General features: G+C 54.2%; 51 protein-coding genes and 3 pseudogenes (1 of these 54 running past the window's edge). 23 read left to right on the forward strand and 31 right to left on the reverse strand.

Translation table 11 applies throughout. The features are described 5' to 3' along the window. Positions 1-184 precede the first annotated feature (184 nt). A complete protein-coding gene (gene mobB / locus ACKI5T_RS15930; protein ID WP_407438686.1) occupies positions 185-691 on the reverse strand; it encodes a molybdopterin-guanine dinucleotide biosynthesis protein MobB in 507 nt (168 codons plus the stop codon). Then, positions 688-1,272 (reverse strand): molybdenum cofactor guanylyltransferase MobA, encoded by a 585-nt coding sequence (gene mobA / locus ACKI5T_RS15935; RefSeq protein WP_407438688.1) that lies wholly within the window; start codon positions 1,270-1,272, stop codon positions 688-690. The genes mobB and mobA overlap by 4 nt, the downstream gene beginning before the upstream one ends. A 68-nt stretch (positions 1,273-1,340) precedes the next feature. Between mobA and ACKI5T_RS15940 the strand changes: the two genes are divergently transcribed. From ACKI5T_RS15940 to dsbA, 3 genes are all read left to right on the forward strand, one after another. Beyond that, positions 1,341-1,610, forward strand: coding sequence for a YihD family protein (locus ACKI5T_RS15940; protein ID WP_407438690.1), 270 nt, complete (start codon positions 1,341-1,343; stop codon positions 1,608-1,610). A 75-nt stretch (positions 1,611-1,685) separates the two neighbouring features. Beyond that, complete coding sequence (locus ACKI5T_RS15945) at positions 1,686-2,672, forward strand: serine/threonine protein kinase (RefSeq protein ID WP_407438692.1); 987 nt, start codon at positions 1,686-1,688, stop codon at positions 2,670-2,672. A gap of 26 nt (positions 2,673-2,698) precedes the next feature. After that, positions 2,699-3,322, forward strand: a complete 624-nt coding sequence (gene dsbA, locus ACKI5T_RS15950) for a thiol:disulfide interchange protein DsbA (protein ID WP_015961061.1) — start codon at positions 2,699-2,701, stop codon at positions 3,320-3,322. 13 nt (positions 3,323-3,335) lie between these two features. On the opposite strand, the pseudogene ACKI5T_RS15955 reads toward dsbA, so the two are convergent. Both ACKI5T_RS15955 and ACKI5T_RS15960 read right to left on the reverse strand, forming a co-directional pair. After that, positions 3,336-3,503, reverse strand: a pseudogene (locus ACKI5T_RS15955) (acyltransferase); the annotation flags it as partial. Continuing rightward, positions 3,482-3,658 (reverse strand): annotated as a pseudogene (locus ACKI5T_RS15960) (acyltransferase); the annotation flags it as partial. The pseudogenes ACKI5T_RS15960 and ACKI5T_RS15955, both read right to left, overlap by 22 nt. Positions 3,659-4,092: 434 nt before the next feature. Between ACKI5T_RS15960 and polA the strand changes: the two are divergent. Then, a complete protein-coding gene (gene polA, locus ACKI5T_RS15965) occupies positions 4,093-6,885 on the forward strand; it encodes a DNA polymerase I (protein WP_407438693.1) in 2,793 nt (930 codons plus the stop codon). A 310-nt stretch (positions 6,886-7,195) separates the two neighbouring features. On the opposite strand, the gene yihA is transcribed toward polA, so the two are convergent. Beyond that, the gene (gene yihA / locus ACKI5T_RS15970; RefSeq protein WP_407438695.1) at positions 7,196-7,822 is read right to left on the reverse strand and encodes a ribosome biogenesis GTP-binding protein YihA/YsxC; all 627 of its coding nucleotides are present in this window, start codon (positions 7,820-7,822) and stop codon (positions 7,196-7,198) included. 575 nt (positions 7,823-8,397) lie between these two features. Here yihA and yihI point away from each other — a divergent pair. Beyond that, positions 8,398-8,913 carry a Der GTPase-activating protein YihI gene (gene yihI / locus ACKI5T_RS15975; RefSeq protein ID WP_407438697.1) on the forward strand — a complete coding sequence of 172 codons (516 nt, stop codon included), beginning with the start codon at positions 8,398-8,400 and terminating at the stop codon, positions 8,911-8,913. A gap of 188 nt (positions 8,914-9,101) precedes the next feature. Beyond that, a complete protein-coding gene (gene hemN / locus ACKI5T_RS15980; protein ID WP_407438699.1) occupies positions 9,102-10,475 on the forward strand; it encodes an oxygen-independent coproporphyrinogen III oxidase in 1,374 nt (457 codons plus the stop codon). 40 nt (positions 10,476-10,515) lie between these two features. On the opposite strand, the gene glnG is transcribed toward hemN, so the two are convergent. The 3 genes from glnG to glnA form a co-directional block, all read right to left on the reverse strand. Beyond that, the gene (glnG, locus tag ACKI5T_RS15985) at positions 10,516-11,928 is read right to left on the reverse strand and encodes a nitrogen regulation protein NR(I) (protein WP_015961056.1); all 1,413 of its coding nucleotides are present in this window, start codon (positions 11,926-11,928) and stop codon (positions 10,516-10,518) included. Positions 11,929-11,938: 10 nt separating this feature from the next. Beyond that, positions 11,939-12,988, reverse strand: coding sequence for a nitrogen regulation protein NR(II) (glnL, locus tag ACKI5T_RS15990; RefSeq protein ID WP_015961055.1), 1,050 nt, complete (start codon positions 12,986-12,988; stop codon positions 11,939-11,941). Between the two features lie 280 nt (positions 12,989-13,268). After that, the gene (gene glnA, locus ACKI5T_RS15995) at positions 13,269-14,678 is read right to left on the reverse strand and encodes a glutamate--ammonia ligase (protein ID WP_015961054.1); all 1,410 of its coding nucleotides are present in this window, start codon (positions 14,676-14,678) and stop codon (positions 13,269-13,271) included. 389 nt (positions 14,679-15,067) lie between these two features. Between glnA and typA the strand changes: the two genes are divergently transcribed. Further along, a complete protein-coding gene (gene typA, locus ACKI5T_RS16000) occupies positions 15,068-16,891 on the forward strand; it encodes a ribosome-dependent GTPase TypA (protein ID WP_407438702.1) in 1,824 nt (607 codons plus the stop codon). Positions 16,892-16,977: 86 nt separating this feature from the next. Here the strand turns inward: typA and ompL are convergent, their stop codons facing one another. From ompL to yihU, 7 genes are all read right to left on the reverse strand, one after another. Then, positions 16,978-17,664 carry a porin OmpL gene (gene ompL, locus ACKI5T_RS16005; RefSeq protein ID WP_407438704.1) on the reverse strand — a complete coding sequence of 229 codons (687 nt, stop codon included), beginning with the start codon at positions 17,662-17,664 and terminating at the stop codon, positions 16,978-16,980. Between the two features lie 75 nt (positions 17,665-17,739). Next, complete coding sequence (locus tag ACKI5T_RS16010; protein WP_407438706.1) at positions 17,740-19,164, reverse strand: MFS transporter; 1,425 nt, start codon at positions 19,162-19,164, stop codon at positions 17,740-17,742. Positions 19,165-19,207: 43 nt separating this feature from the next. Further along, positions 19,208-20,590, reverse strand: a complete 1,383-nt coding sequence (locus ACKI5T_RS16015) for an MFS transporter (protein WP_407438708.1) — start codon at positions 20,588-20,590, stop codon at positions 19,208-19,210. A 45-nt stretch (positions 20,591-20,635) separates the two neighbouring features. Beyond that, positions 20,636-22,660, reverse strand: a complete 2,025-nt coding sequence (locus ACKI5T_RS16020) for an alpha-glucosidase (RefSeq protein ID WP_407438710.1) — start codon at positions 22,658-22,660, stop codon at positions 20,636-20,638. A 27-nt stretch (positions 22,661-22,687) separates the two neighbouring features. Next, positions 22,688-23,929 (reverse strand): sulfoquinovose isomerase, encoded by a 1,242-nt coding sequence (yihS, locus tag ACKI5T_RS16025; RefSeq protein ID WP_407438712.1) that lies wholly within the window; start codon positions 23,927-23,929, stop codon positions 22,688-22,690. Between the two features lie 14 nt (positions 23,930-23,943). Beyond that, positions 23,944-24,819, reverse strand: coding sequence for a sulfofructosephosphate aldolase (gene yihT, locus ACKI5T_RS16030; protein WP_407438714.1), 876 nt, complete (start codon positions 24,817-24,819; stop codon positions 23,944-23,946). Between the two features lie 19 nt (positions 24,820-24,838). After that, the gene (yihU, locus tag ACKI5T_RS16035; protein WP_407438715.1) at positions 24,839-25,729 is read right to left on the reverse strand and encodes a sulfolactaldehyde 3-reductase; all 891 of its coding nucleotides are present in this window, start codon (positions 25,727-25,729) and stop codon (positions 24,839-24,841) included. 168 nt (positions 25,730-25,897) lie between these two features. On the opposite strand from yihU, the gene ACKI5T_RS16040 reads away from it, so the two are divergent. From ACKI5T_RS16040 to nadS, 8 genes and pseudogenes are all read left to right on the forward strand, one after another. After that, entirely contained in the window at positions 25,898-26,794 is an 897-nt protein-coding gene (locus ACKI5T_RS16040) for a sugar kinase (protein ID WP_407438717.1), read from the forward strand. A 34-nt stretch (positions 26,795-26,828) separates the two neighbouring features. Next, a complete protein-coding gene (locus ACKI5T_RS16045; RefSeq protein ID WP_407438719.1) occupies positions 26,829-27,629 on the forward strand; it encodes a DeoR/GlpR family DNA-binding transcription regulator in 801 nt (266 codons plus the stop codon). Positions 27,630-27,762: 133 nt separating this feature from the next. Further along, a complete protein-coding gene (gene yihX / locus ACKI5T_RS16050; protein WP_015961052.1) occupies positions 27,763-28,362 on the forward strand; it encodes a glucose-1-phosphatase in 600 nt (199 codons plus the stop codon). Next, positions 28,356-29,228, forward strand: coding sequence for a virulence factor BrkB family protein (locus ACKI5T_RS16055; RefSeq protein WP_015961051.1), 873 nt, complete (start codon positions 28,356-28,358; stop codon positions 29,226-29,228). The genes yihX and ACKI5T_RS16055 overlap by 7 nt, the downstream gene beginning before the upstream one ends. Next, a complete protein-coding gene (dtd, locus tag ACKI5T_RS16060) occupies positions 29,225-29,662 on the forward strand; it encodes a D-aminoacyl-tRNA deacylase (protein WP_407438721.1) in 438 nt (145 codons plus the stop codon). Before ACKI5T_RS16055 ends, dtd begins: the two co-directional genes overlap by 4 nt. Positions 29,663-29,706: 44 nt before the next feature. Further along, complete coding sequence (fabY, locus tag ACKI5T_RS16065) at positions 29,707-30,648, forward strand: fatty acid biosynthesis protein FabY (protein WP_041689564.1); 942 nt, start codon at positions 29,707-29,709, stop codon at positions 30,646-30,648. 154 nt (positions 30,649-30,802) lie between these two features. Beyond that, positions 30,803-31,104, forward strand: a pseudogene (locus tag ACKI5T_RS16070) (type II toxin-antitoxin system RelE/ParE family toxin); the annotation flags it as partial. Positions 31,105-31,110: 6 nt separating this feature from the next. Further along, positions 31,111-31,401, forward strand: a complete 291-nt coding sequence (gene nadS / locus ACKI5T_RS16075; RefSeq protein ID WP_174343764.1) for a NadS family protein — start codon at positions 31,111-31,113, stop codon at positions 31,399-31,401. 42 nt (positions 31,402-31,443) lie between these two features. Here nadS and fdhE read toward each other — a convergent pair whose 3' ends face one another. Genes fdhE through fdnG form a run of 4 tightly spaced genes read right to left on the reverse strand, consistent with a single transcriptional unit; the run spans position 31,444 to position 36,988 of the window. Next, entirely contained in the window at positions 31,444-32,373 is a 930-nt protein-coding gene (fdhE, locus tag ACKI5T_RS16080; protein ID WP_407438723.1) for a formate dehydrogenase accessory protein FdhE, read from the reverse strand. Then, a complete protein-coding gene (fdoI, locus tag ACKI5T_RS16085; protein WP_235134337.1) occupies positions 32,370-33,005 on the reverse strand; it encodes a formate dehydrogenase cytochrome b556 subunit in 636 nt (211 codons plus the stop codon). Before fdoI ends, fdhE begins: the two co-directional genes overlap by 4 nt. After that, entirely contained in the window at positions 33,002-33,925 is a 924-nt protein-coding gene (fdxH, locus tag ACKI5T_RS16090; protein ID WP_407438725.1) for a formate dehydrogenase subunit beta, read from the reverse strand. Before fdxH ends, fdoI begins: the two co-directional genes overlap by 4 nt. A 12-nt stretch (positions 33,926-33,937) precedes the next feature. Continuing rightward, complete coding sequence (gene fdnG, locus ACKI5T_RS16095; RefSeq protein ID WP_407438727.1) at positions 33,938-36,988, reverse strand: formate dehydrogenase-N subunit alpha; 3,051 nt, start codon at positions 36,986-36,988, stop codon at positions 33,938-33,940. A gap of 434 nt (positions 36,989-37,422) precedes the next feature. Between fdnG and fdhD the strand changes: the two genes are divergently transcribed. Beyond that, positions 37,423-38,265, forward strand: coding sequence for a formate dehydrogenase accessory sulfurtransferase FdhD (gene fdhD, locus ACKI5T_RS16100; protein ID WP_407438729.1), 843 nt, complete (start codon positions 37,423-37,425; stop codon positions 38,263-38,265). A 108-nt stretch (positions 38,266-38,373) separates the two neighbouring features. Further along, positions 38,374-38,586 (forward strand): DUF1471 domain-containing protein, encoded by a 213-nt coding sequence (locus ACKI5T_RS16105; RefSeq protein WP_015961041.1) that lies wholly within the window; start codon positions 38,374-38,376, stop codon positions 38,584-38,586. A 39-nt stretch (positions 38,587-38,625) separates the two neighbouring features. Here the strand turns inward: ACKI5T_RS16105 and ACKI5T_RS16110 are convergent, their stop codons facing one another. Then, a complete protein-coding gene (locus tag ACKI5T_RS16110) occupies positions 38,626-38,949 on the reverse strand; it encodes an AzlD domain-containing protein (RefSeq protein WP_133632608.1) in 324 nt (107 codons plus the stop codon). Beyond that, positions 38,949-39,608 (reverse strand): AzlC family ABC transporter permease, encoded by a 660-nt coding sequence (locus ACKI5T_RS16115; RefSeq protein ID WP_015961039.1) that lies wholly within the window; start codon positions 39,606-39,608, stop codon positions 38,949-38,951. Before ACKI5T_RS16115 ends, ACKI5T_RS16110 begins: the two co-directional genes overlap by 1 nt. Before the next feature lie 101 nt (positions 39,609-39,709). On the opposite strand from ACKI5T_RS16115, the gene ACKI5T_RS16120 reads away from it, so the two are divergent. From ACKI5T_RS16120 to ACKI5T_RS16135, 4 genes are all read left to right on the forward strand, one after another. Beyond that, the gene (locus ACKI5T_RS16120; protein ID WP_407438732.1) at positions 39,710-40,258 is read left to right on the forward strand and encodes a helix-turn-helix domain-containing protein; all 549 of its coding nucleotides are present in this window, start codon (positions 39,710-39,712) and stop codon (positions 40,256-40,258) included. Positions 40,259-40,278: 20 nt separating this feature from the next. Then, positions 40,279-41,274 carry a LacI family DNA-binding transcriptional regulator gene (locus tag ACKI5T_RS16125; RefSeq protein WP_407438734.1) on the forward strand — a complete coding sequence of 332 codons (996 nt, stop codon included), beginning with the start codon at positions 40,279-40,281 and terminating at the stop codon, positions 41,272-41,274. Positions 41,275-41,376: 102 nt separating this feature from the next. Then, entirely contained in the window at positions 41,377-43,500 is a 2,124-nt protein-coding gene (locus tag ACKI5T_RS16130) for an alpha-galactosidase (protein ID WP_407438736.1), read from the forward strand. A 44-nt stretch (positions 43,501-43,544) separates the two neighbouring features. Next, positions 43,545-44,810 (forward strand): MFS transporter, encoded by a 1,266-nt coding sequence (locus tag ACKI5T_RS16135; RefSeq protein ID WP_407438738.1) that lies wholly within the window; start codon positions 43,545-43,547, stop codon positions 44,808-44,810. Positions 44,811-44,851: 41 nt separating this feature from the next. Here the strand turns inward: ACKI5T_RS16135 and rhaM are convergent, their stop codons facing one another. The 9 genes from rhaM to rhaB all read right to left on the reverse strand — a co-directional run bounded on the left by rhaM (position 44,852) and on the right by rhaB (position 55,133). Then, a complete protein-coding gene (gene rhaM, locus ACKI5T_RS16140) occupies positions 44,852-45,166 on the reverse strand; it encodes an L-rhamnose mutarotase (protein WP_015961034.1) in 315 nt (104 codons plus the stop codon). Beyond that, positions 45,163-46,311 (reverse strand): lactaldehyde reductase, encoded by a 1,149-nt coding sequence (fucO, locus tag ACKI5T_RS16145; RefSeq protein WP_407438740.1) that lies wholly within the window; start codon positions 46,309-46,311, stop codon positions 45,163-45,165. The genes rhaM and fucO overlap by 4 nt, the downstream gene beginning before the upstream one ends. A gap of 130 nt (positions 46,312-46,441) precedes the next feature. Beyond that, entirely contained in the window at positions 46,442-47,446 is a 1,005-nt protein-coding gene (locus ACKI5T_RS16150) for an ABC transporter permease (RefSeq protein ID WP_407438742.1), read from the reverse strand. Further along, positions 47,443-48,447 carry an ABC transporter permease gene (locus ACKI5T_RS16155; RefSeq protein WP_407438744.1) on the reverse strand — a complete coding sequence of 335 codons (1,005 nt, stop codon included), beginning with the start codon at positions 48,445-48,447 and terminating at the stop codon, positions 47,443-47,445. Before ACKI5T_RS16155 ends, ACKI5T_RS16150 begins: the two co-directional genes overlap by 4 nt. After that, positions 48,447-49,949 carry a sugar ABC transporter ATP-binding protein gene (locus ACKI5T_RS16160; protein ID WP_407438746.1) on the reverse strand — a complete coding sequence of 501 codons (1,503 nt, stop codon included), beginning with the start codon at positions 49,947-49,949 and terminating at the stop codon, positions 48,447-48,449. Before ACKI5T_RS16160 ends, ACKI5T_RS16155 begins: the two co-directional genes overlap by 1 nt. A 135-nt stretch (positions 49,950-50,084) precedes the next feature. Next, complete coding sequence (gene rhaS / locus ACKI5T_RS16165; RefSeq protein ID WP_407438748.1) at positions 50,085-51,071, reverse strand: rhamnose ABC transporter substrate-binding protein; 987 nt, start codon at positions 51,069-51,071, stop codon at positions 50,085-50,087. Positions 51,072-51,153: 82 nt separating this feature from the next. Further along, positions 51,154-51,984, reverse strand: a complete 831-nt coding sequence (gene rhaD / locus ACKI5T_RS16170) for a rhamnulose-1-phosphate aldolase (protein ID WP_407438750.1) — start codon at positions 51,982-51,984, stop codon at positions 51,154-51,156. Positions 51,985-52,407: 423 nt separating this feature from the next. After that, the gene (gene rhaA, locus ACKI5T_RS16175) at positions 52,408-53,667 is read right to left on the reverse strand and encodes an L-rhamnose isomerase (RefSeq protein WP_407438751.1); all 1,260 of its coding nucleotides are present in this window, start codon (positions 53,665-53,667) and stop codon (positions 52,408-52,410) included. Continuing rightward, the gene (gene rhaB / locus ACKI5T_RS16180; protein ID WP_407438753.1) at positions 53,664-55,133 is read right to left on the reverse strand and encodes a rhamnulokinase; all 1,470 of its coding nucleotides are present in this window, start codon (positions 55,131-55,133) and stop codon (positions 53,664-53,666) included. The genes rhaA and rhaB overlap by 4 nt, the downstream gene beginning before the upstream one ends. Positions 55,134-55,434: 301 nt before the next feature. On the opposite strand from rhaB, the gene rhaS (ACKI5T_RS16185) reads away from it, so the two are divergent. Together rhaS (ACKI5T_RS16185) and rhaR are read left to right on the forward strand one after the other, a co-directional pair. Beyond that, positions 55,435-56,271 carry an HTH-type transcriptional activator RhaS gene (gene rhaS / locus ACKI5T_RS16185; protein ID WP_407438754.1) on the forward strand — a complete coding sequence of 279 codons (837 nt, stop codon included), beginning with the start codon at positions 55,435-55,437 and terminating at the stop codon, positions 56,269-56,271. A 72-nt stretch (positions 56,272-56,343) separates the two neighbouring features. After that, the gene (gene rhaR / locus ACKI5T_RS16190; RefSeq protein ID WP_407438756.1) at positions 56,344-57,192 is read left to right on the forward strand and encodes an HTH-type transcriptional activator RhaR; all 849 of its coding nucleotides are present in this window, start codon (positions 56,344-56,346) and stop codon (positions 57,190-57,192) included. On the opposite strand, the gene rhaT is transcribed toward rhaR, so the two are convergent. Further along, a protein-coding gene (gene rhaT / locus ACKI5T_RS16195; RefSeq protein ID WP_407438757.1) for an L-rhamnose/proton symporter RhaT crosses the window boundary here: on the reverse strand, positions 57,193-57,671 show its 3' end. The gene runs 556 nt beyond the window's last position; only the last 479 of its 1,035 coding nucleotides appear in the window; the start codon falls outside the window, past its right edge — the gene reads right to left on this strand; the stop codon is at positions 57,193-57,195. It lies immediately after the preceding gene.

A 57,671-nucleotide genomic window follows, 5' to 3' on the forward strand; every position in this document is an offset into this window, starting at 1 on the left:
ATGCCGAACTCAGAAGTGAAACGCCGTAGCGCCGATGGTAGTGTGGGGTCTCCCCATGTGAGAGTAGGGAACTGCCAGGCATCAATAAAGAAGAACCCCGGTCCGAAAGGCCCGGGGTTTTTTGCTTGTGTTTTTCAGTGATAATACTCAGAAAATAAGCCAGTCTGATAAGAAGTCCGGATGTTTACTGCTTCTTTAGCCATTCCTGGATAAAATTGGCAATCTCATCCGTGTTATTGAGATCTAATATGGGCACCTGTAGTGCCAGCAAAACATCACAGGCAACAGCAATCACATCCTGATCCAACGTTAACTCATCGACTCCATGCCCGGTACCTTTCCTGAATAATAGAATCTTAGTCACTGGTTCATGCTTAAATCCCTCAACTAATACCAGATCCAAAGCGGAATGATCCATGCGACTCACAAGATAATTGAGATCGAGTGTGTCTTTCTCTGGTGTCTCAGTCATTAGTGCCCATCGCTGCGTACTGGCAACCATGGTTTGTGCGGCTCCAGCGTGACGCAATTCGTAACTGTCCTTACCCGGTTTATCGACATCCATATTGTGATGGGTATGCTTAATTACCCCAGTACGAATACCTCGCTCGCAAAGCGCAGGAATGAGTTTTTTTAGAAGCGATGTTTTGCCGGTGCCACTCCATGCGGCGATGGCTAAAACGGGTTTCATACAATCCCCTGTATATTTCGCAGATCTTCAGGTGTATTCACGTTAATAAAAGCGCATTTTTGATCGCTAAAATCGACTGAATGACCGCCGGATTGACGCATGAACATCATCACTCGACGTTCTCCGGATGCCAGGTACGTTTTCAGTTCTGCAATTAACCTTCGGTTAATCAATGCAATAGTAGGATGATCTCGCTCGCCATCATGTACCCAGACGACAGGGGCATTATTCTGATTGCTCACCAGACGCTCAGCAAGACAAGTTGGAATAAAAGGAGTATCGCAGGGACAAAAGAGAAACCATTCACGCTCAGACTGCTGCATAACGCTGAGCATACCGGCTAAAGGCCCCGGATAATCGTCCAGACTGTCTTGATATACGGGATAGCCACTTTGCTGGTAAATATCGATATGTCGGTTAGCGCTAATCGCGATAGCATCGACTTGCTTACGAAGCGTATCGGCCACATGCTTCCATAAAGGCTTTCCATTTAGCTCTTGTAAGCCCTTATCTCTTCCCCCCATTCGCGTCGCTCTTCCACCCGCCAGAACCACGGCGAGTACTTCCTTGCATTGATTCACAAATATCGCCTCTTTTATTGTGGGATTGACCCTGATAACGTATTCCCATAAACGAAAGGAGCATCGCAATGAAATGTAAACGTCTGAATGAAGTTATTGAACTCCTCCAGCCAGCCTGGCAAAAAGAGCCGGAACTGAATCTAATCCAATTTTTACAGAAACTGGCGAAAGAGTCAGGTTATGACGGCGAACTGGCCGACCTTTCTGATGACATTCTGATCTATCACCTCAAAATGCGCGATTCTGCAAAAGATGCTGCGATTCCAGGGATAAAGAAAGATTACGAAGAAGATTTTAAAACCGCACTTCTACGCGCCCGTGGCGTAATTAAAGAGTAAAACCTTGTAAGAGGCGCCACCGAAATCTCTGTGAAATGATATCCTGAATCATTCGTATAATTTCCGGATGATCGGATGAACGACAAGTCTTTTACTTTCCAGACATTACACCCGGATACCATTATGGATGCCCTGTTCGAACAGGGTATCCGCGTAGACTCCGGGTTAACACCTCTTAACAGCTATGAAAACCGTGTCTATCAATTCCAGGATGAAGACCGCCAGCGTTTTGTCGTTAAGTTTTATCGGCCTCAACGGTGGTCTGCTGAGCAAATCCAGGAAGAGCATCAGTTCGCTCTGGATCTCGTGAATGATGAGATTCCTGTAGCCGCGCCGATCCAATTCAATAACCAAACGTTACTGACGCATAAAGGTTTTTTTTATGCGGTGTTCCCAAGCCTGGGCGGCCGTCAGTTTGAGTCCGATAACATCGATCAAATGGAGTGGGTTGCCCGCTATCTGGGTCGAATTCATCAGACTGGGCGAAAAAAAACCTTTAGCGCCCGTCCTGCGATCGGGATTCAGGAATATTTAACAGAACCCCGCCAGGTTTTCGAAACCGCCACGCTGATCCCCAAGGCCCTGAAAGCGAATTTCCTTAAAGCAACCGATGCACTGATTAATGCGGTTGCGATGCACTGGGATGGGCAGGTAGAAACGTTGCGCCTTCATGGGGATTGTCATGCCGGTAATATCCTATGGCGAGATGGCCCTCTGTTTGTCGATCTCGATGATGCCAGAATGGGACCTGCGGTTCAGGATCTCTGGATGCTGCTGAATGGTGATAAAGCGGAACAGCGCATGCAGCTTGAAACCATTATTGAAGCATATGAAGAATTTAGCCCCTTCAATTCAGATGAAATCGCTCTGATTGAACCTTTACGCGCCATGCGTTTTGTATATTATCTCGCATGGTTAATCAGGCGTTGGGACGATCCCGCGTTTCCTAAAAACTTCCCGTGGCTGACCGGGGAAGATTACTGGCGCAGCCAGACAACCACATTTATTGAGCAGGTTAAGGTTCTTAATGAACCTCCACTGCGATTAACGCCAATGTATTAATCGGAAATATCAGGAGAAAGTTGATCATGAAAAAAATATGGCTGGCGCTGGCAGGTATGATTCTGGCATTTAGCGCATCCGCTGCTCAATTCAGCGATGGCAAGCAGTTCAATACCCTTGAAAAGCCTGTTGCCGGTGAACCTCAGGTACTGGAGTTTTTCTCATTCTATTGCCCCCATTGCTATCAGTTTGAGGAAGTGCTGCACGTTTCTGATAACGTGAAGAAAAAGTTGCCTGAAGGCACCAAAATGACCAAATATCATGTCGAATTCTTGGGTCCATTGGGCAAAGATTTGACCCAGGCTTGGGCTGTTGCATTGGCGTTAGGTGTGGAAGATCAAGTTACCGCCCCAATGTTTGAAGCCGTACAGAAAACCCAAACCGTTCAGACGACGGCTGATATTCGCAAAGTCTTTGTTGATGCCGGTGTAAAAGGTGAAGATTACGACGCTGCATGGAACAGCTTTGTAGTGAAATCCCTGGTCGCCCAACAGGAAAAAGCTGCCGCAGATCTTCAGCTGCAGGGTGTTCCAGCCATGTTCGTTAATGGCAAATATCAGGTGAACCCACAAGGTATGGATACAAGCAGCATGGACATTTTCGTGCAGCAATATGCTGACACCGTAAAATATCTGGTTGAGAAGAAATAAAAGAAAACGCCGGCTAACAGCCGGCGTTTTTGTTTGGCAATTTAATCCTGTTTATCAGCTCATCTTTATCATTCCATAGCGTGTTTAGCCAACCCTGGAATCGACGTTTGAAATGCTTATCGCTAATGTAATCGCCGTGTAACTCTTCATTCACCTCTACAACGCTAACCCTTCGCACCAGCAATGCATCATGAAATTACAGAATGTCGAAACTGTGCGTTAAACGACTGGAACCGGAAGCTATAATTTGATCACGCTGGCGAGAATAATGGGTACAGAGCGAAGAGAGTGACCAGAACTGAGCTGTAAGGTGAATGCAGCGAGAAATCTCGACATGATGGGTTTTTTAAGGTGGTTAACTGATAATCAACGAGGGTACCGTTAACGCAGGGCGCTGATTTTATCAGTAACCTGGCGTCGAATATGCTTTCACTCTGCGATTATGTGGAATTGATTTTGCAACAGAGTTTCACCCGTAAACAATTTTGGCGCAGGGAATATCCACACAGAGTAAATAATCAGCGACCGAAAATATACGGGTAGAATCCTTTCATAGTCGGTTGATCATAAAGCATAAATTATTAAAACTGATATTTAGAATGACATGATTATTCATATGGCATGAAAATATTCACAAAGTTATCCACAGTTTTAATTTGCGAGTGATCCTCAGGATCGCGAAATCTTTTCCCGGACACGGCGCTAAAAACTGATGTTTTCATCCGTCTGTGGCATCCTTGAACCATAAATTAATTAAAGGCACGTACACTATGGTTCAGATCCCAGAAAACCCTCTTATTCTCGTCGATGGCTCTTCTTACCTTTATCGGGCGTATCATGCGTTTCCTCCTCTGACCAATAGCGCGGGGTTGCCGACCGGCGCGATGTACGGCGTGCTGAACATGCTGCGCAGCCTCATCCTCCAGTATCAGCCATCGCATGCCGCGGTCGTTTTTGACGCGAAAGGCAAAACGTTCCGCGATGAACTGTTTGAGCATTACAAATCCCATCGTCCACCTATGCCGGACGATTTGCGTGCGCAAATTGAGCCTCTGCATGCCATGGTGAAAGCAATGGGCTTGCCGTTGCTGGCCGTTTCTGGCGTTGAAGCTGATGACGTCATTGGCACGCTGGCGCGTGAAGCTGAAAAGTTAGGCCGTCCGGTGCTAATCAGCACGGGTGATAAAGACATGGCTCAACTGGTCACCCCTGGTATCACCCTAATCAATACCATGACAAATACCATTCTTGGGCCAGATGAAGTCGCCAACAAATATGGCGTGCCTCCAGAACTGATTATCGATTTCCTGGCCTTGATGGGTGACTCCTCAGATAACATCCCAGGCGTGCCGGGTGTAGGCGAAAAAACTGCGCAAGCGCTGCTGCAAGGGTTAGGTGGACTGGACACCCTGTATGCTGAATCGGATAAAATCGCTGGCTTAACATTCCGCGGCGCGAAAACCATAGCCGCGAAGCTGGAACAGAACAAAGAGGTGGCCTACCTCTCCTACAAACTGGCGACCATCAAAACCGACGTTGAACTGGAACTGACCTGTGAACAGCTTGAGGTGCAGCAGCCTATTGCTGAAGAGCTGCTTGGCCTGTTTAAGCAATATGAATTCAAGCGCTGGATAACCGATGTCGAAGCCGGCAAATGGATGCAAGCTAAGGGCAGTAAACCTGCCGCGAAGCCAAAAGACACCATCGTCGTCAATGCTGAAGACGAAGTGGAAGAAGAGGCGACGACGCTCTCTTATGATAACTATGAAGTGGTGCTTGAAGAGTCTCAGCTCATTGCCTGGATAGAAAAACTGAAAAAAGCGCCCGTTTTTGCTTTTGATACCGAAACCGACAGCCTTGATAACATCTCTGCCAATATGGTGGGTCTGTCATTTGCGACGGAGCCTGGCATGGCGGCTTACGTTCCCGTCGCGCATGACTATCTTGATGCCCCTAATCAGATCTCCCGCGACCGCGTGCTGGAATTACTGAAACCGCTCCTCGAAGATGAGAAAGCGAAAAAAGTTGGGCAAAACCTTAAGTTTGACCGTGGTATTTTGCAAAATTACGGCATTGAGCTGCGCGGTATTGCCTATGACACCATGCTGGAATCGTACATTCTGAACAGTGTCGCGGGCCGCCATGATATGGATTCGCTTTCAGATCGCTGGCTTAAGCATAAAACCGTCACCTTTGAAGAGATCGCCGGTAAAGGCAAGAATCAATTGACGTTTAATCAGATCGCGCTCGAAGAAGCTGGCCGTTACGCGGCGGAAGACGCCGACGTCACGCTGCAACTGCATCTGAAAATGTGGCCAAAACTGCAAAAGCAGGAAGGCCCGCTGAATGTATTCGAACATATTGAAATGCCGCTGGTGCCCGTTATTTCGCGCATTGAGCGCAATGGCGTCAAAATTGATCCGGCGGTGTTGCACAAACATTCTGAGGAGCTCGCCCTACGATTGAGTGAGCTTGAGCAAAAAGCCCATGAGATTGCCGGAGAGCCGTTCAATCTGTCCTCAACCAAGCAGTTGCAGACGATCTTGTTTGAAAAGCAAGGTATCAAGCCGCTGAAGAAAACGCCTGGTGGTGCACCATCAACGTCTGAAGAGGTACTGGAAGAGCTGGCACTCGATTACCCATTACCTAAAGTGATCCTGCAATACCGTGGTCTCGCCAAGCTTAAATCGACATACACCGATAAGCTGCCGTTGATGATTAACCCAAAAACCAGTCGCGTTCACACCTCTTATCATCAGGCGGTTGCGGCGACAGGGCGTTTGTCCTCTACTGAGCCAAACCTGCAGAACATCCCGGTTCGTAATGAAGAGGGGCGCAGAATCCGTCAGGCATTTATCGCGCCGAAAGATTATCTGATTGTATCTGCCGACTACTCGCAAATTGAACTGCGCATCATGGCGCATTTGTCGCGGGATAAAGGCTTACTGACCGCGTTTGCCGAAGGCAAAGATATCCATCGCGCGACTGCAGCAGAAGTTTTTGGTTTGCCACTGGATAGCGTGACCAACGATCAGCGCCGTAGTGCGAAAGCGATCAATTTTGGTCTGATTTACGGCATGAGCGCGTTTGGCCTTTCTCGCCAGCTTAATATTCCGCGCAAAGAGTCGCAAAAATACATGGACCTCTACTTTGAGCGTTATCCTGGCGTTCTGGAATACATGGAACGCACGCGCGCGCAGGCAAAGGAAAAAGGTTACGTCGAAACGCTGGATGGCCGTCGTCTTTATCTCCCTGACATCACGTCAAGCAATGCGGCTCGTCGAGCTGGAGCAGAGCGAGCGGCGATCAACGCACCGATGCAGGGCACGGCAGCCGACATCATCAAACGTGCAATGATTGCAGTGGATGCTTGGCTTGAAAAAGACAAACCGCGCGTGCGCATGATCATGCAGGTACACGATGAACTGGTGTTCGAAGTTCATCGCGAAGATCTGGAAGCCGTTTCTAAAAAGATCCATGAACTGATGGAAGGTAGCATGACATTAGATGTGCCGTTGCTGGTGGAAGTAGGAAGCGGTGAAAACTGGGACCTGGCTCACTAATGATTCGATGCGTAATGCGCTTTTTATGTAAGTAAGCAACATAACAGTGTGCATTATGTGACATTCATTAGATTTACCTATGTAAAGAGTGAAAAAAAACTACAAAAAGTGCTTTGTCCAGCGATAAAAAAAGAGTAGAGTTATTCGCGTAGGGTACAGAGGTAAGATGTTCTATCTTTCAGACCTTTTACTTCACGTAATCGGATTTGGCTGAATATTTTAGCCGCCCCAGTCAGTAATGACTGGGGCGTTTTTTATTGCGGCAAAGAAAATTTTCGGCAAAAAAACGCGGACATCGCCGCGCTTCTTATCACTCTTCCGCTTCTACAGCGGGTTCCAGCCCGTTATACCAACTGTCTAGCTTTTGACGTAAAACATCGACGCCTTGCTTTTTCAGCGATGAAAACGTCTCAATTTGCACGTCACCGTTGAATGCCAGTGCGGCTTCACGCACCAGTTTGAGCTGCGCTTTACGCGCTCCGCTGGCCAGCTTGTCGGATTTGGTCAATAGCACCAGTACTGGGATTTCACTCGCTACCGCCCAGTGGATCATCTGCTGATCGAGATCTTTCAGCGGGTGGCGGATATCCATCAGCACAACCAGACCTTTCAGGCACTGGCGTTTTTCAAGATATTCCCCCAGGGCTTTTTGCCATTTGAGTTTTACCTCTTCTGGAACTTCCGCATAGCCGTAGCCGGGTAAATCAACCAGTCGCTTGCCTTCAGCCACTTCAAACAAGTTAATAAGCTGGGTACGCCCTGGGGTTTTTGAGGTACGCGCCAGGCTTCTCTGATTAGTCAGCGTATTGAGGGCGCTGGATTTCCCTGCATTAGAACGGCCCGCAAACGCCACTTCAATCCCGGTATCAGGGGGTAAGTGGCGAATATCAGGCGCACTGGTGACAAAATTCGTCTGTTGATAGTTCCAGTTAGTCACGTACTTGTCTCCAAAATTCTTATTCTGAAAGGGATTATACCTGAATGCAGGCAAAAGGCTTTCCCTTCGCGAATACGGCGTACGTTAACACCTTCTCTATTGTGAGATATCCGCCATGATATCTATGGGACATTTCAGACTAATGCCAAGCTTTAAAATAACCAATCCATTTAAAATCAAAGAGTTGTTTTTAAGTATTTTTCCTAAAATCCTTTTTTGTACACTTTCATTACTTGTCAGAAGAACTGAAAAAGGTAAAGTAGCACCCACGGCGAGGATGCCATCAGGATTATGACTTAAGGATGAGGGTCAGGAGCGCCAGGAGGCGAAGACTCAGGATTTCAAGGACGACACGCCAGGAGGCGTTTAAAAGGGAAATGGAACCGTATCACGGATGATTCCGCTAAAGGATAAACAGGGTTAGTTGTTGGCGAACAGGGATTGTAAAACCCGTTTAGGGTAGTGAGTCAGGAAAAAAGGCGACAGATTGCTCTGTCGCCTTTTTTCTTTGCTTGCTTTCTGCTAGATTTCGCCGCAATTCTATACTGAATAAAACGGCTTAAAGATAAGACATCATGAAAAAACCGACCTCTGCAGCGGGCGCGAAACGCCCGACAAAAGCGCACCGCAAAACACGTGAAGAACTGAATCAGGAAGCACGCGATCGCAAACGTGTTAAAAAGCACAGTGGGCATTCTGCGGGGAGCCGTGCGAATGGTAGCAGTGCATCAGGTTCTACTGCACAAAACAGCAAACAGAAAGATCCGCGCATTGGCAGTAAAACGCCAATTCCACTGGGTGTGACGGACACCCCAGTAGTCAAGCATCACAAACCTAAGAGCGAGAAACCTATGCTTTCACCGCAGGCTGAGCTGGATATGCTGGAGAATGATGAGCGCCTGGACGCGCTGCTGGAACGCCTTGAAGCAGGCGAAAAACTGAATGCTGAAGAGCAGAAATGGGTCGATGCCAAATTAGACCGTATTGATGAACTGATGCAACAGCTCGGTCTTTCTTATGAAGATGATGAAGACGACGAAGAAGAAGAGAAGCAGGACGACATGATGCGTCTTCTGAAAGGTGGAAACTAACATTTGCACCCGGCAGGCTCTATCGTCCTGCTTATAACCCTTCCGGTTATATGTTATCTGGTGTGGTTATTCGTTAAACTACGGCGGTTGTCGCGGCGACAGAGGTTGTTGCGCACCCGGATGATGACCCGCAATGGGGTAAAAACGGGCCGCCGTATACGAATGCGACACCAACGGAAGGAGTGAACATGTCTGTACCGAGCATCGACTGGGATCTGGCCCTGATCCAAAAATATAACTATTCCGGGCCGCGTTATACCTCATATCCGACTGCGCTGGAGTTTGCCGAAACGTTCAGTGAGGCTGATTTTCAGCAGGCCGTGGTGCGTTATCCTGAGCGCCCGCTTTCGCTGTATGTTCACATCCCTTTCTGCCACAAGCTCTGCTATTTCTGCGGCTGTAATAAGATCGTGACTCGCCAGCAGCATAAAGCCGACCACTATCTTGATGCCCTTGAGCAGGAAATTCTGCACCGCGCACCGCTTTTTGCTGGCCGTCACGTTAGCCAGCTGCACTGGGGCGGCGGTACGCCGACCTATCTGAATAAAGCACAAATCAGCCGCCTGATGGATCTGCTGCGGGCAAACTTCCGGTTCGATACTGATGCCGAAATTTCTATCGAAGTCGATCCGCGTGAAATTGAACTGGATGTCCTCGACCACCTCCGGGCTGAAGGCTTCAACCGTCTGAGTATGGGGGTCCAGGACTTCAACAAAGAGGTTCAGCGTCTGGTTAACCGCGAGCAGGATGAAGATTTTATTTTTGCTCTCCTGAACCATGCTCGCGAAATCGGTTTTACCTCAACCAATATTGACCTGATTTATGGCCTGCCGAAGCAGACGCCTGAAAGCTTTGCCTTCACCCTTAAACGTGTGGCAGAGCTGAATCCCGATCGCCTGAGTGTCTTTAACTATGCGCATCTGCCAACGCTGTTTGCGGCGCAACGTAAAATCAAAGATGCCGACCTGCCGTCTGCGCAGCAGAAGCTCGATATCCTGCAAGAAACCATCACGTCATTGACGGAAACTGGTTATCAGTTTATCGGTATGGATCACTTTGCCCGCCCGGATGATGAGCTGGCCATCGCCCAACGCGAAGGCGTGCTGCATCGTAATTTCCAGGGCTACACCACTCAGGGCGACAGCGATTTACTGGGCATGGGCGTATCCGCCATCAGCATGATCGGCGACTGCTACGCGCAAAACCAGAAAGAGCTGAAGCAGTATTATCAGCAGGTGGATGAAATCGGGAATGCGCTGTGGCGCGGGATTGCTTTAACGCGTGACGATTGTATTCGCCGCGACGTTATTAAGGCGCTTATCTGTAATTTCCGCCTCGATTTTGAGCCAGTAGAAGCGCAATGGGATCTTAACTTTGCGGATTATTTTGCCGAAGATTTAAAGCTGATCGCCCCGCTGGCGAAAGATGGGCTGGTGGATGTGACGGATAAAGCGATTCAGGTGACGCCGAAAGGGCGCTTATTAATTCGTAATATCTGCATGTGTTTTGACGCCTATCTCCGCCAGAAGGCAAGACTGCAGCAGTTCTCAAGAGTTATTTAAGCAATAAACCGGAGGCACAAGCCTCCGGTTTGAACTTAACTTATTCCATTCCTAACTCTTTCAGCTTACGCGTCAGGGTATTTCTCCCCCAACCCAGCAGTCGAGCCGCTTCCTGTTTGTGCCCTTGAGTGTGGCGAAGTGCGGTCGTCAGCAACGTACGCTCCATCTCTGGCTGTGCCTCTGACAATAAATTTTGATGACCGGAACGCAGCGCGCGATCCGCCCATTGCGCCAGAAGCGTCGCCCAGCTATCGGGCAATGACTGCCCGTTGCTGCTCTCTGGGGCCGTCGCTTCAAACAACTCACTCGGTAAATCCTGGATCAACACTTCCTGACCGGCAGCCATCACGGTGAGCCAGCGGCAGGTGTTTTCAAGCTGGCGCACGTTTCCGGGCCAGGCGAGACGAGTTAATGCAGCATCGGTCTCCGGATGCAGGAGTTTGGCTTCTACACCCAACTCGCGGGCAGCAACCTGCAAAAAGTGGCGTGCCAGACGGGGAATATCTTCACGGCGCTCGCGCAGCGGCGGCAGATGAACGCGGATAACGTTCAGGCGGTGGAACAAATCCTCACGGAATTTGCCTTCCTGAACGCGTTGCTCCAGATTCTGGTGCGTCGCGGCGATAATGCGCACATCCACTTTTACCGGGGCATACCCACCGACGCGATAGAACTGACCATCGGCCAGTACGCGCAGCAGGCGAGTCTGCACATCCATCGGCATATCACCGATTTCATCAAGGAACAGCGTCCCGCCATCGGCTTGCTCAAAGCGCCCCTGACGAACGGTGTTCGCGCCGGTAAAGGCCCCTTTCTCGTGGCCAAACAGTTCCGACTCGATCAAGTCTTTTGGAATCGCCGCCATATTCAGCGCGATAAACGGCGCTTTCGCACGCGGGCTGTGGCGGTGCAGGGCGTGAGCAACCAGCTCTTTACCTGTCCCGGACTCACCGTTAATCAAAACACTGATGGATGAGCGTGATAAACGCCCAATGATGCGAAACACGTCCTGCATGGCAGGCGCTTCGCCAATAATATCGGTCGTTGGCCCAAACACTGGCGCATTGCGCGGCTGTTGCTGTTCCTGATAATGACTGATCGCGCGCTCAACCAGCGCTACCGCTTCGTCGATATCAAACGGCTTGGGCAAATAATCAAACGCACCCTGCTGGTAAGCACTCACGGCCGCATCCAGATCGGAATGTGCGGTCATTATGATGACCGGCAACATTGGGTGGCGCTGCTTGATTTGCTTCAGTAACGCAAGCCCGTCCATTCCCGGCATGCGAATATCAGAAAGCAGCACGTCCGGGGTTTTGGTGATGAGCGCGTCAAGCACTTCGCTACCGCTTTCAAAGGTGGTGCAGTTTAATCCTGCTCCGGTAAGCGCGCGTTCGAGCACCCAGCGAATGGAACTATCATCATCGACTACCCAGACTATCCCTCGTTGCATCGTCGTCACCTTATTTTTTTATTGGCAGGTAAACCGAAAACTCGGTATGACCCGGCCAACTGGTAAATTCAATTTTGCCGGAGTGTTGATCGATCAAATTGCGGGCAATGGACAACCCAAGCCCGGTGCCGCCTTCACGGCCGCTCACCATCGGGTAGAAAAGCGTATCCTGAAGGTGCGATGGAATACCCGGCCCGTTGTCTTCAACGTCGATTCTCGCCGCCAGGCGATAGCGCACGCCGTGTAGTGTCAGCTGGAATGCCGTGCGGGTACGTAAAACAATTTCGCCGCCTTCGGGGCCTAACGCCTGAAGAGCATTGCGCACGATGTTCAGCAGAACTTGCTCAACCTGGTCGGGATCGTGCGGTAATTCCGGCAGGCTCGGATCGTAATCGCGAATCAGTTTGACGTTCGGTGGGAGTTCCATCGACACCAACTTCACGACCCGCTCCGCCACTTTATGAATACTTTCCGTTACGTGCATACCCGGCTGTTGCGGCCCAAGTAAACGGTCAACCAGATTGCGCAGGCGATCGGCCTGCTCAATGATGACGTTGGTATATTCCGCCAGCGCAGGGTCTGGCAGCGCCTTGGTCAATAGCTGTGCTGCACCGCGTAAACCGCCTAATGGGTTTTTGATTTCATGGGCAAGGCCTCTCACCAGATCGCGTGCAGCAATCTGCTGTGCATGCTGAAGCTGTTCCTGGCTGAGCCGACGCAGATTATCCATCGGCGCCATTTCCAGTAAAATCAGGCCGTCCGGCAAGCGTTGCGCCGTTAACGAGAGAATATGCGAGCGTCCGTCGATAACCAGGGTCACTTCGTTGTCGGTAAACCCCTGACCGGCAGCCAAACTTTCCTGCATCAACGCGATATTCAGTGAAAAATAACTCAACAGTTCCGGTAAAGGTGTGCCGAATAATTTGCGTGAGCTTTGGGCGAGCAACTGCTGCGCCGCAGGGTTGGCGTAATGGACCGCCAGCTCATCATCGACAAGTAAGATACTGTTGATTAAAGAATTGAGGATCTGCCCAGCATCGGGCAGCGCGCCAGTTGCCATTCAGCAGTCTCCTGGAGTGGGTGCACTAATTTAGTGCAGTATAGCTTTTTCGTCGTGAAAAGCGCGTCAGATCAGTCTGTTGGTGGAGAAAAAAGCCCATCCGAAGATGGGCTGAAAGTTTCCACGGCAACAAAAATCTTCTCGCGTCTTTCTCGCCACCACTGCGTTGGCTGTCTTCGTTCTCCCCGGTCACATAGCTGTCTGTGCTCCCGGGGGTTCACTTAGCTGCCGCCTTGCTGCGACAAGAAATCCGCCGAATAGGGTTTTCTTTAATGCTTACTTAAACGCTGTAGTACAGCTCGAACTCAACCGGGTGCGGAGTCATGCGTACGCGGTCGTTCTCTTCGATACGCAGGCCGATGTAAGCATCGATTGCATCGTCAGTGAACACACCACCCGCCGTCAGGAACTCACGGTCAGCGTCCAGCGCGTTCAGTGCTTCTTCCAGAGAGCCCGCAACCTGTGGGATCTCTTTCGCTTCTTCCGGCGGCAGGTCATACAGGTTTTTATCCATGGCTTCGCCTGGATGGATCTTGTTCTTAATGCCGTCCAGACCCGCCATCAGCAGTGCTGCGAAGCACAGGTATGGGTTAGCGGCTGGGTCCGGGAAGCGCACTTCGATACGACGTGCTTTCGGAGATGCCACAACAGGGATACGGATAGAAGCAGAACGGTTACGCGCGGAGTAAGCCAGCATAACAGGGGCTTCATAACCTGGGACCAGACGCTTGTAGGAGTTGGTCGTTGGGTTTGCCAGGGCGTTGATCGCTTTAGCGTGCTTGATAACACCGCCGATGTAGAACAGCGCTTGCTCAGACAGACCCGCATATTTGTCACCAGAGAACAGGTTTACGCCGTTCTTGGACAGGGACATGTGGCAGTGCATACCGGAACCGTTGTCGCCAAACATTGGTTTTGGCATAAAGGTCGCAGTTTTGCCGAAGCGGTGAGCAACGTTGTGCACCACATATTTGTAGATCTGAATTTCATCCGCTTTTTTGGTCATGGTGTTAAAGCGGGTCGCGATTTCGTTCTGGCCCGCTGTCGCCACTTCGTGGTGGTGAGCTTCAACTACCAGGCCCATCTCTTCCATGATCAGACACATAGTAGAACGGATGTCCTGTGAAGAATCGACCGGAGGAACCGGGAAGTAACCGCCTTTCACGCCAGGACGGTGACCTTTGTTACCGCCTTCGTATTTAGTGGAGGAGTTCCATGCGCCTTCGATATCATCGATAGCCACGTGGGAACCGGAAATAGACGCACCAAAACGAATGTCGTCGAACAGGAAGAATTCAGGCTCTGGCCCAAACAGAACGGTGTCTGCAATGCCAGTAGAGCGCAGGTACTCTTCAGCGCGTTTAGCGATAGAGCGTGGGTCGCGATCGTAGCCCTGCAGCGTGCCTGGCTCAAGAATGTCGCAACGGATAATCAGGGTAGACTCTTCGTAGAACGGGTCAATGAGCGCAGTCGTTGAATCTGGCATCAGCACCATGTCGGATTCGTTAATGCCTTTCCAGCCACCGATAGAGGAGCCGTCAAACATTTTGCCTTCTTCGAAGAATTCGGCATTTACCTGGTGAGCAGGAATTGTGACGTGCTGTTCTTTGCCTTTGGTATCGGTGAAGCGCAGATCAACAAACTTCACTTCATGTTCGTTCAGCATCGTCAAAACGTGTTCAGCGGACATACTTAACTCTCCCGGATTGGTCATTGTCGTCGTGGTAACGAGGTCTTCAATTCTGTGTAAGGCTGGCGTTGTCGCCATCTTTTTGCCGTATTTTTATAAAGCGAAATCTGTGCCAACTTTCAAATTACCCCCAAAAGGCGCTATCATGCACACCATAGTGCAAACGACCTGCACCACGAACGTCACATTGCACCATTATAGTGCTTCGATGTGAACATTGAGCACCATAATGGTGCGATTTCCGTTAAAGTGCACTTTTTACGCTGCGTGAAAGCGATCACAAAGCAACTCTGCAATACTTGTTTGCGGAGGATGTTTGTGATCCTGTTTAGTCCTGCGATTAATCCGTGTACAATAACGCGCTATTTCTAAATGCCTGAGGCAAAGTTGTGATCGAAAATCTGCGTAATATCGCCATCATCGCGCACGTCGACCATGGTAAAACTACCCTGGTTGACAAGCTGCTACAGCAATCCGGTACGTTCAGCAATGATCGTGCGGAAGCCACCGAACGCGTGATGGACTCCAACGATTTGGAGAAAGAGCGTGGGATTACCATCCTCGCTAAAAACACCGCTATCAAATGGAATGACTACCGTATCAACATCGTTGATACCCCAGGGCACGCCGACTTCGGTGGCGAAGTTGAACGTGTAATGTCCATGGTAGACTCCGTTCTGCTGGTCGTTGACGCAATGGATGGCCCAATGCCGCAGACGCGCTTCGTAACCAAAAAGGCATTTGCCCATGGTTTGAAGCCAATCGTGGTTATCAACAAAGTTGACCGTCCTGGCGCGCGTCCTGACTGGGTTGTGGATCAGGTCTTCGACCTGTTCGTAAACCTGGATGCAAGCGACGAGCAACTCGACTTCCCAATCATCTATGCATCAGCATTGATGGGTATCGCGGGCAACGAACACACTGATATGGCGGAAGACATGACCCCGCTGTACCAGGCTATCGTTGACCACGTTAAAGCACCGAGCGTTGATCTTGACGGTCCGTTCCAGATGCAAATCTCCCAGCTGGATTACAACAACTACGTTGGCGTAATCGGCATCGGTCGTATCAAACGTGGCCGTGTGAAACCTAACCAGCAGATCACACTGATCGACAGCGAAGGTAAAACACGTAACGGTAAAGTCGGTAAAGTACTGACTCACCTCGGTCTGGAGCGTATTGAATCCACCGAAGCTGAAGCGGGCGATATCATCGCGATCACCGGTCTGGGCGAACTGAACATCTCCGACACCCTTTGCGATCCGCAAAATGTCGAAGCGCTGCCAGCGCTGTCTGTTGATGAACCAACAGTAACCATGTTCTTCAACGTCAACACCTCTCCGTTCTGTGGCAAAGAAGGTAAATATGTTACCTCTCGTCAGATTCTTGACCGCCTGAACAAAGAGCTGGTGCACAACGTGGCACTGCGTGTTGAAGAAACCGAAGATGCGGACGCGTTCCGTGTATCCGGTCGTGGTGAGCTGCACCTGTCCGTTCTTATCGAAAACATGCGTCGTGAAGGCTTCGAACTGGCTGTGTCCCGTCCGAAAGTTATCAACCGTATGATCGATGGCCGTATGCAAGAGCCGTTCGAGAACGTGACGCTGGACATCGAAGAACAGCACCAGGGTTCTGTGATGCAGGCAATGGGCGAGCGTAAGGGCGATGTCAAAGACATGATCCCTGACGGCAAAGGCCGTATTCGTCTGGATTACCTGATCCCGGCACGTGGCCTGATCGGCTTCCGTACCGAGTTCATGACCATGACGTCTGGTACTGGTCTGCTGTACTCCACGTTCAGCCACTACGATGACGTTAAACCGGGTGAAATCGGCCAGCGCCAGAACGGCGTGCTGATCTCTAACGGCCAGGGTAAAGCAGTTGCGTTCGCACTGTTCAGCCTGCAGGATCGCGGTAAGCTGTTCCTGGGTCACGGTGCAGAAGTTTACGAAGGCCAGATCATCGGTATTCACAGTCGTTCTAACGACCTGACTGTAAACTGCCTGACCGGTAAGAAACTGACCAACATGCGTGCTTCCGGTACTGACGAAGCGACCACGCTGGTTCCAGCACTGAAAATGTCTCTTGAGCAGGCTCTGGAATTTATCGATGACGACGAACTGGTAGAAGTTACCCCTACCTCCGTACGTATCCGTAAACGTCACCTGACTGAGAACGACCGTAAACGTGCGGGCCGTGGCAGCAAAGACTAATACGACGCCTGTAACGACGCCGTATACCGGGTGGGCGTAATCCTCGCCCGGAACGTAAAAAGCCGCTGATTTCAGCGGCTTTTTTATTAGAACGAATAGCGCAACCCCAGGCGAATTCGGTACTGCTCGCGGTTGTAATCATTCCATCTGTCCAGCCACTGAAGTTCCAGATACGGCATCCAGTTCCGGTCAATTTTATAGCTAAACTTGTTGGTAATTTCCCAGTGATGATCCTTACCGTTTTTACTGTGGTAATCATTCACCCGTTGGAAAAAATGCGGCTCAAAGGTATAAAACAACGAATCGGTTAATTTGAAATTCCAGTAATTGGCAAACTCATGGGTATCGTTTTTATCCATCTCGCCGTTAAAGTCAGGCGTATCATAATTATTATGGTTATAGCGATAACGAAGCGTCAGATTAAACGCGTCGGCAAATTTATAATTGGTATCCAGATAAAGGGCACCTCCCGATCCATCTTTATTGTCGTTGATTAACCCGCCTGGCTGAAAAGTGAGCTTAGCCGTCGGTTTAAATAAGGGATACCATCCTTCGATTTCGTTATAGCTGTGCTTAATTTCATCCCACTTCCCCACGTCATAGGCGTTCGTGAACATCAGACCCGCGCCCATATCAAAATTATAACCGGCTCGCAGGATCACCTCATGGCGTTCAGAGGCGGTGTTGTAGGCTTCACGTGTTTCGACATAGGCACCCGCAAAAGCGGAGCCAGACACAGACGAAACGAGGAGTACTGTCGCTATTTTTTTCATAATTCTTCCATGTGTCAGGTACAGAAAGGCCGCCCCTCCTGATGAACAGAAAGGGAATACCGGCTGGGTTTATTGTTATAAAGTGACGGGTGAGGTTTTATTTTCGTTATTCAAGGGCGTTACTTCGCCCATTTTTTTCTTCCGTTCGCTTATCTCCTTAATAATAAAAGCGAAGCGCGCTTCATTGAGTTTATAAAAAAAACCCATGGTAATGGCCGCAATAATGGCTAGCCCGCAGGGCCAGAGAAAGATCAGCTGACGTAACCCCAGCAGCGTGCCCGCGCTTTGTACGGCATGCGGAATATAGCCAATCTGCGTGAGCATGATGCCCGGCAAGAAACCGGCAAGTGCGGCGGAAATCTTGCGTGAAAAGGTATACCCGGTATACACCGACCCTTCGGCGCGAATCCCGGTTTTCCACTCGCCATAGTCCACGGTGTCGGGCACCAGCGCCCAGTTCAGGCTGTTGACAAACGCGGTGCCGAAAAAGGCCATGCAGGAGAAGAGTACAAACGTAGTGGAACTGCTCCCCCAGAAGAAATTCAGCACGTCGCCCACGGCCCACAGCGCCAGCCCGCCTAAATACACCTGTTTCTTACCAAAACGCTTTACCGCGCCAGGCACGAGGAAAACGCCTACCAGAATGCAGCCCATGCTGAAAAATCCCATCCACGACAGCAGATGAATATCGTTCAGCACGTACTGGGTGTAATAGACCTGGATGGCGAGCTTGATGTTAAACGCCGCCAGCGTGCAGAGATTGGCGATGCATAACACCAGCAGTGGGGGATTGCGAAAGATGGCGCAGAAGGATTTTAAAATGCTGGGTTTGTGATGATCGGGCGAAACCTCGACATAGCGTTCCTTCACCCCGCTGTAGCACCACCACATGCAGACTAGCCCGCAGGTCACAAACAGCAGAGCCGCAACGAGGTAGCCCAGCGACGGTTGGCTGACAAAGAGTGCCTGGACAGGCATAAAGCCCACCGTGCACAGCAGCAAGCCAACCGTGGCACCCCCCTGACGCCACGCGGCCAGCTGCGCCCGCTCGTTCGGGTTTTTGGTGATCGCCGGAACCATCGCCCCATAAGAACAGTTCATCAGGCTGTAGAACAACCCGAACAGCATAAACAGAACGGTAGCGAGGGCGGTTTTCACCGTCAGGTTAAAATCATTCGCCACAAACTGCGCCGCCGCCGCAAGCGCAACGGGAACGGAAGCATAGAGAATAAAAGGCCTGAATTTTCCCCGTGCGCCAATGTGACGCCGTGAGTCCAGCAACACGCCGGTCAACATATCGGTGAAAGCGGTGAAGAACTTGGCGACCAGAAAAATAATGCCGCCATAGAAGGCAGGCAGACCCAGCTCATCGGTATAAAACTTCAGCAGATACAGCGTGCCAATACACAGCATCAGGTTAGAGCCAAAATCGCCCATCCCATAGGCGCACTTCTCTCGCAGGCTCAGTTTCAGGGTTAACGGATCAGGAGTGTGATTCATAGTCGATCCTCGTAGCGCCCGTGAGAGCGCTAAGACAGTTCATTCAGGCCGGACGCTTACGCTGTTCTATCTCTTCAACAATGCGTACATACATCTTTTCGTTGAGATTATAGAAACAGCCCATCGCCACGATGGTGATCACCGCGAGGAGGCTGGGATAGATGAAGATCAGCTGCCGCAACCCTTCAACCGTACCTGCCGACTGCACCACATTCGGTACATAGCCGATTTGCGTCAGCATAATGCCGGGGAAGAAGCCCGCCAGCGCCTGCGACACCTTGCGAAAGAAGGTAAAGCCGGTATAGACCGTTCCTTCCGAACGCACACCGGTACGCCATTCGCCGTACTCGACCGTGTCGGACACCAGCGCCCAGTTCAGGCTGTTCACAAACGCAGAACCGAAGAAAGCAAGGCACGAGAACGCAACAAAGCTGACTGAACCGCCGCCAAAGAAGTAGTTAAGAAGATCGCCTGCCACCCAGATCAGCAATCCGCTGATATAGACTTTTTTCTTACCGAAGCGACGCACGGCGCCGGGCATTAAAAAGACCCCGATGAAAATGCAGCCCATGCTGAAAAAGCCCATATAGGACAGCAAAATCGGATCGTTAAGGACGTATTGGGTGTAGTAGACCTGAATGGCGAGTTTGACGTTGAACGCGCCCAGCGTACACAGGTTGGCGATGCACAAAATAAACAGCGGTCGGTTACCCGCAATCGCCCGAAACGACTGTAACAGCCCCGGTTTATGCGTCGGGTGCGCCGGCTGTGCCTCCACGTAGCGTTCTTTCACGCCGCGATAGCACCACCACATAAAGAACAGCCCGAACAGAGAGAAGAGGGTAGCGGCAAAGATATACCCGAGCTGGTCGTTCCCCTCGATCAGGTTCATCACCGGAACAAACCCCACGGTACAGAGCAACAGACCCAGCGTCGCGCCGCCCTGTCGCCATGCAGCAAGCGAGGCGCGCTCGTCGGGGTTTTTGGTGATCGCGGGCACCATGGCGCCGTAGGAACAGTTCATCATACTGAAGAACAGGCCATACAGCATGAACAACACCGTGGCCATCACCGTCTTGCCGGTCACCTCAAACGGCGTGCCGACAAAGTTGGCGATAGCTAACAGCGTCACCGGAAACGCCGCATAAAGCACGAACGGGCGGAACTTGCCTTTTGGCCCGATTTTGCGCCGCGAGTCGAGCATGATGCCGGTGCCCATATCGGTGAAGGCGGTAAAGAATTTGGCAATCAAAAAGATAATCCCGCCATACGTGCCCGGTAACCCCAGCACGTCGGTGTAAAACTTCAGCAGGTACAAGGTGCCGATATCTAACAGAATATTGGACCCTAAATCGCCCATTCCGTAGGCGAGTTTTTCTTTAAACGGCAGTCGTAGGGTTGCCGGATCGGATGCATGTTGACTCATTATTATTCTCCGTCTGCCCGCAGGTTTCCCTGCGGGCGAGCCTTATCAGAGTTGACGTAAGCGGCCAAACAGATCGGCCCATTCACTTTGCTCGCGCCAGAAGACCGGGGGTTGACCGAGAGGCGCAGCAACGGTCACTTCGCCTCCCTGATAGCGCTCTCCGGTCCAGGCATTGACCCAGTTGTCCTGTGGCAGATACAGCGTCCAGTCGCTGCGGCCCTCTTCATACACTGGCGCAACCAGCAGATCGCGGCCAAACAGATACTGATATTTCAGCGTGTAGGTATGGGCGTCATCCTCGTAATGCAGGAAGAGCGGGCGCATCACCGGTAGGCCAGATTTGGCGTTTCGGGACACGGCGTCTTTGATGTAAGGCTTGAGGGTCGTGAAGACGGTGGTCATACGGGCAAAATGGGCGATGGTTTCAGCATCGCTGTCAAACTGCCAGTTATCGCCTGGGCGATTGCCTTCGTGGGTTCGCATCATGGGAGTAAAGGCGCTGAAATCGCACCAGCGCAACAGCAATTCTTTACTGCGCTTCATCTCAAAGAGCGTGGTGTAACCGCCAATGTCGCTATGGTGCAGGCCGTGTCCGGTCATCGCCAGCGACAGTGCCGCCGGGATCACCGAGGCCAGACCATCGTCCAGGCTCCAGTCCACGTTCTGATCGCCTGCCCACATCATCAAGGAGTGTTTCTGGCTGCCGGTGTAACCTGCCCGCATAAAGAACAGGATCTCCCCGAGCTTGCCGGTCTCTTCTAGCGCCTCGTAGTTACATTTTGCCCACAGCGCAGGCCAGGCGTTATGCATGATCTCAGCGCTAACGCCGTTGTGCAGGAAGGTGTCGGTCGGCAGATACTCACCAAAGTCGGCCATCCAGCCACCGCACCCGAGTTCTATTAAATTCTTTTTGATGACCTCTTTGTACCAGGCGTAAGCCTCCGGATTGGTCAGATCAATGACGCCGGCATAAAACTCACCAAACTCAACGTGGTAATCCTTCCCGTCAGCGTCTTTGGTGAGATAACCGCGTTTTGACGCCTCTTCGCACAAGTCACGGTCGCTGGCGACGTACGGGTTGATATACGAAAGGTACTGCACCCCTTCGCGCTTCCACTGCGCAATACGCTCATCCAACTGCGGATAAAGCTCACTGTTCCACTTCCAGTTCCACATCACGCGCTTGCCGAAAGAGGTCATGCGGATGCCGGACCAGTCCTGCGCCCAAATCCCATTTACCTTCACGCCACCGTTGCGCAGGGTGTCCAGCTTTTGCTGGCAAACGTCGGTCCCGCCCTGAATTCCCAGCGTCACGCCATCGTAAACCCAGTCTGGCAGTTCAGGCTGACGGCCTAGCAGCCCCGTTAATTTTTCCAGCAGATCGATATAAGTTTCTGCACATTCGAAGCGCAGCGTGGCGTTATCTTCCCAGAAGGCCAGTTCGTGGAAGTCGGGCGCGCTAAAATCAAAATTCATATAGCAGCTGTTATCAACGTGGCAGTAATACTTTTGCGTGCTGACAAAGGTTGGCTGCGGGAAGAAGGTCCAGTAATAATCGCCGCCCGCATTCTCTTTACAGTCGGCCTGCCAGGTGACATACGTCTGTTTGTTACGCCCCACGCCCTGTTCGCTGGTCCACAGCGGGAAGGGTTTTCCGCGCAAATCGAAATACGAGAACTGTTCGCCACAGCCGTAGATGTGATCCTCAGACTTTGCCGCCAGCCGCAGCCAGATGCGGTTATGGCTGGCGGCATCGTTTTTGAGTTTAATTTCAAGCCGGCCCTGATCGTCTGCCCCGACAAGCAGCGTGGCACTCACCGTATCGCCACGGGTAAAGAGAATCGCCCAGCCGTTTTGCTGGTGGGTGACGGTCGCCTCTGTCAGTGCGATTTTTTCATTCAGCTTATCTTTGATGCTGAAATTACCGCGAAACATCTCGATATCCGCCACACCGGTGCCGATCCACAGGCAGGGTGCTTCATCGGTATGGGCTAAAATCAGCCGGTTTTGCCAGCGTAACGTAAAGCCATTGTTGAGCGTGGTCAGGTTTACATCATGTAGGGTAGTCATACGATCTCCATCGTTTTGGGAGTATTGTTATTTGGCCTGGCTGTCGAGTAGCCCGGCGGCGACGGCAGGCGCAAGCCCCGGTGCCAGCGGCAGGCGAGGGATCACCAGACAGTGCAACAGATGGTAGATATCCTGTTTGCCATCCCAGACTTTCGTCGTCACTTCATTGTTGGTGTCCAGTTCCTGCCACCATGAGCCGTTTTCGTAATCCATCAGGTACTTGATGCAGTAATCCCACCATTTCTGATACCAGGCTTCGTACTGTGGATCGCCGGTGACGGTATAGAGTGCATAGGCCGTACCCATGGCCTCAACAATCGGCCAGCGCACGCGTTCACGCACAATCGGTTTACCGTCCCAGCCTACGGAATAGACAAACCCGTCGGCGCCATCAGGTGCCCAGGCGTCACGGATCGTGGCGTGGAATAAGCCTTTTGCATCTTCCAGCAGCCATTCTGGTGGGGTTTCAAAGCGAGCTTCCAGCGCGGCGCGCAGATGCAGCATCAGACGGCCCCACTCGATCCAGTGGCCCGGCGTCCCGCCATAGGCACGAAAACGGTGCGCGGGGTTATCCTTGTTGTAATCGCGGATGGGGTTCCAGTGGGTGTCGAAATGCTCATTCACGCGGTACTCACCTTTGCGGGCGACGTCGTGAATAATCACTGACGCAATGCGCAGGGCACGATCGAGCCATTTACGATCGTGCGTAACGTCATAGACGATCAGAAACGCTTCGACCGCGTGCATATTGGCGTTGCCGCCGCGGTAATCTTCGGTTTTGCTGAAGGCTTCATCCCAGGATTCCAGGCACATTTGTTCCTGTTCACTCCAGAAGTATTTCTCAATAACGGCGATGGCCTCATCAAGCAGCGGACGCGCGTCAGGGTGACCGGTGGTGACCGCACTGGCGGCCCCCAGCAGGACGAAGAAGTGCTGATAACCCTGTTTGGAGGCATCGACCACGCCTTCGTCATTCACGCAGGCGTACCAACCGCCGTACTGCCGGTCGTGCAGCGCGCCGTTCAGGGTTTTAATGCCATGATCGACCAGCGCATACGCGCCGGGGCGGCCCATTCCGGCGGCGACCGCATAGACGTGCAGCATGCGTGCGGTGATCCACAGATGCGTGCCCATATCGCTTCGCACCTGACCGTTATTGCCCAGCCAGCCAAAACCGGTCGGGACGGCGGCGTTTTTACCGAAATCCAGAATGCGGTCGGTCTCTTGTTCCAGCCAGCGGTTGTGGCTGAGAGTGTTAAACCATTTCATGTTCATGTCCTTTTCTAGCGGCGAGCCATCATTTCGTCGACGATTTCGCCCAATCGTTGCAGTTTCGGCACAGAAATATCGCGCAGCATCAGCTCGGTATCCGGCAGACCCACTACGGAAGACCACACGGCTCGTCCGGCGAGGAAGCCAGACGCCCCTGCTTGCATCGCCACGCTCACCGCACGCGGGAACAGCTTCTCATCGACACCGGACGAGAGAATCACCCACGGCATGTTGATCTGCTCATTCAGCTTTTGCGAGGCATTCAGCAGGGCTTGCTGTGTGCCTTTGCCGTAAAGCGGCATCTCGACTTTGTAGAGATCTGCGCCGCTGTCACCCAGCTCTTTTGCTGCCTCGATAATGGCCTGCTCGCGGTCAAAAACATCACCCCGGCGCGGTGGGCGCACAACGGGTTCGATAATGCTGAGCAAGCCATTCGCATGGCAAAGCTGGTTAAAATTACGCACCATCTCCAGGCGTTGTGCGGGATCTTCGTCACTGCGCCACAGCACCAGCAGCTTGAGCGCTTTGCCGCCGTCGCGTTTTACCGCTTGTGCATCAACACCTTTATCAATCACCACGCTGTCGACTGGGATACCATTGCCCGGAATAAATTCGTCTGCGGCGACAATCATGGCGCAGCTTTTTGCTATCGCGTTTTGTTCCACGATCTGGTGGTAGCAGAATTGCTGATCGACCAGAATCGCCGAGGCATAAGGTGACAGAATCTTTGCCGCGTTCACTTTGAAATCGGTTAAATGCAGATCGGTCACCGGTGCAGGCACACCCGCAGCGGCAAACATCAGGCGCATCGCTTCACGCTGATCGACCGCCAGCATGGAAAAACCGCCGGAAGGTCGGGTGATATCTTTCAGGGTGTACGTCGTCATGCAATAGTCCTTTTCTTTATCAGTGTTGGTTGTTCAGCCCGGCAGATGCGCGAACCTGTTCAAGAATGGCGGTCCAGTCTTCGCGACCGCGCCCGGCGGCACGCGCCTGGTTATAAACTTCACGAGAGGCCGCGCCCAGCGGCATGGGAACGTGCAGCTGATTAGCCACGTCAAGCGCGATGCCCAGATCTTTGTGCGCGAGATCGATCATGAACGCCGGAGAAAGATCGCCTTTCAGCACTTTGTTGGGCCACGAGGTAGTGAAATGCCCTTTGCCCGCCGGCGTGCCGCTCATGACCTTAAGGGCCACATCGAAGGAGAGACCCAACGCTTCGCACAGCACGGCGGCCTCGGCGGACAACGCGTTTAGGGCAATACTCATGTAGTTATTAATAAGCTTCACGCGGATGCCCATCCCCGGGCCACCTGCCTCGATTAACTCGTTTCCCATCGCCATCAGCACCGGGGTGGCGCGTTCAACCTGCTGCGACGTACCGCCTGCCAGTAGCAGCAGTGTTCCGGCGATTGCATGATCGGATGTCCGGCCAACAGGCGCGTCCATCATGCTAAAACCACGCTCGACCATCTCAGCGATGAGTTTGTCGGTTTGCAGCGGATGAATGGTCGACATATCAATGACCAGTGCATCACGGGATAAGCCGTCGCAAACCCCGTTCTCACCGAATAACACGGCACGGACCAGATCGCCGTTTGGCAGCATCGTGATGATAAATTCCGCCCCTCTGGCGGCATCGGCAGGCGTCGCGGCAGGCGTCGCACCTTTTTCGACCAGCGCCTGAACCGCCTGCGGGTTAACGTCATAAACGTGAAGCTGATGACCCTGTTTGAGCAGATTGCTCGCCATCGGCGCGCCCATTTGCCCCAGACCAATAAATGCAATCACTGACATGCCTCTCTCCTGCTAATGCGTTATTGTCACAGTTTGTCTATTCGTGAGCGTTTGTGGTGTCTGTTTTTGATCGTATTTGTAATTTATAGTCAAAAAATAGACATGGGTCACTTTTTAAACATTTCATGAAATTAAAATGGTCACATTCAATTGAGGGAAGGAATCACCATGGCTCGAATCGCTTGTGTTGGCATTACCGTGCTGGATCGCATCTGGTATCTCGCTGATTTACCCAAAGAGGGAGGCAAATATGTGGCAAACAATTACACGGAAGTGGGCGGTGGTCCGGCGGCCACTGCGGCGGTGGCTGCGGCGAAACTGGGGGCTGACGTGGACTTTATTGGGCGGGTGGGCGATGACGATACTGGCAGTCGGCTCCTCGCGGAGCTGGAGTCCCTGGGAGTAAACACGCGCTTTACCCGGATTTTTAAGGGCGCACGCTCTTCGCAATCGGCGGTGCTGGTCGATGCCAGCGGCGAACGGATTATTGCCAACTACCCCAGCCCCGATCTCCCGGAGGAAGCGGACTGGCTGCAGGATATCGACTTTTCACAGTGGGATGTGGTGCTGGCAGACGTACGCTGGCATGACGGCGCAAAACAGGCGTTAACCCTGGCTCGTCAGCAAGGGGTTACGACGGTTCTGGATGCAGATATCACCCCGCAGGATATTGCCGATCTGGTGGCCTTAAGCGATCACGCCGCCTTTTCCGCCCCGGGCCTGCAGCGTCTGACGCAAATCGCCGAGGCTGAAAGCGCCCTGAAAAAAGCAAAAACGCTCACAAATGGACATGTGTACGTCACGCAGGGCAAAGACGGTTGCTACTGGCTTGAAAAGGGGGCACTGAGCCATCTGCCTGCTTTTCAGATCGACGTCGTGGATACCACTGGAGCAGGAGATGTTTTTCATGGTGCACTGGCGGTGGGACTGGCGCAGAATCAGCCCGCACAGGAAGCGGTGCGCTTCGCCAGCGCCGTCGCGGCATTAAAATGCACCCGCCCCGGCGGACGGGCGGGAATCCCCGACTGTGATCAAACCCGCTCTTTCTTGTCACTTTTTGTATAAAATGCGGGGCGTGATGGTTTTCAGAGGACAGCCCATGAGCCTTACCGAAATGACCGGTAATCCACGGCACGATCAACTGCTCACATTGATCGCCGATCGTGGCTACATGAACATTGATGAACTGGCGCAACTGCTGGATGTCTCAACGCAAACGGTGCGGCGGGATATTCGCAAGCTCAGCGAGCAGGGATTGATTACGCGCCATCACGGCGGCGCGGGCCGTGCGTCGAGCGTGGTGAATACGGCGTTTGAACAGCGTGAAGTCTCTCTGACTGAGGAGAAACGGGCAATCGCCGAAGCCATTGCTGATTACATCCCGGATGGTTCGACGATTTTCATCACCATTGGCACCACGGTGGAACATGTGGCGCGCGCCCTGCTGAATCACAACCATCTGCGCATTATCACTAACAGTCTGCGGGTGGCGCATATTCTCTACAAAAATCCGCGTTTTGAAGTGATGGTACCGGGCGGTACGTTGCGTGCGCATAACGGCGGTATTATTGGCCCTGCCGCCACGGCTTTTGTCTCAGGTTTTCGGGCAGATTACCTGGTGACCAGCGTCGGAGCCATTGAATCCGACGGGGCAATGATGGAGTTTGACGTCAATGAAGCCAGCGTCGTAAAAACGATGATTGCCCATGCCCGGCATGTTTTACTGGCGGCCGATCATACAAAATATCAGGCCTCCGCCGCCGTTGAGATTGGTAATGTCGCCCAGGCGACCGCCTTGTTTACCGATGAGCTTCCCGGCACCGCATTGCAATCTCTTCTTAGAAACAGCCATGTTGAGCTGGTCGAAGTCAGCTCCAGCGACGAACAGCAGGCAGGCTAATCTCCCTGACAGGCAGACCCGGTCCACATCGCACCGGGTTTTTTGCTCTCTTTCTTTAAGCTGAATCTGGCGCATAGCCAAAGCTTATCTTTCCCGCTACAGTTATTTCTTCACGGCGCAAAGGGAGATAAACATGCTTTATATCTTTGACTTAGGAAATGTCATCGTTGATATCGATTTCAATCGGGTGCTGGGCGCATGGAGCGATTTTAGCCGTGTGCCGCTGGCGACGCTCAAACAGAACTTCGCCATGGGCGAGGCGTTTCATCAGCACGAGCGCGGTGAAATCAGCGATGAGGCCTTTGCAGAAGCGATGTGCCATGAAATGGATTTGCCGCTGAGCTACGAGCAATTTTCCCACGGCTGGCAGGCGGTCTTTGTGGCGATACGTCCGGATGTTGTCGACATCATGCACAAACTGCGTGAGCAGGGGCATCGCGTGGTAGTCCTGTCCAATACCAACCGTCTTCACACCACGTTCTGGCCGGAGGAATATCCGGAGATCCGCGCAGCAGCCGATAAAATTTACCTTTCCCAGGAGATGGGCATGCGTAAACCGGAAGCGCGAATTTACCAGGCCGTCTTGCAGGCCGAAGGTTTCTCCGCCGCCGATGCGGTCTTTTTTGACGACAATGCCGATAATATAGAGGGTGCTAACCAGTTGGGTATCACCTCAATTCTGGTGACCGGAAAAGAGACGATACCGAACTATTTTGCGAAGCAGGTATGTTAAAAAACGTTCATCAAAAAGCCTCACATCACACCCGTCCGTTTCGGGCCTGGGTAAAACTGCTCTGGCAGCGCATTGATGAGGACAACATGACCACGCTGGCGGGCAACCTCGCTTACGTGTCATTGCTCTCATTGGTGCCGCTGGTGGCGGTGATTTTTGCGCTGTTCGCTGCATTTCCGATGTTTTCGGAAGTCAGCGTCCAGCTGCGACACTTTGTCTTCGCTAACTTTATGCCCGCTACGGGCGACGTCATCCAGCGTTATATCGAACAGTTTGTCGCCAACTCCAGTAAGATGACGGCAGTCGGTGCCTGCGGGCTGATCGTCACGGCGCTGCTGCTGATGTATGCCATCGACAGCGCATTAAACACCATATGGCGCAGCAAAAAAGTGCGGCCAAAAGTTTACTCTTTCGCCGTCTACTGGATGATTTTAACCCTCGGCCCGCTGCTGGCTGGGGCAAGTCTGGCCATCAGTTCTTATCTGCTGTCTCTGCGCTGGGCCAGCGAGCTGAACACGGTGATCGATAACGTGCTGCGGATCTTTCCGCTGATTTTGTCGTGGCTCGCCTTTTGGCTCCTTTACAGCATTGTGCCGACCCTTCGTGTCCCTAATCGTGATGCCATTGTCGGTGCCCTGGTTGCGGCCATTCTCTTCGAATTGGGAAAAAAAGGCTTCGCACTTTACATCACCACATTCCCTTCCTATCAGCTGATTTATGGCGTGCTGGCTGTCGTGCCGATTCTGTTCGTCTGGGTCTACTGGACCTGGTGCATCGTCTTGCTTGGGGCGGAAATAACTGTCACTCTCGGGGAATACCGCAAACTCAAATTAGCCGCAGAACAAGAAGAAGCAGACCAACCATGATTGCATTGATTCAGCGCGTAACCCGTGCCAGCGTCGCCGTGGAGGACGAGGTGACGGGTGAAATTGGCCCAGGACTTTTGGTGTTGTTAGGTGTCGAAAAGGATGACGACGAGCAAAAAGCCAATCGCTTGTGCGAGCGAGTGCTCGGCTATCGCATTTTCAGCGATGCAGACGGTAAGATGAATCTCAACGTTCAGCAGGCCGGTGGCAGCGTGCTGGTGGTGTCGCAATTTACGCTGGCGGCCGATACCGACCGTGGCATGCGCCCAGGATTTTCAAAAGGGGCAGCGCCCGATCGTGCAGAGGCGTTGTACGAATACTTTGTTGAGCGTTGTCGCCAACAGGAAATGAATACGCAAACCGGACGATTCGCTGCAGATATGCAGGTCTCGCTGGTGAACGATGGCCCCGTCACCTTCTGGCTGCAGGTATGAGCCAGCTGGCGGCCTGGCCGCGGGTAACAAGAGAGAGTACCGCTATGTATCATCTACGCGTACCGCAAACAGAAGAAGAGTTAGAGGTTTACTACCATTTCCGTTGGGAAATGCTGCGCAAACCGTTGCATCAGCCGAAAGGCTCAGAGCGTGATGCCTGGGATGCGATGGCGCACCATCAGATGGTGGTGGACGAAGAGGGGAATCTGGTTGCGGTAGGCCGCTTATACATCAACGCCGACTATGAAGCCTCCATCCGCTTTATGGCGGTGCATCCCTCCGTACAGGACAAAGGTCTGGGCACGCTGATGGCGATGACGCTGGAGTCCGTGGCCCGTCAGGAGGGCGTAAAGCGCGTCACCTGCAGTGCCCGCGAAGATGCGGTCGAGTTTTTCTCTAAGCTCGGATTCGTCAACGAAGGCGAAATCACCGCGCCGCAAACCACGCCGATACGGCATTTTCTGATGATCAAACCGATCGCCTCTCTCGACGATATTCTGCACCGCGGCGACTGGTGCGGTCAGCTGCAGCAGGCCTGGTATCAGCACATTCCGCTCAGTGAGAAAATGGGCGTGCGCATCCAGCAATATACCGGCCAGAAATTCATTACCACCATGCCGGAAATTGGCAATCAAAACCCGCACCACACGCTGTTCGCCGGGAGTCTGTTCTCGCTGGCGACGCTGACGGGCTGGGGATTGATCTGGCTGATGCTGCGCGAACGCCACCTTGGCGGGACCATTATTCTTGCCGATGCGCATATCCGTTACAGCAGGCCCATCAGCGGTAAACCGAGCGCTATTGCCGATTTAGGCTGCCTGAGCGGCGATCTTGACCGTCTGGCGCGTGGACGTAAAGCCCGCGTGCAGATGCAGGTAGAGCTGTTTGGCGACGAGACGTCGGGCGCTGTGTTCGAGGGAACCTATATCGTCCTGCCTGCGAAACCGTATGGTGCCTTTGAAGAGGGCGGGAACGAGGAAGAGTAGGCGCGTTGCGCTTCTGGAAAGCGGCACGCATAGACGAAACGCGGTCAGCGCAATAAGTAGCATTCTATGATGTATCCCCCTAACGTATTCAATGAGGGGTACGTCAATGACGTACATTAGGCATTTATTACCATAAGCCAATGGCGTATATTTAATGCTATTCACTGAAACGGAAATCTTCACGCAAGACGTCAAACTTCTTCTGGATGATGTTCAATATCACGAATTCCAGGTGTTCCTTGCCACACAACCCGACCATGGCGACGTGATCCCTAATACGGGGGCCTACGTAAGAGCCGTTGGCTTGCAGGAGGCAAAGGGAAGCGGGGTGGTGTGAGGGTGATTTATTATCACCGTATCCATAACAGTGAAATTAGATTGCTGCTGATTTACCGTAAAGGGATCAAAGATGACCTGTCAGCAAGAGAGAAAGCGGTGCTGAAAAAGCTTAATGAGGGGGGAGTGGATAAGATGTTATTTGAGCGTTTAACGCAAAGCATGGCTCAAATGAATGAGATTGCTGAGGGTCAACGTCAGCCATCTCGGACCTTTCAAATTGATGCGCTGAAAATCAAAGAGATTCGTCAGGCTTCCGGACTCTCGCAAAGCAAATTCGCCAATTTAATTTCTGTTAGCGTTGATACTCTGCGTAACTGGGAACAAGGGCGACGTTCACCCACCGGTCCTGCAAAAGCGCTGCTCCGTGCGATTGCCAACGATCCACTGCACGTCATCCCTGCGCTTTCACATTAAAAAAGCCCGGCTGCATATTCGCTAACCGGGCCCGTATGGAGACTACTCCCCTTCACCCGGGAACAGGAACGGGTTGATAGAGCTACGGGCAAAGCCCTCTTGCTCCATGTGCGCGTCCAGTACCAGCGTGGCGAGATCGTCTGCGACGGCCTCGACTTTCGGGTCTTTTTCCTGATAAAGAATCTTCAGGTACGTCCCGCAATCACCGCAACTTTCGGCTTTTACCGCAGCGTTTTCGTTTTCCAGCGACCAGTAGTTCAAATCGCGGGTCTGCTCGCAGTTACTGCATTTTATGCGCACCACATGCCACTCGGTTTCACACAGGTTGCAGTGCAAATAGCGCAAGCCTTGCGTCGTACCGATTTGCACCATGCTGGTGACGGGCATTGAGCCACAGACCGGACAGAACTGGCGGGCTTCACCGTACTCAGCGCGCGCTTTGCCCGGAATCAGGCTGGCCATTTGCGCCCAGTAGAGCGACAGCGCAGCCCAAATAAACGGTGCTTTATCACTGCTGACTAACGCAAAATCGGCAGCAAACAGCGCGCTCGCCATCTCTTCCAGTTCAAGCGCAGAGGCTTTTTCCAGATTCTCGATAACCGCCAGTGCCGGGCCGTTCATCTCCGGCTTCAGCTCAGCAATCAGTGATTGCAGCAGCGTGTGCCAGTGTTTATCGCGCGGCAAAACGTGGATATCCAGCGGCGGCTTGCCCTGTGCGTTCGCTTCTTTGATGCGCGCGGTCAGGTCGATTTGCAGCGGGTGGTCATACAGCACCACTTCCTGCGCATGGGCGATAAGCGCAGCGAAGCGCAAGAAATCGCCAAGCGGATTGTTCTCTGCCAACTCGCGCAGACGCTCTGCGCGGCGGTTGTAGAGGTTCTTGAGTCTGGGGAATAACAACGGCGGAATGTAATCCGCCGTGCGTTTCTCGCTCGAACCCAGCTCATCTTGCGGGATTATGCGAATGCTCATTCAGATGACTTTTCCTGTTTCCGGCGGACTTCACGGTACCAGCGCGGGTGATGTTTCTTCGCCCATGCGCTGGTAACCCATCCTTCCACCATCGCGGTAATGGTGCCTTTGACCCAAAGGGCCGCGTAAATATGCACCATGATAACCACAATTAACGCGACTGCGGCAAATGAATGCAGCATCAGCGCAAATCGGATCACCGGGATTGAGAAAGCAGGCGCAAAGTACGGACGCCAGATGATCACACCGCTCACCAGCAGCAGAACCAGGAAAATAATCGCCGCCCAGAATACGCATTTCTGGCCGAAGTTATAACGCCCGGTGTCACCCACTTCCTCGTTGACGACGATCTTACGAATATTCTTCGCCCAAAAGATATCATCCCGATTGATTAGGTTATGGTGCCAGTAACGGAAAAACATGATGATGAACGACGCAAACATAATCACGCCCACAAACGGGTGCAGAATTCGCGCCAGCTGCGGGGTGCCCAAGATTTGCATCAGCCAGTTGAACGACGGGAAGAAAAATCCCAGTCCGCTTATCGCCGCCAGCATGAAGCAGAAAGCGGTGACCCAGTGGTTGATACGTTCCGGCGCGGTGTAGCGCACGATGGTGTCACGTTTCCTCATTTGCGCTCCTCCTCACGATCGTCACGAGGCGTGTCTTTTTCCTCATGAAGATTGTCTTCTTCATCATCCGCACGGTTAGGACCGACGCCGACGTAGTGGAAGATACTGGCGGCAAACGTCGCTGCAAAGCCAACGGCGGCCAGCGGTTTCCAGATACCTTTCCAGAACTTCACGGTCGCGCTGATCTCCGGGTTCTCCGGCAGGCCGTGATACAGATTCGGCTTGTCGGCATGGTGCAGCACATACATCACGTGCGTCCCGCCAACACCCGCCGGATCGTACAAACCTGCGTTGTCATAACCACGGGTTTTCAGCTCGGACACGCGCTCGCCCGCCAGCGTTTTCATATCCTCTTTGGAGCCAAAGTGGATAGCGCCCGTCGGACAGGTTTTCACACAGGCCGGCTCCTGGCCGACATTCACGCGGTCAACGCACAGCGTACATTTGTAGACGCGGTTGTCTTCCGGGTTCATGCGCGGGACGTCGAACGGACAGCCTGCGATGCAGTAGCCGCAGCCAATGCACTGTTCGGACTGAAAGTCGACGATGCCGTTGGCATACTGAATGATAGCCCCTTCAGCCGGACACGCCTTCAGGCAGCCCGGATCGGCGCAGTGCATACAGCCGTCTTTGCGGATCAGCCATTCCAGTTTGTCGTTCTGTTCCACTTCCGAAAAACGCATCACCGTCCAGGATTTCGCGGTCAAATCGGCGGGGTTATCGTACACCCCGACGTTATGCCCCACTTCATCACGGATATCGTTCCACTCGGAACACGCCACCTGACAGGCCTTACAGCCGATACAGGTGGTGACGTCGATAAGCTTCGCCACTTCCTGCTGGTGGTCCCGCGCCTGAGGCGCGGGCGTGAAACCGTTAGTCGCGGAACGACGAATAATGTCTTGCGATTGATAAGCCATAAGTCGTCTTCCTTACACCTTTTCCACGTTCACGAGGAAAGCCTTAAACTCCGGCGTCTGCGTATTCGCATCACCGACAAACGGCGTCAGGGTGTTGGCGATAAAGCCTTTCTTCGCCACGCCTTCGTAACCCCAGTGAATCGGAATACCGATGGTATCCACCTGCTGGCCATGAACATTCAGCGTGCGAATACGTTTAGTCACCACCGCCTTGGCTTTGATGTAGCCACGGTTAGACGAGACTTTCACCGTGTCGCCGTGGGCGATGCCGAGCTTATTCGCCAGCTTCTCACCGATCTCCACAAACTGTTCCGGCTGTGCGATGGCGTTAAGCAGCGCATGCTTAGTCCAGTAGTGGAAGTGCTCGGTCAGGCGGTAAGTGGTGCCGACATACGGGAATTTATCTTTTTTACCCAGCGCTTCCAGATCGCCTTTAAAGATACGGGCGGCCGGGTTAGAGATAACGTTCGGGTGCAGCGGGTTAGTGCCCAGCGGCGTCTCAAACGGCTCGTAGTGTTCCGGGAACGGCCCTTCCGCCATCTTATCGATAGCAAACAGGCGGCCCATCCCTTCAGGCTGCATGATAAACGGCCCCACGTTGCTGCCTGGTGCGGCGGCGCTGTAGTCCGGAATATCGACGCCACCCCATTTCGCGCCGTCCCATTTCAGGAGCTGGCGTTTCGGGTCCCACGGATTGCCCTGCGGATCGGCGGATGCGCGGTTATACAGAATGCGGCGGTTCAACGGCCACGCCCACGCCCAGCCCAGCGTATTGCCAAGACCCGATGGATCGGCGTTATCGCGGTTAGCCATCTGATTGCCTTTCGGCGTCCAGCTACCGGCGAAGATCCAGCAGCCGCTGGAGGTTGAGCCGTCATCGCGCAGATGCGCAAAGGTGCTCAGCTGTTCGCCTTTCTTCGCCAGCACGGTGCCGGTGGCCGGATCGATAATATCCGCCAATGCTTTACCGTTGCTCTCCATCGCCACTTCTTCGGGTGCTGGATTTTCAGGCGTCGAATAGTTCCAGGTCATGTTCAGAACCGGTTCCGGATTCGCGCCGCCTTCGGTCGCATACATTTTACGCAGGCGCATGAAGATACCAGCCAGGATCTCACCGTCGTTCATGGCGATGCCAGGGGCATCTGCACCTTTCCAGTGCCACTGCAGCCAGCGGCCAGAGTTGACGATAGAACCGTTCTCTTCGGCGAAGCAGGTCGATGGCAAACGGAACACTTCGGTCTGAATCTTCGACGGATCGACGTCGTTCGACTCGCCGTGGTTCTGCCAGAACGTCGCGGTCTCGGTATTGAGCGGGTCAATGGTGACCAGGAATTTCAGTTTCGACAGTGATTCCACTACTTTGTTTTTGTTCGGGAACGAGGCGACCGGGTTAAAGCCCTGGCACAGATAGCCGTTCACTTTGCCCTGGTGCATCATCTCGAAGTACTGCAGCACGTCGTACCCTTTGTCCCACTTCGGCAACCAGTCAAAGCCCCAGTTGTTCTCTGCCGTCGCTTTGTCGCCGTAGAAGGCCTTCATCATCGAGACGAAGAATTTCGGGTAGTTGCCCCAGTAGTTGACCTGGCCTTCCAGCAGCGGTTTCGGCGTGTTGGCAGTCAGATAGGTCTGCAGGTCGGTCTGCTTCTCGCTTGGCAGCGTCATATAGCCCGTCAGGCTTTGTGACAGCAGACCAAGGTCGGTGAGCCCCTGAATGTTGGAGTGACCGCGCAGGGCATTCACGCCGCCGCCTGCCATGCCCATATTGCCGAGCAGCAGCTGAATCATCGCCATGGTGCGGATGTTCTGTGCCCCGACGGAGTGCTGCGTCCAGCCGAGCGCATACAGGAACGACGCCGTTTTGTCTTTGGCGCTGGTTTCTGCAATGTATTCGCAGACTTTCAGGAAATCCGCTTTTGGCGTGCCGCAGATGTTTTCGACCACATCTGGCGTGTAACGGGAAACGTGCTCTTTGAGCAGGTTCCATACACAGCGCGGATGAGTCAGCGTGGTGTCGCGTTTCGCAAAGCCGTTCTCGTCCAGCTCGTAGTTCCAGCTGGTTTTGTCGTACTTGCGTTTTTCGGCGTCGTAACCGCTGAACAAGCCATCTTCAAAGCCATAATCCTCACGCACGATCAGGCTGGCGTTGGTGTAGGCTTCGGCGTATTCACGGTTATATTTTTCGTTGGTGAGCAGGTACAGCAAAACGCCTGACAGGAAAGTAATGTCAGTACCTGATCGAATAGGGGTATAGAAATCCGCCACTGACGCTGTGCGCGTGAAGCGGGGATCGATCACAATCAGTTTCGCGCCATTATGGATTTTGGCTTCCATCGCCCAGCGGAATCCCACCGGATGCGCTTCTGCCGCATTCCCACCCATCACGACGATGAGGTTGGCGTTTTTGATGTCGACCCAGTGGTTGGTCATCGCACCGCGACCAAATGTTGGAGCAAGACTTGCTACCGTTGGTCCGTGTCAGACACGCGCCTGGTTGTCGACCGCGAGCATACCGAGTGCACGCGTAAATTTCTGCGTTAAATAGCCGGTTTCGTTGCTGGACGCCGAGGCACAGAGCATCCCGGTGGAGAGCCAGCGGTTGACCGTTACACCGTCCGCGTTCTGCGGCATAAAGTTGGCGTCGCGATCTTCTTTCATCAGCTTAGCGATGCGATCAAACGCGTCGTCCCAGGTGATTTGCTGCCACTTATCAGAGCCAGGTGCGCGGTACTCGGGGAATTTGAGGCGGCTTTCTGAGTGGATGAAATCCACCAGACCTGCGCCTTTCGGGCACAACGCGCCACGGTTGACCGGATGATCCGGGTCACCTTCGATATGGAAAATAGATGCTTTAGCGTTTTTCGCGCCGTCGCCGAGGCTATACATTAACAGCCCACAACCGACAGAGCAGTAAGTGCAGGTATTACGGGTTTCACGGGTGCGCAGCAGTTTGTACTGCCGTGTTTCCGCGAGCGCGACGCCTGGGGCAAAGCCCAGTGCGGCTACCGTCGTGCCTGCCATACCGCCAGCGCAGATCTTAAAGAACTGCCTTCTGCTGACCTGCATGGGTCACTCCTTGTTTCGACATTGCCACCCTTCATTCCTCGGACAGCGGGCGTTTAACCCGTTAGGCGAGTTATTTAGGGGCATTATTGTTTTACTTTATGGATGAGAAATAACCACAAAGGTGAAAAATTGATTTATTCCCCCATTTGCACGAGGGATATGTTGAGAATACCACAATGTCGGTAAGCCTGTTCCCGCCGTGTTAAAACAAAGTGAGCGTATTATCACTGTGATGATTATAAAACGTGATATCAATCACAATTTGCTTAGGGGATGTTACGACTATGTATCGGTGTCAACGTTGTGCCTCTCCAGAAGGAGTAGGTAAACTTGAAGGGTATGGGAGCCGAAAAGTTGATCCATACTATGCGCGTGGCCTGCGGTTTATGCTGCAATAGCAGGTCTCACCTACGTGGTTGCTCAGGAATACCGTTGTGTCAAAACAGAATCGTGATACCCAAACGTCTCCATTGCCTGCGGGTGTGGTGGAACATTCGGTACACAGACCCCCCCACATTACCCATTCCGTCCCTGATTTTCTGGCGGAGGAAGTACCCGTTGCGCTGGTTTACAACGGTATTTCCCATGTCGTGATGATGGCCTCGCCCAAAGATCTCGAGCTGTTCGCCATGGGCTTTTCGCTCTCTGAAGGCATTATCGAGCAGCCTCAGGAAATCTACGGCATGGACGTTGTTAACGTCTGCAACGGCCTGGAAGTGCAAATCGAGCTGTCCAGCCGCCGCTTTATGGGACTCAAAGAACGTCGCCGCGCGCTGGCTGGTCGCACGGGCTGCGGCGTTTGCGGTGTCGAGCAACTCAACGATATCGGCAAGCCGATTATCCCGCTGCCGTTTACCCAGATGTTCAATCTCCGGCAGCTCGATCACGCCCTGAACCATCTCAACGACGTACAGCCCATTGGTCAACTGAGTGGCTGCACGCATGCCGCCGCCTGGGTTTTACCGTCGGGTGTAATTGCAGGTGGACACGAAGATGTGGGACGTCACGTCGCGCTGGATAAACTGCTGGGCCGCCGCGCGGGAGAAAGCGACGCGTGGCAGCAGGGCGCTGCGCTGGTGTCCAGCCGCGCAAGCTATGAGATGGTGCAGAAAGCCGCGATGTGTGGCGTTGAAATTCTGTTCGCGGTCTCAGCAGCGACGACGCTGGCGGTCGAGGTGGCGCAGCGCTGCAATCTGACGCTGGTGGGCTTTTGTAAGCCGGGGCGCGTCACGATTTATACGCATCCGCAGCGCCTGATTATTGATCAATTAATTTGAATGACCTGAGCAAATCCTTCCGCTTTTAGTTGTCGGTGATGAGGTCTATTATTTATCACATCAAGGCACAACGCCTTATCTAAACAACTAACGAACAGGATTTAAATCATGAAAAACATCAAAACTTTTGTTGCAGTAATCGCACTGGCTACTTCTTTCGGTTCATTTGCTGCTCAGTCAGTGACCGCGACCGCAACCACCATCGATGGTGCAGAAGCGAAAATTGCGGCTCAGGCACAAGAAGCGGGCGCGTCATCGTATAAAATTACTCAGGCATTCACCGGTAACCAGGTTCACATGACCGCTGAACTGACTAAATAAGCGAATCACCTGTCGAAAGAGCGCCCCTGGGGCGCTTTTTTAGTTTATGCCTGCCACGCGCAATAGCGCGGTGACCACCGCCGCCGCAAAAATCACCACGATCAACGGCATTTTCCGCCACGCCAAAAACACCGCAAACGCCACACCGGTCACCCGCGCCATTCCAGCAAAATGTTCGCCTTCGTAAAACGTGGTCGCCAGCGCCACGGAAAATAACAGCACCGTTGCGGCATCGGAAAGCAGCGCCTGAGAACGCTCAGAAAGCGCTAAACGATTGCCCAGCTTCGCGCCGCCAAGGCGCATCAGGTATGTGCCCGCCGATAAAATGGCGATGCCGAGGATGAAAATCGTCATATTGCCCATTATTTCTTCCTCGCAGCCAGGCCCAGTAACGAGAGCAGCACCGGCAAACCGACGGGTGCAAACGGCACCGCCGCCAGTGACAGCGCCGCACCGCTACAGGCACGGATAAGCGTGGTGCGGTTCTTAAACGCAGGCACCACCAAAGCCAATAGAATGGCCGGGAACACGGCGTCCAGACCTATGGTCTCCGGGGCAGGCAATAATTTCCCAACCCCTGCGCCCAGCAGCGTGCCGAGCGGCCAGATGATGGCGACGCCCAAACCGCACAGCCAGTAGGCTGCTTTGCGCTGCTCCGGCGTTTTTTGCGACAGGCCAAACACCACGCTTTCGTCGTTCATGATGTGGCAGCCCAAAAAGCTCGCGCCGCGTTTGCCGACCAATTCACGCACCGTCACGCCAAACGGAACATGACGCGCATTGACCAGCAACCCCGCTGCTGCGGCGGCCAGCGGATTTCCGCCGCTGGCGACAATGCCGATAAACATAAATTCCGACGCCCCCGCCAGCACGGTGAGTGAAAGGACAAACGGCACCCAAATCGGGAAACCATACGCCATCGCCAGCGAACCATAAGACACCCCAACGACGCCCACGGCCAGACACACCAGGACGATCGCTTTTATCGTGTCGCCTTTCAGGCAGGAGAAATAATGCTTCATACAATTTTAGCCATATCGAACGAGTTTCCATTATAATGAACGCATCAATGTCGTTTTACAAGATGAACGATTCGTTCGATTTATAGAACAGAGGCCCTTTTATGACGCAGCCAATTAGCGTTATCGCCAAAAGTCTGGTGCGAGAGCGTACGCGGACCGGGCTTTCACTGGCGGAAATCGCGCGTCGTGCCGGGATCGCCAAATCCACGCTTTCCCAGTTAGAGTCCGGTAACGGCAATCCAAGCCTGGAAACATTATGGTCGCTGTGCGTCGCGCTCGGCATTCCGTTTGCCCGTTTACTGGAGCCGCAACAGCCCAACACGCAGGTGATTCGTCGTGGCGAAGGGACCAAAGTGACCGCCGAACATGCCCATTATCAGGCGATTTTGCTGGCCGCATGCCCGCCGGGTGCTCGTCGCGATGTGTATATGCTGATGGCTCAGCCGGGCGCGGACAGAATTTCGCAGCCACATCCGCCGGGGTCGGTGGAACATATCATTGTGACGCAGGGCCGGGCGTTGGTTGGCCTGACGGAAGCCCCCGAAGAGCTAGGTGAAGGGGACTATATTTGCTATCCCGCTGACCAGCCACATATCTTTAAAGCCCTTGAGCAAGATACATATGCGCTTATGGTGGCGGAACAAAACTAAACAGCAGGACACGGAAAATCATGTCGCTTAAAGCCATTGCCAAAGAACTGGGGCTGTCGGTTACCACCGTCAGCCGCGCCCTCAACGGATATGATGATGTTTCCAGCGAGACGCGCGCGCGCGTTGAAGCCGAAGCGCAGCGCCGTGGCTATCGCCCCAACACCTTTGCCCGCCGCCTGAAGATGGGAAAAATCGACGCCGTTGGGCTGGTATTTCCGGTGCATCCGGTTCCGCTCAATAACAGCGTTTTTATGGACATGGTCGGCGAAATTAGCCACGAACTGGCGCGACATGAGATCGACTTGCTGCTGATCGCTGACGACGACTTGGCCGACAAACACAGCTATATGCGTATGGTGCAAAGCCGTCGCGTTGATGCGCTGATTGTGGCGCATACGCTCGATCACGATCCGCGTCTTGAACAGCTTCAGGCTGCGGGATTCCCTTTCCTGGCGTTAGGGCGCAGTCAGTTGCCGCAGCCTTACGCCTGGTTTGATTTCGACAACTACGCCGGGACGTATAACGCCACCCGCTGGCTGATTGCAAAAGGTCATCAGCGTATTGCGCTGCTGGGTGAAAGCAATAATCAGGCGTTCATCACCCAGCGTCGCCAGGGTTATCTTGATGCACTGCGTGAAGCCGGGCTGTCCAGCGAATGGCTGCGCGCGATGCCGCCTTCTCGTCGCGCGGGTTACAACACCACGCAAGCGCTGCTGGCGCTGACAGAACCGCCGACCGCCATCATCACCGACTGCAACACCCACGGTGACGGGGCCGCGATGGCGCTGGCGCAAGCCGGGCGTTTACACGGCGAGCACGCGGTGGCGCTGATCGTGTACGACGGGTTGCCGCAGGACAGCATCGTCGAGACCGACGTGGCGGCGGTGATCCAATCCACCCGGCAGGGCGTGGGCAAACAAATTGCTGACATGGTGCGCCAGCTTATCGGCGGCGATGACCTCGCTCAACTTCAGGTGCTGTGGCAACCTGAATTCTCGCCAGGCGAAACCGCCTAAACTCGTTAAAATTGTAAACCGATCACAAATCCGAAACGTTTGGGTTGGTATCCGAAACGTTTCGGATCAACACTCAGGACATCTGATGACAGGAGATGTCCGATGCACGATTTCATTTTACGACTCGAAAGCGATACGGTTGACGTGGTGATTAAAACGCACCCGTTCGCCGAAATTCTTTACTGGGGGCCGCATCTTCGCCACTTTTCCCCGCAAGATGTGCAAAGCCTTTCCCGCCCCATTGCGAACGGCCGACTGGATGTTGATACCCCGCTGACGCTGATGGCTGAGCTGGGCCACGGATTGTTTGGCGCGCCCGGCATTGAAGGCCATCGTCAGGGACTCGACGGTTCACCGATATTTAAAACGGTTGCTGTGACGCAGGAAGGGCAACGTCTGTCGATTACCGCCGAAGATGACAATGCAGGGTTACGTCTCACCAGTGAAATCGCCCTTGATGACAGCGGCGTGCTGGTGGTGCGTCACGGCCTGACGAACTTACGCGCGCAGCCGTGGCAGGTCGATAGGCTCGCCGTCACGCTGCCAATTGCCGAGCGTGCGCAGGAAGTGATGGCCTTTCATGGCCGCTGGATCCGCGAATTTCAACCGCACCGCGTTTCGCTTGAGCACGACAGCTTTGTGATCGAAAGCCGTCGCGGGCGCTCTTCCCACGAACACTTCCCGGCGCTGATGACCGGCACTCCATCGTTCAACGAAATGCACGGCGACGTGTGGGGCGTACATTTAGGCTGGAGCGGCAACCACCGCCTGCGCGCCGAAGCCAAAACGGACGGACGTCGTTATGTTCAGGCTGAAGCGCTCTATCTGCCGGGCGAAATGGCCGTGGAAGAGGGCGAAACGCTGTGGACGCCGCGCCTGTACGCCAGCTATTCCGCCCACGGTCTGAACGGCATGAGCCAGCAGTTCCACCGCTATCTGCGTGAAAATATTATTCGCTTCCCGGCAAACAAACCACGTCCAGTGCATCTCAATACCTGGGAAGGGATCTACTTCGACCACGATCCGCAATACATCATGCGAATGGCGGACGAAGCCGCCGGGCTGGGCGTGGAGCGTTTTATCATCGACGACGGCTGGTTTAAGGGGCGCAATAACGACCACGGCGCGCTGGGCGACTGGTATCTCGATGAGAAAAAATATCCTGATGGCTTAACGCCGGTGATTCATCACGTCAAAAATCTCGGCATGGAGTTTGGGATTTGGGTCGAACCCGAGATGATCAGCCCTGATTCCGATTTGTACCGCGCCCATCCCGACTGGGTGCTCGCCCTGCCGGGCTACGCGCAGGCCACTGGACGCCATCAGTGGGTGCTCAATCTGAACATTCCTGAAGCCTTTGATTATTTACTCGAACGCCTGAGCTGGCTGCTCGGTGAACACGCGATTGATTACGTGAAGTGGGACATGAACCGCGAGCTGGTGCAGCCCGGCCATAACGGTAAAGCCGCTGCCGACGCGCAAACCCGCCAGTTCTACCGTCTGTTAGATGTGCTGGGCGAACGTTTCCCGCAGGTTGAATTTGAATCCTGCTCGTCGGGTGGTGGGCGCATTGATTACGAAGTGCTGACCCGCTGCCACCGTTTTTGGGCGTCGGACAACAATGACGCGCTGGAGCGCAACACCATCCAGCGCGGCATGAGCTATTTCTTCCCGCCGGAAGTGATGGGTGCGCATATCGGTCATCATAAATGCCACGCCACTTTCCGCCAGCACAGTATCGCCTTCCGGGGCCTGACCGCGCTGTTTGGTCATATGGGACTGGAACTTGATCCGCTGGGCGTCGACGAGCACGAGCGAGACGGTTATCGCCACTATGCCGCGCTGCACAAGCAGTGGCGCGAGGTGATTCATCACGGCACGCAGTGGCGCGTGGATATGCCGGATGCCAGCACGCTGGCGCACGGTATAGTGAGTGGCGACAAAGGGCAGGGGTTGTTTATTGTCAGCCAGTTAACGATGCCAGATTACACGCTAATGATGCCGCTGCGCATGCCGGGCCTTGAGGCGAGCGCGCAGTACCGCATCACGCTGCTCGATCATCCGAATATCCGTCTGACGGGCGAGGGCGGGCACACCATGCGCAAACTCCCCGCGTGGATGGAAGCACCGCAAACGGTGAGCGGTGAATGGTTGATGCAGGCAGGCATTGCGCTGCCGATTCTGGATCCGGAAACCGCCATTTTGATTGGCGTTGAACGCGTGTAAAGGTGACGGGCCGGATAGCCGGCCCTCAGTTGAGGATAAAAATAATGAACACGACTGCCTGTACCCACAAAAGCAACCCTAATTTCTGGATTTTCGGGGCGTTCTTCTTTCTCTACTTCTTTATCATGGCCACCTGTTTTCCGTTCCTGCCGATCTGGCTGTCGGACGTCATCGGCCTGAACAAAACCCATACCGGGATTGTTTTCTCCTGTATTTCGCTTTCTGCGATCGCCTTCCAGCCAGTGCTGGGCGTGATTTCTGACAAACTGGGGCTGAAAAAACATCTGCTGTGGATAATCGCGGTGCTGCTGTTTTTATTCGCGCCGTTCTTCCTGTACGTCTTCGCGCCCCTGTTAAAAACCAGTATCTGGCTTGGGGCGCTGAGCGGCGGGCTGTATATCGGCTTTGTCTTCTCGGCGGGGTCTGGTGCCATTGAGGCCTACATTGAACGCGTCAGCCGCAACAGCTTCTTCGAATATGGCAAAGCGCGCATGTTCGGTTGTCTGGGCTGGGGACTGTGCGCCTCAACGGGTGGCGTGCTGTTCAGCATCGATCCGTCGCTGGTGTTCTGGATGGGGTCCGGCGCGGCGCTGCTGCTTATGCTGCTGTTAGTCGTTGCGAAGCCTAAGCCAAACCAGACGGCTGAAGTAATGAACGCGCTCGGTGCCAACCAGCCGCAAATCACCGCGAAAACCGTCATTAGCCTGTTCCGTCAGCGCAGAATGTGGATGTTTATCTTGTATGTGATTGGCGTGGCGTGCGTCTATGACGTGTTTGATCAGCAGTTTGCCACCTTCTTTAAATCATTCTTCGCCACGCCAGAAGAAGGCACGCGAGCCTTTGGATTTGCGACGACGGCAGGGGAAATTTGTAACGCGATTATCATGTTCTGCTCGCCGTGGATCATTAACCGCATTGGCGCAAAAAATACGTTGCTGATTGCGGGCCTGATCATGGCGACGCGCATTATCGGCTCGTCGTTCGCCACCACGGTGGTAGAAGTGATCGCCCTGAAAATGCTGCATGCGCTGGAAGTGCCGTTCCTGCTGGTGGGCGCGTTTAAATACATCACAGGCGTGTTTGATACCCGATTGTCTGCGACGATCTATCTGATAGGTTTCAATTTTGCCAAACAGTCGGCGGCGATTTTCCTGTCCGCCTTTGCCGGAAATATGTATGACCGGATCGGCTTCCAGGATACCTACCTGATGCTAGGCTGTATTGTACTGACGGTGACGGTGATATCGGCGTTTACGTTGAGTAGCAAACAGCAGATTGCGGCCAGAGGGAACACGGTACAGGCCAGTTAAAACCAGGACGCTGCCGCAGTTCATGCGGCAGCGCAAAACGCTTAATCCAGGTAAAACACCTCTTTCAGTTCTGCACTCACCGGGCTGTTGTCCGGATTTGAGGGCATCACGTCGCGCATGTGTTTCCACCAGCGCTGGCAAACGTCGGTATGTGCCACTGCGTTCCAGCGCTCTTCCGATTCAATCTCGACAGTCGCAAACAGCAGATTACGGGCTTTATCCAGATAAATGGCGTAATGGTGCGCACCGTGGTCTTTCAACACTGATTCAAGTTCTGGCCAGATCGGCGTGTGGCGGCGCTCATATTCGTCGTGTGAATCTGGGTTTACCTGCATCACAAAAGCTTTGCGGATCATAATGCCTCCAGATACAGCTCGTGAACCTCGTCGCGGCTGGCGGTACGCGGGTTGCACGGTGCGCACGGGTCGGCGAGCGCTTTGTCCAGCCAGCCTTCGATATCCGCTTTGGTTACGCCAAGCTGGCTGAATCCCGATGGAATACCGATTCGCGTGCTCAGGTCGCGTATGGCCTGAATCGCTGACTGGCTTGCGGTTTCGTCGCTCATTTCACGCGTCTCGACGCCCATTACCTGCGCCACGCGGGCAAAACGCGCTATCGCAGTGGGTCGGTTAAAGTTTTCGATGATCGGCAGGAGAATAGCGTTGCACACGCCGTGCGGCAGGTTGTGCGTCGCGCCCGGCTGATGCGCCAGAGCGTGCACCAGACCCAGACCGGCGCTGTTAAACGCCATGCCCGCCAGATACTGCCCAAAAGCCATCTGCTCACGGGCGTGCAGGTTATGCCCGTCATCAACCGCTTTCGGCAGCCAAAGCGCGATCAGGCGAATGGCTTCCAGCGCGTTGGCGTCGGTGAGCGGGTGCGCGCCAACAGACACATAGGCTTCGATGGCGTGCGTCAGCGCATCCATTCCCGTTGCGGCTGTGACGGAGGCGGGGATATCGAGCATCACGCTGGCGTCATCCACGGCGATATCCGGAATGATGTTTGAATCGATAATGACCTCTTTCACCTGACGCGCGGTATCGATAATCACCGCGTTGCTGGTCATCTCCGCCGCCGTGCCTGCAGTGGTGTTGATCGCCACCAGCGGCACGCCTGAATTTTTGACTTTCCCTACGCCAGAATAAGCGGTGGACGGGCCAGGATTCGCCGTCAGGATTTTAATCGCCTTCGCGGTATCAATCGGGCTGCCGCCGCCGAAAGCGATTAGGTAATCGCAGTCCGCATCCTGATACGCCGCGAACCCTTTCTGCACCAGCGCTTCGGTGGGATTTGGAAACACGTCATCGAACAGATGATAAGACATCTGATGGGCGTCCAGCGCGGTGAAGAGGCTGTCGAGCAGCCCCATTTTCACCAGCTGTCCGTCGGTAACAATCAGCGCTTTTCCCCACTGTTTGTTTGCCACCAGATTGACCATATCGCCGATTGCGCCCGCGCCGTGCAGGCTGATTTTGGGAAGCGCCAACATAAAGCTCATGATAATTCTCCTTAACATTGATTTTGGGAAATCCTGTTCTCCTCGCCCAACCTTCTCCGCAGAGGGGAGAAGGGACTGCTCGGTGCGGCTTTTCCCCCTCTCTCTTTGGGAGAGGGTAGGGTGAGGGGACTCAAATCCGTCTTCGTTGCATCATCCGGCGGGTGATAATTGGCAGGGAGATCACCACAATCAGCATCGCGCCGATGATCACCGACATCACAATGCCGGGCACATTCAGCAAGCTCAGGCCAAAGGTCACCAGCCCCATCAGGAAGGCGGCGATAATCACGCCCACCATGCTGCCGGACCCGCCGAGAATATTGACGCCGCCGAGCACTGCCATCGTCACCACTGCCAATTCCCAGCCCATCGCAATCGTCGGGCGCGTGCTGCCTAAACGCGAGGTGAGCAATACCGACGCCAGCCCGGACATCAGCCCCACAAGCGCAAACAGCAGTAAGTTGTGACGTTTCACGTTGATGCCGGAATACCAGGCCCCGGTCGGATTGTTGCCGATGGCGTAGGTGCGTCGGCCAAAGTTGGTGCGATGCAACACGAAGGCAAACACCGCGGCCAGCACGATAAACAGCGCAAATTCGAATGACAGCGCGCCCCACACGTAGCCTTGACCCAGCCAGGCGAAACTTTCGGGATAGCTGTTCAGCGCCTGGTCGCCGAGCAAAATATAGGTAATGCCGCGATACAGGCTCATGGTGCCGATGGTGATGACAATCGACGACAGATTAAAGCGGGTCACCAGCAGGCCGTTGAACAATCCGCACAGCAGCCCGACGCCCAATCCCACGCACACCAGCAGCGGCGTATCCACGCCCGCCGCCGCGCAAAAGCCCATCACCGTGGAACTCAGCGCGATAGTGGACGCCACTGACAGATCGATCTCACGGGCGATAATCAGCATCGCCATCGGCAGCACGATGATCGCCTTTTCGGTGAAGTTAAACGTCGCGTCCGACAGATTCCAGATATCAAGAAAATAGGGCGAGGCGAAAGCATTGACCACAAACACCGCCAGGGTCACGGCCAGCAAAAATCCTTCCCAGCACAGCAGACGCTGGAAAATTCCCGTTGGCGCAGGCGTATTGTTCATCTCTTCCGACGTCATTATTTTGCTCATGAGTTCACCGCCTGTTTCTGACGTGCCAGCGCTGCATCGCGCAAGATCAGCCGTCCTTTGCGTTTATTGCCGCGCTCGTTGAGCAGCACCGCAATCACAATCACCGTGCCGGAAATCGCCATTTGCCAGAACGGCGAAACGCCAATCACCGGTAGCGCGTTATTGATAACGCCGAGGAACAGCGCGCCGAACAGGCAGCCCAGGACACGTCCGGTGCCGCCCATGGTGCTGATGCCGCCAATTACGCACGCCGCCACGACTTGCAGCTCAAACCCGTTTGCCACGTCGACGTACGCCACCGCGAAGCGCGAGATCCACAGATAGCCGCAGAATCCGGCCAGCGCGCCCGACAGGCAGAAGCTGACGAACTGCATTTTTCCGGCGTTAATCCCGGTGTAATACGCCGCCGTCGCGTTGCCGCCCGCGGTGTAAAGGGCGCGTCCGGTGCGGCTGTAGCGTAGGAAATAGCCCACCAACAGCAGCGCAGTAACCGCACACCAGCTCAGCACAGGCAAACCTAAAATCGCTGTGCGCGGCAGGGCGAGAAAATCCGTGCCCATCTGGTTGGAGTTCACCCAGCCGCCGCCGGAGAGCAAAAAGATAATTCCGCGGTAAATGCTCATGGTGCCGAGCGTCACCACAATCGCCGGGATGCCGAGCTTCCACACCAGCAGGCCGTTGATCGCGCCCATCAGCAACCCAAGCCCGGTGGCCAGAATCAGCAGCGCCCAGACGGGAACATCCGGATAATGGAAATTAATCAGCGCGACAATCATCCCGGTCAGCGCCAGGTTTGCCGCCATCGACAGGTCGATGCCTTTGGTCAGCAATACCATCATCTGACCGAGTGCGAGAATGATCAGAATGGCGGTGTCGTTGAACATCTCCACCAGATTGCCCGGCGCGATAAATGACGGCACGCGGCTACCGATGGCGAGAATCATCAGCACGATCACCGCGCCGAGCAGCGCCTCACGGTGCTTCAACAGTTGCTTGATCATTACGCCGCCTCCTGTTTTGCACCGCTGGCCGCGCTGACGATGGTTTCCGCCGTCGCATCACCTGCTTGGTATTCGGCCACCATCAGCCCCTCGTGCATCACGATAATGCGGTCAGCCATACCCATCACTTCCGGCAGTTCCGACGAGACCATAATTACCGCCAGCCCCTGTCCAACCAGCTCGGACATAAACTGATGAACGGCCGCTTTTGAGCCAATATCGATGCCTTTTGTCGGCTCATCGAGGATTATCACGTCAGGATGCGTCGCCAGCCATTTGCCGATCACCACTTTTTGCTGATTACCACCGGAGAGGGTTTCGACCGGCTGTTTCCAGCTAAAGGCTTTCACCTGCAGACGCGTCGCGTATTCGTCCGCCAGCGCCCATTCGCGGCGGTCATTCAACACGCCGTTGGGGTTGAGCTTGCCGAGCTGCGGCAGGCTGATGTTTTGCGCAATCGGCAGGGCAATAATCGCCCCCTGTTTTTGCCGCTCTTCCGGCACGCAGACAATCCCCGCTTTGATGGCATCGGACGGCTGGCGGAACTGTTGCGCTTTGCCGTTCAGCACGATTTCCCCTGAAGACGGGCGCGTGACGCCAGACAACGCCTGCATCAGCTCGGTACGTCCTGCACCGACCAGGCCGTAAAAGCCGAGGATTTCGCCTTTGCGCAGTGAGAACGAAATGTGCGCGAATTCCGTCGGATGGCAGAGATCGTTGATCTCCAGTACCGTGTCGCCTTTTTCGCATTCCACTTTTGGGAAGGTTTGGGTGATAGCACGACCCACCATCATTGAGACCATGCGTTCTTCGGTGATCTCATTCATCGCGCCCGCGCCGACAAACACGCCGTCGCGCAAAATGGTGTAGTGATCCGCCAGTTCGAAAATCTCGTCGAATTTGTGCGAGATAAACAGAATGGCTTTGCCTTCCTGCTTTAAGCGCTCAACGATGTGATAGAACTCGAGGATTTCATGCTGAGACAGCGCGGCTGTGGGTTCGTCGAGGATAACTACCTGCGCCTCAAACGACAGCGCACGGGCAATAGCCACCATATGACGCTGGGCAATACTCAGGGTTTTGAGCGTGGCGCGCGGGTCAATCTGTACCTCGAGACGCGACAAAATCTCCTGCGCGCGACGGTGCATTTCCGGCCAGTCGAGCTTTTTGAAAAAGCCTTTGTGCAGATACTGACCGACGAAAATATTTTCGGTGACCGATAGTTCATCGAACAGCACCGTTTCCTGGTGAATGGCGGTGATCCCGACTTTGTGCGCCGATTCCGGTGTTGGGAGCTGAATGGGGATCGCTTTGTAGAGGATTTCGCCCTCTTCAGGCTGGTAAATGCCGGTCATTACTTTGACCAGCGTCGATTTGCCCGCGCCATTTTCGCCGATAAGGGCGGTGACTTTGCCGGGCCAAAGCTCAAGCTGCACGTTCTCAAGGGCGCGCACACCAGGGAAAATCTTGGTGATGCCCTTAAGTTGAAGCAATGGGGTCATGATAGTTCTCCGTAGTATCCGCCTCCCCTCGGAAGAGGGTTAGGGGGCGTGCGGTCTGATGCCCTCACCCCGGCCCTCTCCCTGTGGGAGAGGGGGGGTTAACGTTCCCTTTCCCTTTGGGAGAGGGAGTGGGGATTAGAAAATCTTAGAGAACTTATCAATGTTGCTGGCATCGTAGACGAACGGCTCAGCCATCGCGCCGCTGCCGTCGGCATCCAGCTTCACTTTGCCCAGTTTGCCCATGCTGGCTTCATCTTTGGTGGCGGTGCCTTTCACCAGATCGTCCGCCAGATAGGTTGCGGCATAGCCGAGATCGATGGGGTTCCAGATAGCAAAGCTTTTGCTCGCGCCGGATTTCACTGCGCCCGCCATTTCAGACGGTAAGCCCAGACCGGTGACATACACTTTGCCGATTTTGCCCTGGTCTTTCACTGCCTGCGCGGCTGCGACAATGCCGACGGAGGATGGCGAGACAATCACTTTTAAATCAGGATAGGTTTTCAGCAGGCCAACCGCTTCGCGGTAGCTTTTGTCAGAGAGATCGTCGCCGTAGGCCACGGTCACCAGATTGACGGACGGGTACTTCGGCAGCACCTTTTTCATCTCGGCAATCCAGGTGTTCTGGTTGGTAGAGGTTGGTGTCGCGCTCAGTACCGCCACCTCCCCTTTTTCCACGTTAAGGGCTTTCAATGCATCTGCCGCCAGCTTGACGTTGGTTTCGCCGATCAGCGCATTATTTGAAGGATTTAGATGGATCTGACGCCCGGCTTTCGCCACGCCAGAATCCCACGACACCACTTTGATGCCGCGCTGCATGGCTTTCTTGAGCACCGGAACCAGGGCATCCGGATCGTTAGCGGAAATGGCGATCGCATCGACACCTTGTGCGATCAACCCGTTCAGCACTTCGATCTGCGCTTCGGCGGTGGTCGTCGTTGGACCGGTGTAAATCACTTTGACATCACCTAACTCTTTGGCCGCCTCCTGCGCGCCGACGTTCGCGGCTTCGAAGAATCCATTCCCGAGGGATTTCGCCACCAGGGCGATTTTGACTTCTGCTACTGCGGAACCGGACAACGCCAGAGCGGCAACGGTGAGGATTAAGCTTAGTTTTATTTTCATTGCTTTTACTCCACTGAATAAGTGATTTGTGTAGGGATTGCAGGTGGTTTCGCCCCGTCTCAGTGAGCGGGGCGCGATGTTCTTATTTGTACAGCTCTAACGCCGATTTCATCGGGGTCACGCCAAAGCGTTTGCCCAGTGCAATCAGTTCTTCCTGAGTAATGGTCTGTTTCATTCCGCCCATGGAATAGACTTTGACTAACACTTCGGCGGATTTCTCGGCAGTATCGATCAGGCCAAAGGCTTCATCCAGCGTTGGACCGCTGCCGAACACACCGTGGAATGGCCACAGCACCAACGAATGTTTTTGCATGTCTTGCGCCGTCGCCTGGCCGATCTCGTCGGTACCCGGCACCATCCACGGTAAGATGCCCACGCCGTCCGGGAACACCACCAGACATTCGGTGCTGCCTTCCCACAGTTTGCGAGTGATAAACGCGCTGTCGTTCTCCAGCACGTAAGTCAGTGCGATCAGGTTGGTGGCATGACAGTGCATGATCACGCGGTCTTTCCCATCGGTCGCTTTGATACGTTCGCAGTGGGAGAGGAAATGCGCTGGCAGCTCAGACGTCGGTACCGCTTCGTTCGTCAGCCCCCAAAGAATGTGATAGCCCGCGCCATCGCTGTCCACTTTTACCACGCCTAAATTCGCGCTCGGATCGAGCTGCACGTTGCGGAAGAACTTACCGGAGCCGGTGACGATAAATGCCGTGTTGGCGAGCAGCGGCATCGGCTGGCTCAGCGCGATATAGCGCGGATTGTGGTGAAAGTCTGCTTCAAACGGGGCGATATCCTCATCGTCAAGACGCAGCGTCAGGTTGCCGCCGTTGCGCTCGTCCCAGCCTTTCAACCAGGCGTCGGTAGTGGCTTTAATCATGCCCTGGACGAACCAGGCGTTGGTGATGGTCTGCATAGTTTCTCTTTCCTTCAAAGTGCCGGGTGGCGCTGCGCTTACCCGGCCTACAAAATCTGATATTCGGTGAGGCCTGCTGCCCTCACCCTAGCCCTCTCCCACAGGGAGAGGGGACTATTCGGTGCGGTCTTCTCCCTCTGCCTTCTGGTGGAGGACCGCTCGGTTTTTTTCCTCTGCCTTCTGATGGAGGGCCGCTCGGTTTTTTTCCTCTGCCTTCTGGTGGAGGGGCGCTCGGTTTTTTTCCTCTGCCTTCTGATGGAGGGCCGCTCGGTTTTTTCCCTCTGCCTTCTGGTGGAGGGCAGCCCGGTCTTCTCCCTCTGCCTTCTGGTGGAGGGCCGCTCGGTCTTCTCCCTCTGCCTTTTGGTGGAGGGCCGCTCGGTTTGCTCCCTCTCCCTGTGGGAGAGGGCGGGGGTGAGGGCAAAATTACCCGCGCTGACTCAACACCTCTTTCTCATATGCCCGTACGTTGTCCAGCCACTGGCTACCGGCTGGCGCGTCGTTGCGCTGGCAGTACATTTCCCAGATGGCCTGCCACGGCAGGGATTTTTGCTCTTCCAGCAGCGCCAGACGCGCGGTGTAATCGCCGTTTTCTTCGAGCTGTTTCAGTGCAGCCGTAGGCTCAAGCAGCGCGCGCAGCAGGGCTTTTTTCATGTTGCGTGTACCAATTACCCACGCGGCGATGCGGTTGATAGAGGCGTCGAAGAAGTCGAGCCCAATGTGCACGCGGTCGAACAGATCGTGACGGATGATTTCGCTGGCAATAGCCTGGGTTTCGTCATCCAGCAGCACCACATGGTCACTGTCCCAACGCACCGGACGGCTGACGTGCAGCAGCAGGCGCGGCACGTAGAGCATGGCGGCAGAGATTTTGTCGGAGATCACTTCCGTTGGATGGAAGTGGCCGGCATCCAGGCATAGCGCGGTCTGGCGGCTGGTGGCGTAACCCATATAGAACTCGTTCGAGCCGACGGTGTAGCTCTCCGCGCCGATACCAAACAGCTTACTTTCCACGGCATCAATGTGATGCGCCGGATTTATCTTTTCGCTGATGATCTCATCGAGCGCGGCCAGCAGGCGCTGGCGTGGGGCCAGACGGTCGACGGTGATGTCTTTCATGCCGTCCGGGATCCAGATGTTCATCACCGATGGCGTGCCCAGTTGTTCGCCAAAATAGGCGGACACGCGGCGGCTGGCCTTGACGTGGTCGATCCAGAACTGGCGAATTTCATCATCTGCGTGAGAGAGAGTAAAACCGTCGGCGCTCAGCGGATGCGAGAAGCAGGACGGATTGAAATCCAGCCCGAGCTTGTTGGCTTTTGCCCACTCGACCCAGTTCTTAAAGTGTTCCGGTTTGATTTCGTTACGCGCGACCGGCTCCGGGGCTTCGTGGTAAATCGCATGCAGATTCAGGCGTTTTGGGCCGGGTATTAAGCTCAGCGCCAGCTCCAGGTCGGCGCGCAGCTCGGTCGCGTTACGCGCTTTCCCCGGATAGTTACCGGTGGCCTGAATACCCCCTGTCAGCGCGGCGCCGGTATTTTCAAAGCCTGCGACGTCATCGCCTTGCCAGCAGTGCATGGAAACCGGCAGACGATCGAGCTGACGCAGCGCCTCTTCGACATCCACGCCGACGGCGGCGAAACGCTGTTTAGCCAGTTCCCAGGCTTGTTCAAGTTGAGTGGTCATGCGCAAAGCTCCTTAGTCAGTCGTTTTTGCTGAAACTGCGCTCGGTAGCGGGCAATTTCATGGCAGGAATGAGGGGTAAACGTGGTGAGGGCGTAGTTGCCCGTGACCACGGTGCGGAAATCGTCCACGTTGGTGAGTTCGTCCAGCGTCATCAACTGGATACCGATATTGCCGAGCGCGGACGCCTCGACAGGACCCGCCACGACGGTGATCCCGCAGGCGTCGGCACACAGCTGATTCAGCAGCCGGTTCTGGCAGCCGCCGCCCACGATGTGTAACTGGCTGAATGGTTTACCGCGAAGCGTTGCCAACTCCTGCAGCACGTCGGCATACAGCAAGGCGAGGCTGTCGAAAATACAGCGCGCCAGTTCAGCAGGAGTGTTCGGAACAGGCTGGTTTGTTTCGCGACAGGCGGCCTGGATTTCGGCGGTCATATTGGCCGGGTTGATAAAGCGATCGTCGTTTGGGTTGATCACGAAACGGCATGCCGCCAGCGTTTCGGTATCGGCAATCAGCGCCGACAGGTCGCAGACGTTTTGCTCTTTCAGCACGCGCTGGAGCAGCCACAGCCCCATGATATTTTTCAGCACCCGATAGCGGCCTTCCGCGCCACCTTCGTTGGTGATGTTGGCAGCCAGCGCCGCATCGCTGGTGTACGGCGTTTTGCTCTCAAAACCCATCAGCGACCAGGTGCCGGACGAGAGATACGCCGCGTCTTTGCTGGCGAGCGGAGAGGCAATCACGGCGCTGGCGGTGTCGTGGCTTGCTACCGCGACAACGGGGATTTGATTGCCCAGCGGGCAAATCCAGTGACCGATCACATTGCCGGGATGCGTCGGCGTGCCAAACCAGGCGGCGGAGACGCCGGTCCAGTTGAGCAGGCTTTCATCCCAGTTATCCGAGTTGATGTTGACCAACTGCGTGGTGGTGGCGTTGGTGTATTCCCAGTTCATATTGCCGGTCAGGCGATAGCTGAAGTAGTCCGGGATCAGCAGCGCGTGAGCGACGTTCTTAATCAACTCTGGCTGCTGTTCCGCCAGCGCACGCAGCTGATACAGCGTGTTGAACGGTAAAAACTGAATGCCGCTGCGCCCGTAGATATCCGCTTTGCCGAGCTGTTCAATGGCGCGGGCCATCACGCCGTCGGTGCGGCTGTCGCGATAAGATACCGGCAAACCGATGCGCGCGCCGTCGCGGTCCAGCAGGACGTAATCCACGCCCCAGGTATCAATCCCGATACTGTCAATCAGAATGCCTTCTTCGCAGACCTTGTTCAGGCCAGTGCGGATTTCAGCTTCCAGGCTGTCAATATCCCAGGTGTCCACGCCGCCCTGTTTTTGCAGGCAGTTAACAAAACGGTGGATCTCGCGAAGAGTCAGCGTGCGCTGTTCAGGGGCGTAGCAGGCCAGCATTACGCGACCGCTGGAGGCGCCTAAATCGACAGCGACACAATGGCGAAGAGTCATGTTCCGGTCCTTCTTTAATTCATTACCGGAGAGTGTAAGAAAGGAAAGAAAAACAGACCTTCTCGCCACTGACAGCCAAAATCCGCGGCTGGCAAGGAATCAAAGATGAACGTGAGGGAGTTCACAGTTTCCAGTTCTGGCGCGGATGTCAGGCCATGTGACGATTGCCGCATTTCCCGATCTTTCCCGCTGTTTCTTAAAAATCCGACAGGCTTTGCGCGCTTTACTGTCGAAAATTGAAGGTGAGAATCGCGGCCCTTAATTACTATTTTGAGAACATTTCTCATTGGTGGTGGCCGTTATGACCGTTCTGCACAGCGTGGATTTTTTCCCTTCCGGACATTCGCCCGTTGCGATTGAGCCGCGCCTGCCACAGGCGGCCTTTCCGGAACATCACCATGATTTTCATGAAATTGTGATTGTTGAGCATGGTACGGGCATTCACGTTTTTAACGGCCAGCCGTACACCATCAGCGGTGGAACGGTCTGTTTTGTACGCGACCACGACCGGCACATGTATGAACATACCGACAACCTGTGCCTGACGAATGTGCTCTATCGTTCTCCGGATGCGTTCCAGTTTTTATCGGGGCTAAACCAGCTGCTGCCGCAGGAAAAAGACGGGCACTATCCGTCGCACTGGCGAGTGAATCAATCCACGCTGCAGCAGGTACGTCAGCTTGTCACCCAGATGGAGCAGGCCGAGGAAAATACCGAATCACATGCGCTCGCCAGCCGTGAACTGACATTCATGCAACTGCTGGTGCTCCTGCGCCGTAGCAGTCTGGTGGAAGGTCTCGAGAATAACGACGCGCGGCTCAATCAACTGATGGCCTGGCTGGAAGATCACTTTGCCGAAGAGGTGAGTTGGGAGACGGTGGCGGACGTGTTTTCGCTTTCCCTACGCACTCTGCATCGCCAGCTCAAACAGCACACCGGATTGACGCCGCAGCGCTATCTGAACCGTCTGCGATTGATCAAAGCCCGCCATCTTTTGCGTCACACGGATGAGAGCGTGACGGAAATCGCTTATCGCTGTGGTTTTGGCGACAGTAACCACTTTTCGACGCTTTTTCGCCGGGAGTTTAGCTGGTCACCGCGCGAAATCCGTCAGGGTCGTGATGCGTCACTTCAGTAACGCGAGGCCAATCACCGTTTTTTTATCGCGAACCCGCTAATAATGTTCGGTTATTAGCCGCTGGGGTGTGTCGTGGGCGTTCCGTTAATCCTTCGCAAAACTGATTTTTTTGCCAACGCCGGACAGGCTGTCGCGGTGGCGGACCGCTATCCGCAAAATGTCTTTGCTGAGCACACGCACGAGTTTTGCGAGTTAGTGCTAGTGTGGCGCGGCAACGGCCTTCACGTCCTCAACGATCGCCCTTACCGCATTACGCGCGGTGACCTGTTTTATATCCGCGCGGAAGATAAACATTCCTACGCCTCGGTTAACGATCTGGTTTTGCAAAACGTCATTTATTGCCCCGACAGGCTCAAGCTGAACGTTGACTGGGCCAGCAACATTCCTGGCTTTAACGATGCACGCGGCGCGCCGCACTGGCGTTTAAGCAGCAACGGTATGGCGCAGGTCAGGCCCGTTATCACGCAGCTTGAGCAGGAGAGTTTGAAGGCGGATCAGAGTGCGAACGAGATGGCTGAACTGCTGTTCGCCCAACTGGTGATGACGCTCAAACGCTTTCGTTACGCGACCGATAATCCTTCGGCGAACGAGCAAGAGGCGCTGCTGGATAAGCTGATTACCGCGCTGGCTGGCAGCCTGAACCGCAGCTTTGTGCTGGAGAAGTTTTGCGAGCAAGAGCAGTGCAGCGAACGCGCCTTGCGCCAGCAGTTCCGCACTCAGACGGGCATGACCGTGAACCACTATTTGCGCCAGTTACGCATTTGCCACGCGCAATATCTGCTGCAACATACAGAGCTGATGGTGAGTGAAGTGGCGATGCGCTGCGGCTTTGAGGACAGTAACTATTTTTCGGTGGTGTTTAACCGGGAGGTAGGGATGACGCCGGTTCAGTGGCGTCATCGCAGTCGAAAAGCAGCGTAGTTAACTCGCCATGCCCAGGCCGACAATGTTGGCGGCAATAATAATCACCACGCAACCCAGACTCAGCACGCCCACCGGACGACGCCCGGCGTTGTTCCACTCTTTTAGCACCAGGCCCACCATCCCGCCGCACAACACGTAGAAGCTCATGTGCAGCATCCAGCTGATATAGTCATATTGCGATGGAATGCTGGCGTGGCCCCAGGCGTAAAAGAAGAACTGTAAATACCACATCAGGCCGCCGAGCGCCGAAAGCAGCACGTTGGTGACGATCAGGGATTTTGCCAGCGAGAAGTCGGCTTTTACCGACAGATTCTTCACTTTTGCCAGACGAATAAAACAGAAACCCAGATTGACCAGCGCACCGCCGCCCATGATCACCACATAGCTTGGCAACGCGACGTACAGCGGATCAACGCCGAGCGCGGCAGCGGCTTCGTGCATCGGTTTGGCCGCGTTCATCGCAAACGACATGCCCG

The sequence above is a fragment of the Lelliottia sp. genome (genome assembly GCF_045627565.1).
Taxonomy (GTDB): domain Bacteria; phylum Pseudomonadota; class Gammaproteobacteria; order Enterobacterales; family Enterobacteriaceae; genus Enterobacter.

Bases quoted from the DNA above. Each gene is read 5' to 3' on its own strand.
- rhaB (WP_407438753.1), bottom strand. From the start codon at position 55,133: ATGACTCTTCGCCATTGTGTCGCTGTCGATTTAGGCGCCTCCAGCGGT.
- fdoI (WP_235134337.1), bottom strand. From the start codon at position 33,005: ATGAGGAAACGTGACACCATCGTGCGCTACACCGCGCCGGAACGTATC.
- ACKI5T_RS16040 (WP_407438717.1), top strand. From the start codon at position 25,898: ATGGCTCGAATCGCTTGTGTTGGCATTACCGTGCTGGATCGCATCTGG.
- yihU (WP_407438715.1), bottom strand. From the start codon at position 25,729: ATGTCAGTGATTGCATTTATTGGTCTGGGGCAAATGGGCGCGCCGATG.
- ACKI5T_RS16105 (WP_015961041.1), top strand. From the start codon at position 38,374: ATGAAAAACATCAAAACTTTTGTTGCAGTAATCGCACTGGCTACTTCT.
- glnA (WP_015961054.1), bottom strand. From the start codon at position 14,678: ATGTCCGCTGAACACGTTTTGACGATGCTGAACGAACATGAAGTGAAG.
- polA (WP_407438693.1), top strand. From the start codon at position 4,093: ATGGTTCAGATCCCAGAAAACCCTCTTATTCTCGTCGATGGCTCTTCT.
- glnL (WP_015961055.1), bottom strand. From the start codon at position 12,988: ATGGCAACTGGCGCGCTGCCCGATGCTGGGCAGATCCTCAATTCTTTA.
- rhaM (WP_015961034.1), bottom strand. From the start codon at position 45,166: ATGATCCGCAAAGCTTTTGTGATGCAGGTAAACCCAGATTCACACGAC.
- mobB (WP_407438686.1), bottom strand. From the start codon at position 691: ATGAAACCCGTTTTAGCCATCGCCGCATGGAGTGGCACCGGCAAAACA.
- rhaD (WP_407438750.1), bottom strand. From the start codon at position 51,984: ATGCAGACCATCACCAACGCCTGGTTCGTCCAGGGCATGATTAAAGCC.
- ACKI5T_RS16020 (WP_407438710.1), bottom strand. From the start codon at position 22,660: ATGACTACCCTACATGATGTAAACCTGACCACGCTCAACAATGGCTTT.
- ACKI5T_RS16055 (WP_015961051.1), top strand. From the start codon at position 28,356: ATGTTAAAAAACGTTCATCAAAAAGCCTCACATCACACCCGTCCGTTT.
- hemN (WP_407438699.1), top strand. From the start codon at position 9,102: ATGTCTGTACCGAGCATCGACTGGGATCTGGCCCTGATCCAAAAATAT.
- ACKI5T_RS16135 (WP_407438738.1), top strand. From the start codon at position 43,545: ATGAACACGACTGCCTGTACCCACAAAAGCAACCCTAATTTCTGGATT.
- ACKI5T_RS15945 (WP_407438692.1), top strand. From the start codon at position 1,686: ATGAACGACAAGTCTTTTACTTTCCAGACATTACACCCGGATACCATT.
- fdxH (WP_407438725.1), bottom strand. From the start codon at position 33,925: ATGGCTTATCAATCGCAAGACATTATTCGTCGTTCCGCGACTAACGGT.
- ACKI5T_RS16015 (WP_407438708.1), bottom strand. From the start codon at position 20,590: ATGAGTCAACATGCATCCGATCCGGCAACCCTACGACTGCCGTTTAAA.
- ACKI5T_RS15940 (WP_407438690.1), top strand. From the start codon at position 1,341: ATGAAATGTAAACGTCTGAATGAAGTTATTGAACTCCTCCAGCCAGCC.
- fucO (WP_407438740.1), bottom strand. From the start codon at position 46,311: ATGAGCTTTATGTTGGCGCTTCCCAAAATCAGCCTGCACGGCGCGGGC.
- ACKI5T_RS16150 (WP_407438742.1), bottom strand. From the start codon at position 47,446: ATGAGCAAAATAATGACGTCGGAAGAGATGAACAATACGCCTGCGCCA.
- yihI (WP_407438697.1), top strand. From the start codon at position 8,398: ATGAAAAAACCGACCTCTGCAGCGGGCGCGAAACGCCCGACAAAAGCG.
- ACKI5T_RS16155 (WP_407438744.1), bottom strand. From the start codon at position 48,447: ATGATCAAGCAACTGTTGAAGCACCGTGAGGCGCTGCTCGGCGCGGTG.
- dsbA (WP_015961061.1), top strand. From the start codon at position 2,699: ATGAAAAAAATATGGCTGGCGCTGGCAGGTATGATTCTGGCATTTAGC.
- ACKI5T_RS16125 (WP_407438734.1), top strand. From the start codon at position 40,279: ATGTCGCTTAAAGCCATTGCCAAAGAACTGGGGCTGTCGGTTACCACC.
- ACKI5T_RS16045 (WP_407438719.1), top strand. From the start codon at position 26,829: ATGAGCCTTACCGAAATGACCGGTAATCCACGGCACGATCAACTGCTC.
- ACKI5T_RS16130 (WP_407438736.1), top strand. From the start codon at position 41,377: ATGCACGATTTCATTTTACGACTCGAAAGCGATACGGTTGACGTGGTG.
- fabY (WP_041689564.1), top strand. From the start codon at position 29,707: ATGTATCATCTACGCGTACCGCAAACAGAAGAAGAGTTAGAGGTTTAC.
- glnG (WP_015961056.1), bottom strand. From the start codon at position 11,928: ATGCAACGAGGGATAGTCTGGGTAGTCGATGATGATAGTTCCATTCGC.
- yihX (WP_015961052.1), top strand. From the start codon at position 27,763: ATGCTTTATATCTTTGACTTAGGAAATGTCATCGTTGATATCGATTTC.
- yihT (WP_407438714.1), bottom strand. From the start codon at position 24,819: ATGACGACGTACACCCTGAAAGATATCACCCGACCTTCCGGCGGTTTT.
- ACKI5T_RS16010 (WP_407438706.1), bottom strand. From the start codon at position 19,164: ATGAATCACACTCCTGATCCGTTAACCCTGAAACTGAGCCTGCGAGAG.
- rhaA (WP_407438751.1), bottom strand. From the start codon at position 53,667: ATGACCACTCAACTTGAACAAGCCTGGGAACTGGCTAAACAGCGTTTC.
- rhaS (WP_407438754.1), top strand. From the start codon at position 55,435: ATGACCGTTCTGCACAGCGTGGATTTTTTCCCTTCCGGACATTCGCCC.
- ACKI5T_RS16110 (WP_133632608.1), bottom strand. From the start codon at position 38,949: ATGGGCAATATGACGATTTTCATCCTCGGCATCGCCATTTTATCGGCG.
- ACKI5T_RS16160 (WP_407438746.1), bottom strand. From the start codon at position 49,949: ATGACCCCATTGCTTCAACTTAAGGGCATCACCAAGATTTTCCCTGGT.
- ACKI5T_RS16120 (WP_407438732.1), top strand. From the start codon at position 39,710: ATGACGCAGCCAATTAGCGTTATCGCCAAAAGTCTGGTGCGAGAGCGT.
- rhaS (WP_407438748.1), bottom strand. From the start codon at position 51,071: ATGAAAATAAAACTAAGCTTAATCCTCACCGTTGCCGCTCTGGCGTTG.
- ACKI5T_RS16115 (WP_015961039.1), bottom strand. From the start codon at position 39,608: ATGAAGCATTATTTCTCCTGCCTGAAAGGCGACACGATAAAAGCGATC.
- ompL (WP_407438704.1), bottom strand. From the start codon at position 17,664: ATGAAAAAAATAGCGACAGTACTCCTCGTTTCGTCTGTGTCTGGCTCC.
- dtd (WP_407438721.1), top strand. From the start codon at position 29,225: ATGATTGCATTGATTCAGCGCGTAACCCGTGCCAGCGTCGCCGTGGAG.
- yihS (WP_407438712.1), bottom strand. From the start codon at position 23,929: ATGAAATGGTTTAACACTCTCAGCCACAACCGCTGGCTGGAACAAGAG.
- fdhE (WP_407438723.1), bottom strand. From the start codon at position 32,373: ATGAGCATTCGCATAATCCCGCAAGATGAGCTGGGTTCGAGCGAGAAA.